This is a genomic window from Microbulbifer aggregans (genome assembly GCF_001750105.1).
Classification (GTDB): domain Bacteria; phylum Pseudomonadota; class Gammaproteobacteria; order Pseudomonadales; family Cellvibrionaceae; genus Microbulbifer; species Microbulbifer aggregans.
Genome location: NZ_CP014143.1, coordinates 1952723 through 2010393 on the forward strand (window position 1 = coordinate 1952723; position 57671 = coordinate 2010393).

Annotated in this window: 42 protein-coding genes (2 of these 42 running past the window's edge); 28 read left to right on the plus strand and 14 right to left on the minus strand. The window is 58.8% G+C overall.

Annotation, left to right across the window (positions count from 1 at the left end):
• The 6 genes from AUP74_RS08475 to AUP74_RS08500 all read left to right on the plus strand — a co-directional run.
• Nucleotides 1-471 carry the final stretch of a TonB-dependent receptor gene (locus tag AUP74_RS08475; protein WP_069947198.1) on the plus strand. It extends 2505 nt beyond the left edge of the window, so 471 of the gene's 2976 nt are visible here — the last part of the coding sequence; its start codon lies beyond the left edge, outside the window; it ends in the stop codon at nucleotides 469-471.
• 115 nt (nucleotides 472-586) lie between these two features.
• Nucleotides 587-2149 carry a tryptophan halogenase family protein gene (locus tag AUP74_RS08480; RefSeq protein ID WP_069948775.1) on the plus strand — a complete coding sequence of 521 codons (1563 nt, stop codon included), beginning with the start codon at nucleotides 587-589 and terminating at the stop codon, nucleotides 2147-2149.
• Nucleotides 2150-2191: 42 nt separating this feature from the next.
• Entirely contained in the window at nucleotides 2192-2923 is a 732-nt protein-coding gene (locus AUP74_RS08485) for a SapC family protein (protein WP_069947199.1), read from the plus strand.
• Nucleotides 2920-3957: a cupin-like domain-containing protein gene (locus AUP74_RS08490; RefSeq protein ID WP_226999733.1), complete on the plus strand. Its 1038-nt coding sequence runs from the start codon at nucleotides 2920-2922 to the stop codon at nucleotides 3955-3957. The genes AUP74_RS08485 and AUP74_RS08490 overlap by 4 nt, the downstream gene beginning before the upstream one ends.
• 59 nt (nucleotides 3958-4016) lie before the next feature.
• Complete coding sequence (locus tag AUP74_RS08495) at nucleotides 4017-5507, plus strand: tryptophan halogenase family protein (RefSeq protein WP_083260878.1); 1491 nt, start codon at nucleotides 4017-4019, stop codon at nucleotides 5505-5507.
• A 243-nt stretch (nucleotides 5508-5750) separates the two neighbouring features.
• Entirely contained in the window at nucleotides 5751-7025 is a 1275-nt protein-coding gene (locus tag AUP74_RS08500) for a sugar MFS transporter (RefSeq protein ID WP_083260879.1), read from the plus strand.
• A gap of 109 nt (nucleotides 7026-7134) precedes the next feature.
• Here AUP74_RS08500 and AUP74_RS08505 read toward each other — a convergent pair whose 3' ends face one another.
• Together AUP74_RS08505 and AUP74_RS08510 are read right to left on the minus strand one after the other, a co-directional pair.
• Nucleotides 7135-7953 carry a LytR/AlgR family response regulator transcription factor gene (locus tag AUP74_RS08505; RefSeq protein ID WP_069947201.1) on the minus strand — a complete coding sequence of 273 codons (819 nt, stop codon included), beginning with the start codon at nucleotides 7951-7953 and terminating at the stop codon, nucleotides 7135-7137.
• Entirely contained in the window at nucleotides 7950-9131 is a 1182-nt protein-coding gene (locus AUP74_RS08510; RefSeq protein ID WP_069947202.1) for a sensor histidine kinase, read from the minus strand. The genes AUP74_RS08505 and AUP74_RS08510 overlap by 4 nt, the downstream gene beginning before the upstream one ends.
• Nucleotides 9132-9635: 504 nt before the next feature.
• On the opposite strand from AUP74_RS08510, the gene AUP74_RS08515 reads away from it, so the two are divergent.
• From AUP74_RS08515 to AUP74_RS08540, 6 genes are all read left to right on the plus strand, one after another.
• Nucleotides 9636-10961 carry a sugar MFS transporter gene (locus AUP74_RS08515; RefSeq protein WP_226999734.1) on the plus strand — a complete coding sequence of 442 codons (1326 nt, stop codon included), beginning with the start codon at nucleotides 9636-9638 and terminating at the stop codon, nucleotides 10959-10961.
• Between the two features lie 251 nt (nucleotides 10962-11212).
• Nucleotides 11213-12229, plus strand: a complete 1017-nt coding sequence (glk, locus tag AUP74_RS08520; RefSeq protein WP_069947204.1) for a glucokinase — start codon at nucleotides 11213-11215, stop codon at nucleotides 12227-12229.
• Nucleotides 12230-12246: 17 nt separating this feature from the next.
• The gene (locus AUP74_RS08525; protein WP_226999735.1) at nucleotides 12247-14847 is read left to right on the plus strand and encodes a glycoside hydrolase family 3 protein; all 2601 of its coding nucleotides are present in this window, start codon (nucleotides 12247-12249) and stop codon (nucleotides 14845-14847) included.
• A gap of 128 nt (nucleotides 14848-14975) precedes the next feature.
• Nucleotides 14976-16928 carry a glycoside hydrolase family 3 protein gene (locus tag AUP74_RS08530; protein WP_226999736.1) on the plus strand — a complete coding sequence of 651 codons (1953 nt, stop codon included), beginning with the start codon at nucleotides 14976-14978 and terminating at the stop codon, nucleotides 16926-16928.
• A complete protein-coding gene (locus tag AUP74_RS08535; RefSeq protein ID WP_069947206.1) occupies nucleotides 16925-17953 on the plus strand; it encodes a glycoside hydrolase family 16 protein in 1029 nt (342 codons plus the stop codon). Before AUP74_RS08530 ends, AUP74_RS08535 begins: the two co-directional genes overlap by 4 nt.
• A 112-nt stretch (nucleotides 17954-18065) precedes the next feature.
• Complete coding sequence (locus AUP74_RS08540; protein WP_069947207.1) at nucleotides 18066-19358, plus strand: metal-dependent hydrolase family protein; 1293 nt, start codon at nucleotides 18066-18068, stop codon at nucleotides 19356-19358.
• Between the two features lie 276 nt (nucleotides 19359-19634).
• On the opposite strand, the gene AUP74_RS08545 is transcribed toward AUP74_RS08540, so the two are convergent.
• Nucleotides 19635-21797, minus strand: coding sequence for a PKD domain-containing protein (locus tag AUP74_RS08545; protein WP_083260880.1), 2163 nt, complete (start codon nucleotides 21795-21797; stop codon nucleotides 19635-19637).
• A gap of 446 nt (nucleotides 21798-22243) precedes the next feature.
• Between AUP74_RS08545 and AUP74_RS08550 the strand changes: the two genes are divergently transcribed.
• Together AUP74_RS08550 and AUP74_RS08555 are read left to right on the plus strand one after the other, a co-directional pair.
• On the plus strand, nucleotides 22244-24397 hold the full coding sequence (locus AUP74_RS08550) for a prolyl oligopeptidase family serine peptidase (protein ID WP_069947209.1): 2154 nt from the start codon (nucleotides 22244-22246) through the stop codon (nucleotides 24395-24397).
• Nucleotides 24398-24653: 256 nt separating this feature from the next.
• Nucleotides 24654-26396, plus strand: coding sequence for an AMP-binding protein (locus AUP74_RS08555; RefSeq protein WP_069947210.1), 1743 nt, complete (start codon nucleotides 24654-24656; stop codon nucleotides 26394-26396).
• A gap of 122 nt (nucleotides 26397-26518) precedes the next feature.
• Here the strand turns inward: AUP74_RS08555 and AUP74_RS08560 are convergent, their stop codons facing one another.
• Both AUP74_RS08560 and AUP74_RS08565 read right to left on the minus strand, forming a co-directional pair.
• Nucleotides 26519-26824, minus strand: coding sequence for a DUF1540 domain-containing protein (locus tag AUP74_RS08560; RefSeq protein ID WP_226999737.1), 306 nt, complete (start codon nucleotides 26822-26824; stop codon nucleotides 26519-26521).
• A 328-nt stretch (nucleotides 26825-27152) separates the two neighbouring features.
• Nucleotides 27153-27467: a DUF1540 domain-containing protein gene (locus AUP74_RS08565; protein WP_226999738.1), complete on the minus strand. Its 315-nt coding sequence runs from the start codon at nucleotides 27465-27467 to the stop codon at nucleotides 27153-27155.
• A 178-nt stretch (nucleotides 27468-27645) separates the two neighbouring features.
• Between AUP74_RS08565 and AUP74_RS08570 the strand changes: the two genes are divergently transcribed.
• Entirely contained in the window at nucleotides 27646-31116 is a 3471-nt protein-coding gene (locus AUP74_RS08570) for a PAS-domain containing protein (protein ID WP_069947212.1), read from the plus strand.
• On the opposite strand, the gene AUP74_RS08575 is transcribed toward AUP74_RS08570, so the two are convergent.
• Together AUP74_RS08575 and acs are read right to left on the minus strand one after the other, a co-directional pair.
• The gene (locus tag AUP74_RS08575) at nucleotides 31082-31789 is read right to left on the minus strand and encodes a LuxR C-terminal-related transcriptional regulator (protein WP_069947213.1); all 708 of its coding nucleotides are present in this window, start codon (nucleotides 31787-31789) and stop codon (nucleotides 31082-31084) included. The two genes, AUP74_RS08570 and AUP74_RS08575, sit on opposite strands and share 35 nt — an antisense overlap.
• A 147-nt stretch (nucleotides 31790-31936) precedes the next feature.
• Nucleotides 31937-33922, minus strand: a complete 1986-nt coding sequence (gene acs, locus AUP74_RS08580) for an acetate--CoA ligase (protein WP_069948780.1) — start codon at nucleotides 33920-33922, stop codon at nucleotides 31937-31939.
• Between the two features lie 234 nt (nucleotides 33923-34156).
• Here acs and AUP74_RS08585 point away from each other — a divergent pair, with 234 nt between their 5' ends.
• Genes AUP74_RS08585 through AUP74_RS08595 form a run of 3 tightly spaced genes read left to right on the plus strand, consistent with a single transcriptional unit; the run spans nucleotide 34157 to nucleotide 37565 of the window.
• Nucleotides 34157-35494 carry a DcaP family trimeric outer membrane transporter gene (locus tag AUP74_RS08585; RefSeq protein WP_226999739.1) on the plus strand — a complete coding sequence of 446 codons (1338 nt, stop codon included), beginning with the start codon at nucleotides 34157-34159 and terminating at the stop codon, nucleotides 35492-35494.
• 37 nt (nucleotides 35495-35531) lie between these two features.
• Nucleotides 35532-35849 (plus strand): DUF4212 domain-containing protein, encoded by a 318-nt coding sequence (locus AUP74_RS08590; RefSeq protein WP_069947214.1) that lies wholly within the window; start codon nucleotides 35532-35534, stop codon nucleotides 35847-35849.
• Between the two features lie 9 nt (nucleotides 35850-35858).
• The gene (locus tag AUP74_RS08595) at nucleotides 35859-37565 is read left to right on the plus strand and encodes a sodium:solute symporter family protein (protein WP_069947215.1); all 1707 of its coding nucleotides are present in this window, start codon (nucleotides 35859-35861) and stop codon (nucleotides 37563-37565) included.
• A gap of 132 nt (nucleotides 37566-37697) precedes the next feature.
• Here AUP74_RS08595 and AUP74_RS08600 read toward each other — a convergent pair whose 3' ends face one another.
• From AUP74_RS08600 to AUP74_RS08610, 3 genes are all read right to left on the minus strand, one after another.
• A complete protein-coding gene (locus AUP74_RS08600; RefSeq protein ID WP_069947216.1) occupies nucleotides 37698-38213 on the minus strand; it encodes a GNAT family N-acetyltransferase in 516 nt (171 codons plus the stop codon).
• A gap of 165 nt (nucleotides 38214-38378) precedes the next feature.
• On the minus strand, nucleotides 38379-40745 hold the full coding sequence (locus AUP74_RS08605; RefSeq protein WP_069947217.1) for an autotransporter outer membrane beta-barrel domain-containing protein: 2367 nt from the start codon (nucleotides 40743-40745) through the stop codon (nucleotides 38379-38381).
• Between the two features lie 247 nt (nucleotides 40746-40992).
• Nucleotides 40993-42978 (minus strand): BCCT family transporter, encoded by a 1986-nt coding sequence (locus AUP74_RS08610; protein WP_069947218.1) that lies wholly within the window; start codon nucleotides 42976-42978, stop codon nucleotides 40993-40995.
• 115 nt (nucleotides 42979-43093) lie between these two features.
• Between AUP74_RS08610 and arfB the strand changes: the two genes are divergently transcribed.
• The 4 genes from arfB (at nucleotide 43094) to AUP74_RS08630 (ending at nucleotide 45688) form a co-directional block, all read left to right on the plus strand.
• Nucleotides 43094-43510: an alternative ribosome rescue aminoacyl-tRNA hydrolase ArfB gene (gene arfB, locus AUP74_RS08615; RefSeq protein ID WP_069947219.1), complete on the plus strand. Its 417-nt coding sequence runs from the start codon at nucleotides 43094-43096 to the stop codon at nucleotides 43508-43510.
• 100 nt (nucleotides 43511-43610) lie between these two features.
• Nucleotides 43611-44672 carry an Ldh family oxidoreductase gene (locus tag AUP74_RS08620; protein WP_069947220.1) on the plus strand — a complete coding sequence of 354 codons (1062 nt, stop codon included), beginning with the start codon at nucleotides 43611-43613 and terminating at the stop codon, nucleotides 44670-44672.
• A gap of 48 nt (nucleotides 44673-44720) precedes the next feature.
• Entirely contained in the window at nucleotides 44721-45095 is a 375-nt protein-coding gene (locus tag AUP74_RS08625) for a GFA family protein (protein WP_226999740.1), read from the plus strand.
• Nucleotides 45092-45688, plus strand: a complete 597-nt coding sequence (locus AUP74_RS08630) for an HD domain-containing protein (protein WP_226999741.1) — start codon at nucleotides 45092-45094, stop codon at nucleotides 45686-45688. The genes AUP74_RS08625 and AUP74_RS08630 overlap by 4 nt, the downstream gene beginning before the upstream one ends.
• 83 nt (nucleotides 45689-45771) lie before the next feature.
• Here the strand turns inward: AUP74_RS08630 and AUP74_RS08635 are convergent, their stop codons facing one another.
• Entirely contained in the window at nucleotides 45772-46398 is a 627-nt protein-coding gene (locus AUP74_RS08635; protein ID WP_069947222.1) for a DUF2799 domain-containing protein, read from the minus strand.
• A 338-nt stretch (nucleotides 46399-46736) separates the two neighbouring features.
• Here AUP74_RS08635 and AUP74_RS08640 point away from each other — a divergent pair, with 338 nt between their 5' ends.
• On the plus strand, nucleotides 46737-48179 hold the full coding sequence (locus AUP74_RS08640) for an amidase (protein WP_069947223.1): 1443 nt from the start codon (nucleotides 46737-46739) through the stop codon (nucleotides 48177-48179).
• Nucleotides 48176-49375, plus strand: a complete 1200-nt coding sequence (locus tag AUP74_RS08645) for a pyridoxal phosphate-dependent aminotransferase (protein ID WP_069947224.1) — start codon at nucleotides 48176-48178, stop codon at nucleotides 49373-49375. The genes AUP74_RS08640 and AUP74_RS08645 overlap by 4 nt, the downstream gene beginning before the upstream one ends.
• A gap of 68 nt (nucleotides 49376-49443) precedes the next feature.
• Here AUP74_RS08645 and AUP74_RS08650 read toward each other — a convergent pair whose 3' ends face one another.
• Together AUP74_RS08650 and AUP74_RS17530 are read right to left on the minus strand one after the other, a co-directional pair.
• Complete coding sequence (locus tag AUP74_RS08650) at nucleotides 49444-49827, minus strand: SpoIIAA family protein (RefSeq protein ID WP_069947225.1); 384 nt, start codon at nucleotides 49825-49827, stop codon at nucleotides 49444-49446.
• Nucleotides 49828-50061: 234 nt separating this feature from the next.
• Entirely contained in the window at nucleotides 50062-52035 is a 1974-nt protein-coding gene (locus tag AUP74_RS17530; RefSeq protein WP_069947226.1) for a S8 family serine peptidase, read from the minus strand.
• Between the two features lie 412 nt (nucleotides 52036-52447).
• On the opposite strand from AUP74_RS17530, the gene rfbC reads away from it, so the two are divergent.
• The 4 genes from rfbC (at nucleotide 52448) to AUP74_RS08675 (ending at nucleotide 56891) form a co-directional block, all read left to right on the plus strand.
• Nucleotides 52448-52996 carry a dTDP-4-dehydrorhamnose 3,5-epimerase gene (rfbC, locus tag AUP74_RS08660; RefSeq protein WP_069947227.1) on the plus strand — a complete coding sequence of 183 codons (549 nt, stop codon included), beginning with the start codon at nucleotides 52448-52450 and terminating at the stop codon, nucleotides 52994-52996.
• A gap of 114 nt (nucleotides 52997-53110) precedes the next feature.
• Nucleotides 53111-53998 carry a dTDP-4-dehydrorhamnose reductase gene (rfbD, locus tag AUP74_RS08665; RefSeq protein WP_069947228.1) on the plus strand — a complete coding sequence of 296 codons (888 nt, stop codon included), beginning with the start codon at nucleotides 53111-53113 and terminating at the stop codon, nucleotides 53996-53998.
• A gap of 159 nt (nucleotides 53999-54157) precedes the next feature.
• On the plus strand, nucleotides 54158-55297 hold the full coding sequence (rfbB, locus tag AUP74_RS08670; RefSeq protein WP_083260881.1) for a dTDP-glucose 4,6-dehydratase: 1140 nt from the start codon (nucleotides 54158-54160) through the stop codon (nucleotides 55295-55297).
• 184 nt (nucleotides 55298-55481) lie between these two features.
• Nucleotides 55482-56891 (plus strand): mannose-1-phosphate guanylyltransferase/mannose-6-phosphate isomerase, encoded by a 1410-nt coding sequence (locus AUP74_RS08675; RefSeq protein ID WP_069947229.1) that lies wholly within the window; start codon nucleotides 55482-55484, stop codon nucleotides 56889-56891.
• 125 nt (nucleotides 56892-57016) lie between these two features.
• On the opposite strand, the gene AUP74_RS08680 is transcribed toward AUP74_RS08675, so the two are convergent.
• On the minus strand, nucleotides 57017-57671 hold the 3' portion of the coding sequence (locus AUP74_RS08680; RefSeq protein WP_069947230.1) for a hypothetical protein. It continues 272 nt past the right edge of the window; only the last 655 of its 927 coding nucleotides appear in the window; its start codon lies off the right edge, out of view; its stop codon occupies nucleotides 57017-57019.

The following is a 57671-nucleotide window of genomic DNA, read 5'->3' on the forward strand; positions in this document are numbered from 1 at the left end:
GGTGATCGCAAGGAAACCATCGATGGTTGGGAGTTCGCGGTACAGCACATGTTTGGTGAGACCGGCTTCGGTGTGATTGCAAACTACACCATCGTTGAGGCCGGGGTTGAGTATAACCCCTACCTGTTGCAGGATCAGGAAGCGATGATCGGCCTGAGTGACTCTGCGAACCTGGTTGGCTTCTATGAGAAGAATGGTTTCCAGGCGCGTGTTGCTTACAACTGGCGGGATGACTTCCTGAACTCTCGTGGTCAGGGTACTGGTGCCAACCCGGCTTACACCGAGGCCTACGAGCAGATCGATCTGAACATCGGTTACGAGGTTCCGCAGGTTGAAGGTCTGGAAGTTTTCCTCGAAGGCTTGAACATCACTGATGAGTACAGCCGAGTATACGGTCGCTCCAGTCTCCAGACTCTTGGTCTGTACCAGGGTGGTGCTCGCTGGCAGATGGGTGCACGCTACGCTTTCTAAAAGCGTGAACGCATCTTCAAGCAAAGGGAAGTAGCAGGGAAGCCGCTGGAGACAGCGGCTTTTCTGTTCCTGATACCCTGACTTAGAGGTGTGTTTCATGCACCCGGTATCATTTATGCGTAATACAGCAGTTAAAAAAGTGGTGATCGTTGGGGGTGGGAGTGCCGGCTGGCTCACTGCCGGAGTACTTGCAGCCGAATACGCCGCCGGTGGCGATCACCCGTTGCAAATAACCCTTGTGGAATCTCCCGATGTGCCAACAATCGGGGTTGGCGAGGGCACCTGGCCCTCAATGCGAGGAACGCTGAAGCGCATAGGGATCTCCGAGACGGAATTCCTTCTTCGCTGTGACGCCAGTTTCAAACAGGGCACCCGCTTTATAGGTTGGCGGCAGGGTGGTGAGGCTACCGATGGCGATGAGTATTGCCACCCTTTCACCGCTCCAGCCGGGTTTCACCAGCAGAACCCAGAGCCATTCTGGCAGCCGCACCGAGACGAAATGCCGTTTGGTGATGCAGTCTGTCCTCAGGGGCACATCAGTCGTCTCCATCTTGCACCCAAGCAGCTCACGACACCGGAATACGCATTCAACCTCAATTACGGTTACCACCTGGATGCAGGAAAGTTTGCGGAATTGTTGCAAGATCACTGCACTGGATGCCTTGGTGTCGAGCATCTCCGTGAGCGGGTGACCAGGATCGCTAACGACCAGAATGGTTACATTACGGCGTTGCACCTTGATTCCGGTGGCTCAATCGAGGGCGATCTGTTTGTCGACTGTAGCGGTGCCCGAAGCCTGTTGCTGGGTGATCACTACGGTATTGGCATATTTGACCAACAGGGTGTGTTATTCAATGACTCGGCACTTGCGGTGCAGATGCCCTATGCCGAAGAGGATGCGCCCATTGAATCTTGCACCCTGTCCACCGCGCGTGAGAATGGCTGGATATGGGATATTGCTCTCCCGACCCGTAGAGGCGTTGGATATACCTATTCCGGTTCTCATACTAGCGACAGTGAGGCCGAGCTGGTGCTCAGTCAATATCTTCGAATGACCCCGGCGGCCAATCGCGAAAAGGCTCCGGAGCTGCGCAAGATCAGTTTCAGGCCAGGGTATCGTGAGCAGTTTTGGCATAAGAACTGTGTAGCAATTGGTATGGCGGCGGGCTTTATCGAGCCCCTGGAAGCTTCTGCCCTGGTGCTGGTAGAGCAGTCTGCCAAAATGCTGGCTGAGCAGTTGCCTCCCAATCGAGAAGTCATGCAGGCAGTTGCAGTGAGGTTCAATCGCAAACTCTCTCATCACTGGCAGCGCATTATCGAGTTCCTCAAGCTTCACTACGTACTGTCTGAGCGTCGTGACAGCAGTTACTGGAAGGATCACAGGGATCCCAATGGAATACCCGGGCGGCTGGCTGATTCCCTGTCCCTCTGGCGTTGTCGTTCGCCGTGGGTAGAGGACAGTGAGGTAGCTGATGAGCTTTTCCCGGCGGCAAGCTACCAGTATGTGCTTTACGGTATGGGGTTTGTGACTGACCCATTACCGTGGGCCATGCGCCCTGAAAAAGAACAGATTGCGCGCAAACAGTTTCATGACACCATCCAGAGCCGGGAGCGTCTGCAGCGAAGCCTGCCGAGCAACCGGGAATTACTACAGCGAATGCGCCTCGCCGTCCGGTAGCAGTGAGCAGTAGCAAACACGTGAACATAGAGGAATAGAATAATGACAAGAGCGGTACCGCTTAACAGTGTCGAACATAAAGATTTGCGGGTCATTACCGAGCGCTCTGAGAAATACGGTGACAATGTCTGGTATGCCCTGACTTTTCCGTTGGAGTTTCGCTCATTGCAGGCCTACTACCCCGTATTTTTCCAGAAGCATCCTGAGACTGGTCGCTTCTTTGCGCTGGCCCTGCTCGGATTCCGTGAGGGTGAAAACCTCTTCCTCGAAGACGGTAAATGGCAGGCACCTTACGTTCCATTGTCGATTCGCCGCCAGCCCTTCCTGATTGGCAGGCAGGCAGTGGTTGAAGATGGTGTCGAGAAGCAGCAGCGTACGATTCACATAGACATGGACAACCCACGAGTCAACACTGAGCAGGGTGAGCGACTTTTTATGGAGTTCGGGGGTAATAGCCCATACCTTGAGAACGTTGGTGACATGTTGGAGGCCATCCACCAGGGCTTGACTGCAGCTGACGGATTTATTGACGCGTTGGTTGAATATGACCTTCTCGAGCCCTTTACACTGGAGGTTCAGCTCGATAGTGGTGACAAGCATCAGCTGGTTGGCTTCTACACCATTAATGAGGATAAGCTGCGCGAGCTTGATGCCACTGCTCTGGATACACTGCATCGCGCTGGATACCTTGAGCCCATTTACATGGCAATGGCTTCCCAATCGAATGTGCGTCAACTTTTGACCGCCAAGAATCGTCAGGTGGCACAGGCGTGAGCCGGGAAGCCTGCTTAGCCTCCTTTGGTTTGCCGTCCGCGGCTGAACGCAGTAATTGTCGCCCGGGTGCGTTACCGGTCGAATTACTCCGTTCTGAGGAACCAGTTGTTCTTCGGGGCTTTTGCCGCGACTTTCCCGCTGTGCAGGCTTGCGCATCTTCCCCTCGGGATGCGGCCGCTTATCTGAATGAGTTTTACAATGGTTTGCCGGTTAACGCCGCTTATGGCGATCCTGCAATCGACGGTAGGGTTTTTTACAATGAGAGCCTCGACGGCTTCAATTTTCGTAATGGTCGTGTCGATCTGCGCCGCTTGTTGCAGGAAATCCTGGACAGTACTGGCGCTGAAAACCCTCCCACGTTGTACATGGCTTCTACTGATGTGAGCCGCTGGTTTCCGGGGTTCGCTGAGCAGAATTCTGCGGGGCTCGAGAACCTCTCCCCGATTGGCTTTCTGTGGCTGGGCAATCGTACACGGATAGCGGCCCATTACGACTACCCCCACAACCTGGCCTGCAACATCGCCGGTCGTAGACGTTTCACGCTGTTTCCGCCAGAGCAGGTTGCCAATCTGTATCCCGGCCCGCTCGGTTTTGCTCCGGGAGGGCAGGAGATCAGTCTGGTGGATTTCCGGGACCCGGATTTTGACCGTTTCCCGAAATTTCGCGAGGCTTTGGTTCACGCGCAAGTTGCTGAACTGAACCCCGGTGATGCGCTTTTTATTCCTGGTATGTGGTGGCATCACGTAGAAGGGCTGGATCCACTTAACGTGCTCTACAGCCACTGGTGGAGTGAATCGCCAGACTATACTGGTGCCCCAAGTAGTGCACTGTTACACGCGATGCTGAGTCTTCGTGGGTTATCGCCGGCACTCCGCGAAGCCTGGAAGGCTTTGTTCGATCACTATGTGTTTGAGGCTGGAGACGGGCGGCCAGACCATATTCCGGCCAGTGCGCGCGGCCTGTGTCAGGAACCGCCGGATGCAGAGGCAGCAAAAAGATTGCGCGCAGACCTGCTAGAACGGCTGAAAAATTGACTGCTTGCCCAGCTTCGTTATAGGAGCTGGTGGGCTCAAAATAAAAACAGAGGTGTTACGTGGAAAGTGAAAAAATCCGTCGGGTGGTGATTGCAGGAGGCGGTACTGCGGGTTGGATGACCGCAGCGGCATTGGGAAAGCTGATTGGTAAAAACCTGGAAATCACACTTGTTGAGTCCGATGCGATTGGAACCGTAGGCGTTGGTGAGGCCACCATTCCCACATTGCACGTCTTTCACCAGCTTCTGGGGCTGAAAGAGTCTGAAGTGATGGCCGCCACCAACGCCACTTTCAAGTTGGGCATTAATTTTGAAAACTGGCGAGTTCCCGGCGAGGACTACCTTCACTCCTTTGGTTTCCTGGGAAAAGACTGCTGGGCATGTGGGTTCCAGCACTTCTGGCTCAAAGGGTTACAGCGCGGCATCGACTACCAAATTGGCGACTATTGTCGAGAGCATCTGGCTGCCAGGGAGCAGCGGTTTGCGGTGCTGCCGGACCAGGATCGAAACCATGCTTACCATCTCGATGCCACGCTCTACGCCAAGTTCCTGCGCAAGTTTGCCGAGTCTCATGGTGTCAGGCGCGTCGAAGGCAAAATCGGGAATGTAAAGCTAAGCCCCAGCAACGGTTTTATCGAAGCTTTGCAGCTCGACAGCGGCATGACTATTGAAGGCGATCTGTTTATTGATTGCACAGGCTTCCGCAGTCTGCTGATCGAGGGAGCTCTGCATACAGGATACGACGACTGGACGCACTGGCTGCCCTGCGATCGGGCGATGGCGGTGCAGACTGAGTCTACCGGGTCCCCCGTACCCTTTACCCGAGCTATCGCTCATGAGTCTGGCTGGCAGTGGCGTATTCCGCTGCAAACCCGTGTTGGCAACGGACTTGTGTATTGCAGTCGCTATTTGGATGATGAGGGTGCCAGGGAGCTGCTCCTTGAAAATATTGAAGGTGAGCTGCTCAACGAGCCTCGAATTATTCCGTTCCGGACAGGTACTCGTCGCAAACACTGGAACAAGAACTGTGTGGCTGTGGGCCTGTCCAGTGGCTTTATCGAGCCGATGGAGTCCACCAGTATCCACCTGATACAGCGCAATATCGTGAGGCTGATGCAACTGTTTCCCTCCAGCGGGATTGTTCAGCCCGACATTGATGAGTACAACAGCCAGGCGATGGAGGAAATGGAACACATTCGTGACTTCATCATCCTGCACTATCATGTCACGGAACGAACCGATAGCAAGTTCTGGCGCTACTGTCGCTCGATGCAGATTCCAGACTCACTGGCTCACCGGATTCAGATGTTCAAGGAGAGTGGCGTTATCTTCAAGCTGCCACAGGAGCTTTTCGGTGAGAGCTCCTGGATGCAGGTCATGTTTGGGCAGGGGTTGATGCCGCAACGTTACCATCCGATTGTCGACTTGATGGGAGATGAGGAGTTGGCCACATTCTTGGGGAATATTCGCAGGAATGTTCGTCATCAGGTCGAGAATATGCCCGATCACCGCCAGTTTATCGATCATTACTGCAAGTCCAAATTAGCCTGATAGGCAGTGGAGTGGTGGCCGGTGCCACTCCGCCTGCATCTGACCGAAAACCTGTATGTATAGGGGCGATCGGATCGAAAGTCCCGGTTGCCCCCATTTTGAACCTCCTCACCGAAAATGCCCTGATGTGGTGCTTGGGCTGTGTTAAAACTCCAAGCTGAGACCTTGCGGGTTTGGGGATTGGAGTGAGAGATCCCGCCGGCAAGGGCACCGATAATAAAGACGATGTTTTAGGACAAGAAAATGGCGACGATGGGAACCAATATTCCGGCGGGGGCAATTGACGCCACGCCAGGACACCAGGCTAGCCAGCGGTTTGCGCTGGTGGCGCTGACATCTCTGTTCTTCATGTGGGGCTTTATCACCTGCCTGAATGACATCCTGATTCCACACCTGAAAGCGGTGTTTGAGCTGAACTATGCCCAGGCCATGCTGGTGCAGTTCTGCTTCTTCGGGGCCTACTTCCTGGTCTCGATTCCTGCGGGCAAGCTGGTGGGGAAAATCGGCTACCAGCGCGGTATCGTTGTGGGGTTGGCGATTGCGGTGGTGGGCTGCCTGCTCTTTATTCCTGCAGCGCGAATGCAGGTCTATGGCGTATTCCTGTTTGCCCTGTTCGTGCTGGCCGCGGGTATTACCGTCTTGCAGGTGTCTGCTAACCCCTACGTCACGGCGCTGGGATCCGAGAGTACTGCAGCCAGCCGCCTCACCATGACCCAGGCGTTTAACTCGCTGGGTACGACGGTGGCGCCTTTCTTCGGTGCTTTCCTGATCCTGTCGGTGGCGAACGTCGCCGGCGAACAGATGACTGCGGCAGAGCATGCCTCGGCCGTGGAGTTACCCTACCTGATTCTGGCTTCAGCCCTGGCTGCGCTCGCAGTTATCTTTGCCAAGCTGAAGCTGCCGACGATCGATAGCCACCTCGATTCTGCAGCTGATCTCACTGAAGGCCAGAAGGGCCATGCACTGCAGCATTCGCATCTGCTGCTTGGGGCGATAGCGATCTTTGTATACGTCGGTGCGGAAGTATCCATTGGCAGCTTCCTGGTGAATTTCCTCTCCGAAGACAGTATTGCCGGTATTACCGAAAAGCAGGCCGCTTTCTACGTCTCCCTGTACTGGGGCGGGGCGATGGTGGGTCGCTTTATCGGTGCTGTGGTGATGCAGTATGTGCCCGCAGGGAAGGTACTGGCAGCCTGTTCGCTGGGTGCCTGTGCGCTACTGGCTATCACCATTACCGGCACCGGCAGCGTAGCCATGTGGGCGGTGTTGGCTGTGGGCCTCTGCAACTCGGTCATGTTCCCGACAATTTTCAGTCTGGCGCTGGCCCGTCTTGGTGGGCTGACCAGTCAGGGTTCCGGCATTCTCTGCCTGGCAATCGTGGGCGGCGCCCTGGTGCCGGTGCTTCAGGGGCTGCTGGCAGACCAGATAGGCATTCAGCTGGCATTTGCCCTGCCGATCCTCTGTTACTTGTACATTCTCTTCTATGGTGTCCGCGGGCACCAGGTGCGCGAAAGCTGAGGTGACTCATCTCCCTTGCGTAACCCGGCAGCTTGCTGCCGGGTTTTTTTTGCCTGTAAAAAGGTCGGGAGCCAGAGTTTAGGGAAGTGTTGCTCGGGAGCGCGAGGGGTCAGTAGGCCGCCGCACCGCGGCTGGCATCCAGGTAGTCTTTGATCGGCTGGCGGTAGTTACGGCTCACTTTTACTTCAGCGCCGCTTGCCAGGGTCAGCAGGTATTCCCCTTTGGTGAGTACTTTGATCTGCTCGATGTACTCCAGGTTAACCAGGGTGGAACGGTGCACGCGCTTGAAGGTCTCGCCACACAATTGCTGCTGTAGTTCCTTCATGGTGCTGCGCATGATGTGGGTTTCTCCCCCGGCATGGACGCACATATAGTCGCCTGCAGCGTCGATCCACTCGACATCGGCCTGATTGAGCATAATGATACGGCCGCGGTCCTTGATGGCCAGCTTGCCTGGCCCCTCGTTGCTTGGCCGTTCTGCTCGTCCATCCACGGATTCCAGTGAGGCCATCAGTCTCGCTTTTTCTCCGCCCGTATCGTCACCTGAGCCGGCGCTGCGCTGTAGCAGGCGTTCCCGGGCTCGCTGTATCGCGACTTCCAGACGATCGCCTTCGAGGGGCTTCAGTACATAGTCGACGGCGTGGACCTCGAAGGCTTCGAGTGCGTAGTGGTCATAGGCCGTGGCGAAGATCACCAGTGGGATGGTATCCCCCTGAAGGCGGCGGACCACCTCGAAGCCATTCATGCCCGGCATCTGCACGTCCAGGAAGAGAATGTCTGGAGTATGACGGGCCACGGCGCTCAGGGCTTCGCGCCCGTTCCTGCAGGTGGCCACCACTTCAATGCCGGGGGTTTCCTCGAGCATCGACTGCAGCAGGCGCAGGGCCAGAGGTTCATCATCCACCAGAACAGCTCTCAGATGGCTCATGCGATTACCTCCCGGTTGGTATTGTTATCTTCTTTTTTCACCTCGCGCGATTCAAAGGGGATGCGGATGTTAACCAGCATTCCACCGACTTCTTTGCGCGACTGGGTAAGGCTGAATTCGTCAGCGTAGAGGGTGCTCAGGCGCTCTCGAATATTGGCGAGGCCCACGCCGGTAGAGAGGGGTTCTTCGCCACTTGGGGCTGTTTGACTCTCTGAGCTTCCGGAGTCGCAAACCTGAAGGGAGAGTTGCTCTCCTTCGCGTCTGGCCCGGATCCTGATGGTGCCACCGCTCTCGCTGAGCGCGATTGCGTACTTCACTGCGTTCTCAGCCAGGGGCTGCAGGAGCATGCTCGGGACGAGGGCGCGGCGGGTTTCCTCTTCGATGTCCAGTTTGATCTGCAGGCGGTCCGCAAAACGGGTTTTTTCAATATCCAGATACAGCAACACTGCACCGATTTCCTGCTCGAGGCTCACTTTGTTGACGGGGTCTTCCGTCAGTGAGTGGCGGAGAAACTGGCTGAGCCTCACTACCATATCGCGGGCCTCGCCCGCCTGTTCAAAGCGGATCAGGGCATTGATGGAGTTGAGCGTGTTGAACAGAAAGTGGGGATTGAGCTGGTAGCGAAGCATCTTCAGCTGCGCTTCCTTGGCCACGGCTTCTGCGTGCAGTCGCCGGATCTGCTCCCGTTCGTGGAAAGCGGCAACTTCTAGTACTTTTTCATGCTCGTTCTGCAGCAGAAGGAAATATTTTACCCCACAATACAGGGCGCTCCAGAACAGGAATACAAATAAGGAGGCATAGTACCAGCCGCCAAATTCTGCCCACAGCGAGTGCTCACCGGTCAGGCGGATATAGGTCTCCATACGCACCAGTGTCCAGATACCTGCAATTACGCCAACGGCTACCAGATAAATAAAAGTGCGCAGTGCGACCGGTGTTTCCCACGCAACATCAAAGATGGGCTTTAGCAGCAGGGACAGCAGGAAGCCAATGCCGCACTGAAACAGGGTGTTGCCCGGCTCGAACAAAGGCCACTCGACTGATGAGTGCCAGAAGGTCAGGGAGAGAAAGGTGGTCACGAGGATACCCAGCCAACTGACGAGCTGTAATTTCCAGAACCAGCGCTGCGAGTTCAGTACTGCAACCTGTCCGGATTGCTGCTGGGGAGTTGTCGCCATGAAAGGTCGTTGTAGTGTTGCTGCATCATCACTGTGCCCACTGCTTTCGGGTGCAGCGGTGCTGAGCAGATATTAACCGCTGGGGCTATAGCCTGCCAGCGGGAGGGGCGACTGCCTGTCCGCCCCACCGTGAAAATGGTCCGCACTGTCTGGATGTGCTGAGCGGGTCACGCTTTGGTCATCGGGGGCCGTATCGCCGGGCATGATCTGGTGAGGAGTGCTCCGGCCCGGCGTGCGATCGGTCCGCCTTGTCGAATGCCTCCGGGTGAGGGTTCTCGCGCTTCTGGATGGCTGTGGTAGAGTGCAAATACCCGAATAGGATGTTTGGGTAATCGTTATGGTGAAACAACGCGTCTCACAGGACCCTGCGTGGAGCGCGTTTGTCGTGCAAAGCGCAGGTTGTTTCCCCGGCCAGTCAAGTAGGTGAATAGAAGCTAATGGCTCGGCCAGTGGGCCGCGGGCGGTAATGTTGGCCCGGCAGTCAATCAAGTTAGCGGATTTTTGATGAAAGAGTTTGTATCCGGGGCAGCACGGCCAATGGCCTCCGAGTCAGCGTATGCGAGCGCTGACGGAAATGCTGCGCCCAGCGTAAGTCCGCGCGCGAGCTTGATCGTACTCACTTCGCTGTTTTTTATCTGGGGCTTTATCACGAGCCTCAATGACATCCTCGTCCCGCACCTGAAAAATGTGTTTGAACTCAGCTATACGAAGGCGATCTTCGTGCAGTTCAGTTTCTTTGCTGCCTACCTGATTGTTTCCGTTCCGGCAGGCCTACTGCTGAAGAGGGTCGGGTATCAGTTAGGGCTTGTGCTTGGCCTGCTGATTGCCTGTGCCGGATGTCTCGTCTTTATCCCCGCCGCCCGGATGCAGGTTTATGAGATTTTTCTGCTCGGCCTCTTCGTCCTGGCTGCGGGCATTACCATCCTGCAGGTGTCGGCCAATCCTTTTGTGATCGCGCTCGGTCGGAAGGAGAGTGCACCGAGTCGCCTGAATATGACGCAGGCTTTTAACTCTCTCGGGACCACTCTGGCCCCGGTCTTTGGTGGCCTGATCATTTTCTCCGCGGCTTCGGCAGGCCTGGATCTCTCCACGGAATCCGGGATGCAGGCGTTCCGTGCGCAGGAGGCGGCACTGGTAGAGGTGCCTTATTTCTGGCTCGCGGTTGTGCTGTTATTGATGGTGGCGTTCTTCTCCTGGGTCCGCTTGCCGGCGATTCACGCCCCAGAAGCGGAGCGCAGTGCAGAAAGCGAGCGCAGTGGTGCTTTTTCGGTCTTGCGTTATCCCCGTCTGACCCTGGGGGCCATCGGGATTTTTGTCTACGTTGGTGCTGAGGTGGCAATCGGCAGCTTTCTGGTCAACTTCTTCGGCGAGGAGTCGGTCGCGGGAATGGAAGCGGCCGTGGCTGCGCGTTATGTGTCCTACTACTGGGGTGGCGCCATGGTAGGCCGGTTCGTTGGAGCGCTATTGCTGCGGTATGTGCGCGCAGGAGTGATGCTTGCGGTCTGCGGTTTCTTTGCCACTATCTTGATCGCTGTTGCGATGGCCGCCTCCGGTATGCAGGCGGTCTGGGCAATCCTGGCAGTAGGTCTCTTCAATTCGATCATGTTCCCGACAATATTCAGTCTCGCGTTGAGCGGTCTGGGTCGGGATACCAGTCAGGGCTCAGGTGTGCTCTGTATGGCGATCGTTGGTGGTGCGGTCGTGCCGCTTTTGCAGGGAATTTTGGCGGACTACGCCGGTATCCAGCTCTCCTTCCTGGTGCCGCTACTGTGTTACTGCTACATCGTCTACTACGGTGCCTGCTCGCCGCTGATGCGCAGCAAGGCTTGAGCCTGCCATCGGGCAGTGCCGTTTCAACCAGAATAAAGTCCCTCCCGGCGATATCATCTTGAGGCATGGCGGGGATCAATGCACCTTATATCACCCTCTGATTTGCCTGAGGTGTCATAAGAATAATGGTGTGCCGACAAGTTTCCTTGATGCGATGCTCTGAAGGCCCCCGTGGGCTGCAATTTTCCCTGGCATCTCTGTGCCCAGCATCTGCCGCGCGGCCCATTGCTTTCAAAGAGGCCGATTGATTTATGCTGCAGCAAGTGACTACCGATCTCTCTTCTGGGTTATGGCGTCTGGTGGCCGATATCGGTGGTACCAACGCCCGCTTTGGCCTGGCGTCGGTCGCCAATGGCGGTCAGTCCCAGGTTGAAGAAATTCGCTCGCTTTCCTGTGTCCATTTCCCGAGCATTGAAGATGTCATCGATGCCTACCTGGCTTCGTTGCCAGGCACGAGGAAGGCGGCCATCCAGGAAGCCTGTATTGCAATTGCCGGGCCGACAGAAAATGAGATGGTGAATGTCACCAATCTATCCTGGACCTTCTCCAAGGCAGCGATGGGGAAGCGATTCGGTTTTCGCCGTTTTGCGGTGATTAACGATTTTGCCGCACTTGCGCTGAGCTGCGCACAGCTCGATTCTGAGTATCTCGAGCGCATCGATACCACTGGCGAATTCGGTGACAGTGCTGCCGAAGCGCCGCGCGTTGTCATCGGTCCCGGCACCGGACTTGGCGTCTGTGGGCTGCGAAAATCTACCAGTGGCTGGGAAGCCCTGCCGGGGGAGGGTGGACATGCTGCCCTGGCCCCGGTCACCGAGGAAGAATTCAGTCTGCTGCAGTTCCTGAGGAAAGGGCAGCACCATGTCTCCGCCGAGGATCTGCTGAGCGGCCGGGGTCTGGAAAATATTTACCGGGGCTTGGGCGCTGTGCGGGGTGTTCGGTGTAAGACCGAGGGGGCTGCCGGTATCAGCGCAGCGGCACTCGCCGAAGACTGCATGCTGGCCCGCGATAGCGTTCTTACCTTCTGCAACCTGCTCGGTGGTTTCTGCGGCGATGTAGCCCTGGTTCTCGGCGCCAGAGGTGCCGTTTACCTCGGGGGCGGCATTCTCCCTCGCATCAAGCCGCTGTTGCTGGCGAGCAACTTTGAGCAACGGTTACGGGCGAAAGGGCCAATGTCGGGATACTTAGAAAAACTTCCGGTCTTCCTGGTCAGCCACCCCTTCCCCGCACTCAGTGGGGCCGCGGCCTATCTGAGCCTGGACGGATAACGATGAGGAGAGTCTCCATGCAATTCAAAAAACAAGTGACCGTCGGCCTGCTGATGTGCAGCGCACTGCTAGCCGGCTGTGATGGTGGTTTTCAGACCGAAGAAGCTAAGGCTTCCGGTTCGACAGTCGCCACCGGAACCGATTCCGGTTCTGCAATGGGCGATGTTTCTGTCTGGCCCGAACTGAAACCCGCTTTGCAAAGTGATCCCAAGCTCGAGGCGCGCATCAGTGAGCTGATGGCGAAAATGAGTCTCGAGGAAAAGGTCGGGCAGATGATCCAGGCGGAAATCAAGTACGTCACGCCTGAGGATGTCCGCGAATATCACCTCGGTTCCGTATTGAACGGCGGCGGCTCCTATCCGAATAACGACAAGCTGGCGACTCCCCAGGATTGGCTCAAACTCTCCGAGGCTTTTTTCGAGGCCTCCATGGATACCTCCGACGGCGGTGTCGCTATCCCGATTATCTGGGGCAGTGACGCGGTGCATGGGCACAACAACATCGTTGGTGCCACGCTCTACCCGCACAATATCGGCCTGGGCGCGGCGCGTGATCCGCAACTGATTCGTCGCATTGGTGAGGCCACTGCGCGGGAAGTCGCAGTGACCGGTGTCGATTGGACCTTCGCCCCCACCGTTGCGGTTGTCCGGGATGACCGCTGGGGCCGGACTTACGAGAGCTACTCCGAAGATCCGGCTGTCGTACAGGCGTACGCCGAAGCCATGGTGAAAGGCCTGCAGGGCGAAAAGGGCGACGATGACTTCCTGCGTGGTGAAAACCTTGTGGCCACCGCCAAGCACTTCGTCGGTGACGGCGGCACCATGCGTGGCATCGACCGTGGCGACAACCTGGTACCGGAAAAAGAGCTGGCCGAGGTCCATGCGGCAGGTTATTTCGGTGCACTGCCTGCCGGTGTGCAGACAGTGATGGCTTCTTTCAACAGCTGGAACGGTGATCGCCTGCACGGCCACAAGTACCTGCTTACCGACGTGCTCAAAGAGCGCCTCGGCTTTGATGGATTTGTGGTGGGTGACTGGAACGGTCATCAGTTCGTGCCCGGTTGTACCGTAGACAGCTGTGCTGCGGCAATCAATGCCGGCCTGGACATGTTCATGGTGCCCTCCGACTGGAAAGAGCTGTACAAAAACACCCTTGCCCAGGCACAGAGCGGTGAAATTCCGATGGCGCGTATCGATGACGCGGTGCGCCGTATCCTGCGAGTGAAAGTCCGCGCCGGCCTGTTCGAGCATCAGCGCCCATTGGCTGGCAAGGACGGTATTATCGGCAACGACGAGCACCGTGCCCTTGCCCGCGAGGCGGTTCGCAAATCCCTCGTGCTGCTGAAAAATAATGACAATCTGCTACCGCTGAAGCCACAGCAGAACATATTGGTTGCCGGTGATGGCGCTGATAACCTGTCAAAGCAGACCGGGGGATGGACAATCTCCTGGCAGGGTACCGGCAATACCCGCGCGGATTTCCCCGGTGCCACCTCTATCTTTGAGGGTATCGAAGAGGCGGTGAAATCTGCCGGTGGTGAGGCTGTGCTGAGCGAGCAGGGCGATTTCAGCGCAGACAGCTTTACTGATGGCCAGCAGCCAGACGTGGCCATCGTGGTATTTGGTGAAGAGCCCTATGCCGAGTGGCACGGTGACCTCTCCAGCCTGGAATATCAGCAGGCGACCAAGACCGACCTGGCATTGCTGAAGAAGCTCCGTGCCCAGGGTTTTCCGGTCGTGAGTGTGTTCCTGTCCGGCCGCCCGCTGTGGGTGAACAAGGAGATGAACGCGTCGGATGCCTTTGTCGCCGCCTGGTTGCCGGGCTCCGAGGGTGCCGGTGTCGCCGATGTATTGCTCACCGATGCCGAGGGCGAAGTCCGTTACGACTTTACCGGCACACTGCCGTTCAGCTGGCCGCACTACGTGCACCAGACGGTACTGAACCCCTACCACGAGGACTATGAACCGCTGTTCGCACTCGGCTATGGCCTCCAGTCAGGAGCGGAGTCGCTGGTGAGCAACGAACTGACAGAAGATGGCGAGACCTATGTCGATGGCGCCCTGGAAGATGCCTGGATGTTGGTCTCCCGCCCGCGTGCTCCGTGGCAGCTGCAAATCGCAGAACCGGGACAGGCTCCGGTAGCGGTCACCGGCAATCGCGCCAGCAGTGGCGAGGACGCAAATATCACCGTGGCCTCGATCGATATGGAGTCTCAGGAGGATGCGCGCCTGATCCAGTGGAAGGGCCTGCGTAAGGGCAGCGTGCAGCTGGCAGCAACGGCACCGCAGGACCTGAGCCGTTACCTGCAGGAAGGCGCTGCACTCACATTCGATATTCGCGTGGATAATAAGCCGGAGCAGCCGGTCAGCGCGGCAATCGCCTGCGGTGAGGATTGCGTCGCCGAACTGCCCCTGCAAAATACCCTGCAATCACTGAAGCCGGGTGAGTGGTCAACTCTGTCCATTGATCTGCAGTGCTTCGTCGAGAAGGGGGCGGATTTCAGCCAGGTATCCAATGCGCTGGCACTCAGCGCCGAGGGGCAGCTTTCCGTGGCCGTGGCTAACATCAAGTATGTGCCCAAGGCTGCCGGTGAAGCAGAAATTCGCTGCCAGGGCTGAGTCCGGCCTGCGGAGATCAACAATATTGCAATGCCCGGGCAGATGCTCGGGCATTGTGGTTTAAGAGAATAAAAAATAGTGACGGGCTGCTAGCTGCTGGCCTGCATAGCGGAAGAGAGGAAATGCAAATGCGTGAGTCAATTCGCAACCTTGGCGGGGTCAGCGCCCTGACTCTGGCGCTGATACTGACAGGCTGCTCTGGCGACGGTCAGGGTGAAAAAACTGGGGAGCAAACTGCGCAAGAGGCGTCAGGCAGCACTCTTGATCAGCAGGCGGAGCGCAAGGATATCGACAGTAGGGTCCAAGAGCTGGTGAGCAAGATGACTCTCGCTGAAAAAGTCGGGCAGATGACTCAGGCAGAACGTCGCCACGCGACTCCGGAGGACGTAAAGACATTCCACCTCGGCTCCATTCTCAACGGTGGTGGTTCCTTCCCGGGCAATAACACGCGTGAGGACTGGGTGCAGATGATCCGTGGTTATCAGGATGCCGCCACTTCCACCCGTCTGGGTATTCCAATTATCTACGGCACCGACGCGGTACACGGGCACAGCAATGTGGTCGGTGCGACCATCTTCCCTCACAACATCGGCCTGGGGGCGACGCGAAACCCGCAGCTGGCACAAAAAATTGGCAACGCTACCGCTCGCGAAGTGGCTGCGACTGGCGTTTCCTGGACCTTCGCTCCCACCTTGTGTGTGACCCGCGACGAGCGCTGGGGCCGCTCCTACGAATGCTTTAGTGAAGATCCAGAGTTGGTTGCCGAATTCGCTGCGCCGCTGGTGTACGGCCTGCAGGGCGGCCCCATGGATGGCAATACTCTTGAGGACAGCAAGATCGTTGCCACTGCCAAGCACTGGGTTGGTGACGGCGGCACCGCTTACGGTACTGGCGATGAGAACTACGTGATTGACCGTGGTGATACCCAGCTCTCGATGGCGGAACTACAGGAGCTGCATATCGCTCCCTACAAGCCTGCCCTCGATGCCGGCGTGGGGTCCGTGATGATCTCCTACAGCAGCGTCAACGGCACCAAGATGCATGAGCACAAGGAGCTGATCACAGAGGTCCTCAAGGGTGAGATGGGCTTTGACGGCTTCACCATCTCCGATTGGGAGGCGTTGAAAGAAATTCCCGCAGATACCAATCGCGAGCGGGTCGTGCGCGCTGTCAACGCAGGCGTGGATATGGTGATGGAGCCGGAGAAGTGGCAGCAGTTCATCACCGACCTGACCGCGGCCGTAGAGGCGGGCGAGATCCCGATGGAGCGTATCGACGATGCCGTAAGCCGCATCCTTAAGACCAAGCTGGAGGCAGGCCTGTTTGAAAACCCGCTGCCGCCGCTCGCCAACGGTCCCGAGGCTGACAAGTTACTGGGTCATGAGGACCACCGTGCGCTCGCGCGCCAGGCCGTGCGTGAGTCCCAGGTCGTGCTGAAAAATGAAGATGCACTGCTGCCATTGACGAAGGGACAAAAGGTTTTCGTTGCTGGCACCCATGCGAATGATATCGGTCTGCAATCCGGTGGTTGGACCATCGAGTGGCAGGGCAAGGCCGGCGCTATTACTGAGGGCACCACAATTCTGGAGGGGATCAAAGAAGTCGCTGGTGGCCCGGTCACCTTCAGTGCCGAAGGCGAGGGTGTCGAGGGCCATGATGTGGCCATCGTAGTGGTGGGCGAAGAGCCCTATGCCGAGGGCATGGGCGACTACCGGGAAGCGCCGTGCGAGCTGTGTAAGCCGATGACACTCAGCGATGAACAGCTGGCGTTGCTGGATAAGATGGAAGCGAGCGGCGTGCCCACGGTGGTCGTGCTGGTCTCCGGCCGCCCGCTGCTGATCGCCGACCAGTTGCCGCAGTGGGAAGCGCTGGTGGCCGCGTGGCTGCCCGGCTCGGAAGGCAACGGTGTGGCCGACGTACTGTTCGGTGATTACGCCCCCACCGGCAAGCTGCCGGTTACCTGGCCCAGAGATCTCAAGCAAATCCCGATCAACGTAGGTGATGAAGGCTACGATCCGCTGTTTCCCTACGGGTTTGGCCTGACATACCCAAAAGAGGCTTCCGCAGGGGAACAGCAGTGAAACTACCGACGCATGGAGGCCCGGTTGCCGTCGTTCTGGCGGCTTCCCTTGCTGCCTGCAGCGGCGGCGGTGAAGGCGGTGAAAGTTCGGCGAGCGTCGACGGGTATTGTCTCGCTTCCCCGCTCGAGTCCGGTTACTGCCTGGTGTGGAGCGATGAGTTCGATGGAGAGCAACTCGATACCGGCAAATGGGGCTATGAGCGTAATTGCTGGGGCGGCGGTAATGACGAGGCGCAGTGCTACGTGGATGACCCGGACAATGTCTGGGTCGCCGATGGGCACCTGCACCTGAAAGCCATCCAAAAGGATGCCGTGGGGCCATCCGTCATGGATGATCATCCTGATTACGATGCCAGCGATACCAGTGGTAGCGGCAGCTATACCTCCGGACGCCTGCGCAGCGCAGGCAAGGGCGACTGGCAATATGGTCGCTTTGAGATCCGCGCCAAATTGCCCCGCGGTCAGGGCACCTGGCCAGCCATCTGGATGCTGCCCACCGACTGGGAGTACGGCAAGTGGGCCAGCTCCGGCGAGATTGACATCATGGAGGCGGTGAACCTGCATGTGGGCGGTGAGGATCGTGTCCACGGTACCCTCCACTACGGCGGCCCCGCACCGGAAAACGTCTACAGCGGTGAACCTTACCGCCTGCCGGATGGAGCCAATCCCGCTGATGACTTCCACCAGTACGCGCTGGAGTGGGAGCAGGGTGAGATCCGCTGGTATGTGGACGGCGAGCACTACGCCACCCAGACCAGTGAAGGCTGGTACTCCACCGCCGAACCGGATGATCCACATGCGCCCTTTGACCGGCGCTTCCACCTGCTGCTAAACCTGGCAGTGGGTGGCAACTGGGCCGGCAAGGTGAACGATACCGGCATCGACGAAACTGCTTTCCCGCAGCAGATGGAAGTGGACTACGTGCGGGTCTACCAGTGCACGCGTGACCCGGAAACCGGCAAGGGCTGCGCGTCCCGCGGAGACGGTTTTGTCCGCAATCCGGGTTGGCAACCGCCGGAAGCCTGAGGTGTCCAGCACCAATCGCGGTGTGGGGCGGGAAGGGCGTCGCTGACGTCTCAATTGCCCCTCCTGCGCTTTTACAGTAGCTTGGTTCCCACAATAACAACGGGACCTCAGCATGAAGAAGTCGATACTCGCGGCCACCGCAGTGGCGGCCACCATCACCGCATTCCTTTCCTCCGGCGCCTTTGCCAAGACCACCATCATCCACGCCGGCCAGCTATTGGCAGTCCCGGGTGAGAAACCATTGCCCGAGCGCAGCATCTTTATCGAGGACGGCGTCATTACCGATGTACGGGAAGGCTATGTAGAGGAAGGCACGGCCAGCGTTATCGACCTGAAGGACAGTTTCGTGATGCCGGGCCTGATGGATATGCACGTGCACCTGCAGGGTGAACTGGGGCCGGGCAACGACTCCGATGCCCTGAAAATGTCCAAGCCGCTGATGCAGATGCGGTCACTGATGTATGCCATGCGTACCCTGAGAGCAGGATTCACCACCGTGCGCGATGTGGGTTCCAGCCCGCAGGAAATGTATGCCATGCGTGACGCCATCAATAACGGCTGGATCGATGGCCCGCGTATCGTCGCCGCAGGTGGCGTTGGCATCACCGGAGGCCACGCCGACATCAGTGGTGTAAGTCCAGAACTGATGGCCTTCCACGACCAGGAAAACAAGACTGTCTGTGATGGTCCCTACGACTGCCGTCGGGCCACCCGCCACGCCATCAAGTACGGCGCCGACCTGATCAAGATTACCTCCACCGGCGGTGTCCTCACCGACCGCGCTACTGGTACCGGCCAGCAAATGGAAATGGACGAGCTGAAAGAGGTGGTGCAGTCGGCAAAGCGGATGGGCCGCAAGGTCGCGAGCCACGCGCATCAGGAGGCGGGCATTATTGCCGCACTGGAAGCAGGGGTCGACAGCATCGAGCACGGTTCCTACGCCGGTCCATCCTCGCACAAACTGTTCAAGCGCTCCGGCGCCTACCTTGTACCGACTCTACTCGCCGGCGATACCGTGGTGCAGATGGCGAAGAACACCGAGATTCTCAGTGAAGCCCAGAAAGAAAAGGCTATTCGTGTCGGCAGCGATATGAAAGGCAATTTTGCCAAGGCTGTGGATGCCGGCGTGAACATTGCTTTTGGCACCGACAGCGGTGTATCCAAACACGGTGAAAATGCCCGCGAGGCGGTGCTGATGCACGAGGCGGGCATGGACTCCATGGCTATCCTCAAGTCTGCCACAGTCAACGCCGCGGACCTGCTTGGCATGAGCGATACCATCGGTACCCTGGAGGTTGGCAAGCAGGCTGACATCATCGCGACCGATGGCTCACCGCTGGCGGATGTAGAGGAGTTGCTCGACGTGGACTTCGTGATGAAAGGCGGCAAGGTGTTTGTTCAATAATTTTTCCTGTGAGGGAGCGGCCATGAGCGAATGGCTGCTCCTCCTTACCGATATTTCAAAATTTTTCCTTTTCCTTTTCCTTTTCCTTAAGCAACGAGACCGAAGGCTCCACTAGTGCCACGGTAAGAACGCCGGGCTGGCTACTGATTCCCACGGTGCCGACTGTATTGCGCAGAGCCCTCGGGTGGGATCAGTAGGCGGCAATAAAAAACGTGTAGAACGAAAAAGGCGGGCCTTCAGGCCCGCCTTCTATGTCAGAGTTCCCTGCTCTGAATGTTATTGGCACAGTCCGGTGCTGGTCGCCGTATCATGGCTCAGGTTGCCACCACTCAGGTCGGAAACGCAGAACCCGACTGAGACATTGCCTCCGGCAGAAGCGGAACTGACCACCGTCGCAATGCCATTGGCATCCGTCATGGCCGAAGCGCCGCTCTCCGTGATGCTGCCGCTGAAGTTGCCGGTAACCGTGACTCCACTCACGCCGCGCCCCAGGTCATCGAGGATAGTGACAGTGGCGGTTGCGTACTTCTGCCCTTTGCCGGCGGACTGGGTACCGGTCACTACGCTGGAAACATACATCGTGGTGGCCGCAGCGCCGTCATTGACGCTCACCTCGAAGGTGGCCTGGTCGGTTGCTCCTTCGTTGTCGGTCACCGTCAGGGAGACGCTGTAAGTGCCGGAAGCTGCGTAGGTGTGGCTCGCATTTGCGCCGGTACCGTTACTGCCGTCACCAAAGTCCCAGGCATAGCTGCTGATGGAGCCATCACTGTCAGCGCTGGCGCTGCCATCAAAGTCACAGCTGAGGCCGGTGCAGCTGTGGCTGGCGCTGGCCGTCGGTGCCTGATTGCCAGTGCTGCCTTCGAGGCCGTAGATACTGAAGTTGTCCCAATAGTAGGTATCGCCATTGAGGGTGTTGGGATCGAACAGGATCACCAGGCTGTCCACCGCATTATCGGGCGTGCCGCCGTCGATGCGGTCATCGAGTTCAAACTTCAGTCGTTGCCAGCCGCTTTCCTCACCGACGTAAGCCGCATACTTGGAGTGCCGGCCAGTGGGGTAGTTACTGGCGGTTGCACTGGAGCTGTCCTCCAGCTGTACCAGAATTTGCGTTCCGGGTGCCGCAGTGGTGAACACATCCATATAGAACGCTTTGTCCCCGCTGAGAAGCGGCGCAGCATCCGGAACAGCAGCGGTATCGGCGATGATCACGTCATACTGTGCTGAGGCGTTGCGGGTGTACATGGCCGCAGTGCTGGAACCATTGGTGGTATCCGGGGCAGGATTGGCGGCATCCTGTATGAAAGTGCCATCAAACACGGTGTAGGCCAGTTCGCGGTTTCCATCGAAGTCGTCAAGCACCGTTTCCTGTACCAGCTTGGGCCCGACATGGACCGGCAAGGCCAGATCGCGACTGCCGCAGCTGTCAGTGACGCTGACGGTCAGGTCGCCGCCGGTGCTGCCCCACTGTACGGTCACGGTATCGCTGCCTGCTCCCGAGACCAGCGTCGCGTCAGCCGGAACACTCCAGCTGTAGTTGGCGTTACTGCCAATTGCGCCGGCGACAGAATAGGTGGTGGCTTCGCCGTTCTCCACGATCCGGTCACCGACAAGGCTTGGCTGGCCGTGGTCGTAGACGCGCACATAATCCACCTGCATGGTTTGTGGCAGCATCGAGTCGTCCACAACGCCACCGAGGGTGCCGCCGACGGCCACGTTCAGCAGGAAGTGGTACTGGTAGTTTTCAAAGGTCCAGTAGGAGGCATCGGTAATGTCGTCGGGCGTCAGTGTGGCGTACAGCTGGTCGTCCACATACCAGCGCATCTCATTGGGCTCCCATTCCACCGCATAGACATGGAAGTCCGCAGACCAGGGCTCTGGCTGGCTCAGCAAACGGTTGCCGGTGAAGGAGTTGTTCGGGTAGGGCTCGCCATAGTGGATGGTGCCGGAAACATACTCGTCGGCCTGCCCGGTGGATTCCATGATGTCGATCTCACCACTGATGGGCCAGCCCTCGGCAGGGTCAGTGGGCAGCATCCAGAACGCCGGCCACATGCCATTGCCGTCGGGCAGTTTGATCCGCGCCTCGAATCGGCCATTGGTCCACTCACCACCGTTGGGCATATTGGCAGTGCGAAGGCGTGCAGAAGTGTAGGCGCTGCCACGCACACGCTCTTTCCTGGCCGTAATGGTCAGCAAGCCATTGGCGACCGTGGCGTTCTCGGCCTGGTAATACTGGAGCTCACTGTTACCCCAGCCGCAAATGCCATAGCTGCATCCGTCGCCGATCATCGGCTCCCATTTGCTGGTGTCCAGCGCGGTTCCATCAAAATTGTCTTCCCAGACCGGGCTCGGGCTCTGGCACTGCTGGCCGAAGGCGGTCGAGGCCATCAACATCGCTGCGGGGAGGGTGAGTCCCCGATAACTCTTATTCTTATACATGTTGTTTTCCCTCAGATTGAGTTCGCATGCCCGAAGGGCAAGCTGACTCAAATTAACAAGTCCGGCTCTGCCCGGTTTGTGTTCGCTGCATGAATACGGTGGGATGGTTCGGAATCGGGGTGATAGGGATGGGGGAGTGATCGCCGCTCCCTGATGGTGTTGATTTGCGCGCCAGCGGTGATTCCCGGTGCGGGAATGACAATGAAGCCATACGACCAGTGGTTATTTTTTGATAGTCGATTTACCCGTCAGGCGGATGTTTTCTGGTTGATTGTCCTGCGGTGCTCGCTTTTGCATGGAAATGTTCTGGGGCTTGTGGGCCTGGGAGCTGTGCTTGATCTTTGTGTGTAGACAGGGTTTGCTTCTAGCGGTCCGAGCCCCCGTGGCTGCGGCGCTGCAGAGAAATTCTGCCGAGAGATTTGATAAGAACACGAAGAGATTGAGTCATGAGAAAGCTTACCTCCCTCGCTGTAGTGGGCATACTGGCTGCCTGCTCAGGAGAGTCCCCGAGTACCGATGCTGAGGAAACGGCAGCCACGCCTGCTGCCAGCATCAGCTACCCGGATACCCGCAAGGATGCGGTTGTGGATAACTACTTCGGCACGGAAGTGGCCGATCCGTACCGCTGGCTGGAAGACGATCGCAGTGAGGAGACCGGATCCTGGGTGAAGGCCCAGAATGAAGTCACTTTTGGCTATCTGGAGTCCATTCCCTATCGTGACAAGCTCAAGCAGCGTCTGGAATCGCTGTGGAATTATGAAAAGGTGAGCAGCCCGTTCACCGAGGGCGAGTACACTTACTTCTACCGCAATGACGGCCTGCAGGATCAGTCTGTGGTCTGGCGCAAGAAGGGCGACGGTGACGCCGAAGTATTCCTCGATCCGAACAAATTCAGTGAGGATGGTACTACCTCCCTCGCTTCCCTGCGTTTTTCCAAGGACGGTTCCATCGCGGCCTACTCCATCTCAGAAGGTGGTAGCGACTGGCGCAAGATCATTGTCATCGACGCAGAGACAAAGCAGGTTCTGGAAGAACCGCTGGTCGATGTGAAGTTCTCGGGTATTTCCTGGAAGGGCAATGAGGGCTTCTACTACTCCAGTTACGATAAGCCCGAGGGCAGCGAGCTCTCCGCTAAGACTGACCAGCACAAGCTGTACTACCACGAGCTGGGCCAGCCGCAGTCCGAAGACAAGCTGGTATTCGGCGGCTCTGCGGACGAGAAGCGTCGCTATGTGCAGGGTTATGTCACTGAAGACGATCGTTACCTGGTGATTTCCGGAGCCAATTCCACTTCCGGTAACGACCTGTTTATCCGCGATCTTTCCCAGGAAAACGCACCGTTGGTCCCGGTACTCGAGGACTTCGAGTCCGATACCTATGTGATCGACAATGTGGATACCAAGCTTTACCTGGTAACCAACCGCGATGCTCCGAACAAGAAAGTGGTTACAGTTGACGCCGCCAACCCCGCCCCGGAGAACTGGGTGGACTTTATTCCGGAAACGGAAAACGTGCTGACGGCTTCCACCGGTGGAGGTTACTTCTTTGCCGAGTATATGGTGGACGCTCTTTCGAAGATCTATCAGTACGACTATGAAGGTAATCGCGTTCGGGAAATTGCCCTGCCGGGACCGGGCAGTGCCTCTTCCCTCAGCGGCAAGAAGGAAGACGAGGTTCTGTACTACTCGTTCACCAATTACAAGACGCCTTCCACCATCTTCGCCTTCGACGTGAAGGATGCTGAATCCTCTATCTACCGCGAGTCCGGTGCGGATTTCGATACGGATCGTTATGAGTCCAAGCAGGTGTTTTACACCTCCCGCGACGGCACCCGCGTCCCGATGATGATCACCTACAAGAAAGGCCTGGAATTGAATGGTAAGAATCCGACCATTCTCTACGGCTATGGTGGCTTTAATGTCAGCCTGACCCCTTCATTCAGCATCGCCAATGCGGCCTGGCTGGAGCTCGGTGGCGTCTACGCGGTGCCGAACCTGCGTGGGGGTGGTGAATATGGCAAGGAGTGGCACAAAGCCGGCACCAAACTGCAAAAGCAGAATGTGTTCGATGACTTTATCACCGCTGCCGAGTACCTGATTGAGAACAAGTACACCTCCAGTGATTTCCTGGCAATCCGCGGTGGTTCCAATGGCGGCCTGCTGGTAGGCGCGGTGATGACACAGCGGCCTGACCTGTTCAAGGTGGCCCTGCCGGCGGTAGGTGTGATGGATATGCTGCGCTACCACACCTTTACCGCCGGTGCCGGCTGGGCGTACGACTACGGTACCGCCGAAGACAACAAGGAGATGTTTGAATACCTCAAGGGGTACTCGCCGGTGCATAACGTGAAAGCGGATGTGCAGTACCCGGCGACCCTGGTGACGACGGCTGATCACGACGACCGGGTTGTACCGGCCCACTCGTTTAAATTCGCTGCACATCTGCAGGACAAGCAGGCGGGTCCGGCGCCGACCTTGATCCGTATCGAGACCAAGGCCGGTCACGGTGCGGGCACGCCGGTTTCCAAGAGCATCGAGCAGTATGCGGACATCTTCAGCTTCACGCTGTTCAACATGGGCTTTGATTCCCTGCCTGAATAAGCGTTACTGCGACAAGGTGTGATAAAGAGCCCGGCTTTGCCGGGCTTTTTTGTGGCTGCGCTGAATGCACTTCAGTCTGGTGACGCTGTACGCAAAGTTGGTCACAACGGCCAGGCGAGAGTGGGTGGATATCGCGCCAAAAGAGGCTTTGTAACTGGTCTGCATATTCACTCGCAGAGTAATCTGTTCAGAGGCCTGCAGCAGTTCCGCGGCGAATCGATACCCACAACATCAGTCGAGCGCGAGGCAACACGTCATGACTCCAGAGCAGAAATACCAGCTTTTGGCTGGCAAACAGCCGCTGGAAATCCTTTACCGGCGGGAGCGGGAGCAGGGCGGTGAAGTGTACTTGCGCCAGATGTGGAACCGCGAATGGCGGGAGTACACCTGGAGCGAGGTGATGGATCGCGCACGCCGTATCGCCAGTTTCCTGCGCGAGCGGTTCGAGCCTGGCGACCGTATCGCGATTCATGCCAAGAACTGTGCCGACTGGATCATCGTGGATATCGGTATCATGCTCGCGGGCATGGTGAGCGTTCCGCTCTACCCCGGGCAGTCGGCCAGCTCCATGCGTTATGTGATCGAGCACTCAGACAGCAAGATCCTGTTCTGTGGTGCCAGTGATGACAACAGTGCCCTGAGCGAGGTCGCCCGCCAGCTGCCGACAGTAGCCATCCAGCGCTGCGAGATCGAGTGCGACAGCACCATGGATGAACTGCTGGAAAGTCACCGCCCTTATGCTGACAGCCCGCTCTACGGTGAGGACGAGGTCTTCACCATCATGTATACCTCCGGTACCACCGGCCATCCAAAAGGTGTTATGCACACCTGGTCCGCGATCGGTTTTGCTGTGCCCAATATGGTGCGCGGCTTTGGTTACGATGAACGCGATCGCTTCTTCTCCTATCTGCCACTGGCACATGCAGCTGAGCGGATCGTGATTGAGTTCCACAGTCTCTATTCGGGCACACCGGTTCACTTCCCCGAATCACTGGATACCTTTCTCGAAGACCTCAAACGGGCTCGACCGACCATGTTCTTTTCGGTTCCACGCCTGTGGGGCAAGTTCAAGGAGGGTATCGATGCAAAGCTGCCGCCTGCACTGCAGCAGTTCCTGCTGAAAGTCCCCGGTTTACGGACATGGCTACAGCGGAAGGTTCAGCGCGGCCTGGGGTTGGATCAGGCGCGGATGCTGGTTACTGGTGCGTCCCCCATTTCTACGGACCTGCTCCGCTGGTATCACCAGCTGGGGATGATGGTGACCGATGGCTACGGCATGACTGAAAACTTCATTTACGGTTGCATCACCCATATGGGGGACACGCCGGTGCCGGGGACAGTGGGCAAGCCCTTCTGGGATTGCGAGGTAAAGATCTCCGATGAGGGGGAAATCCTTTTCAAGAGTCGCGCCCTGATGAAGGGATATTACCGGGAGCCGGAAAAGACTGCGGAAGTGTTGCAGGATGGTTTTTACCGCACCGGTGACTCCGGCTTTATCGATGACGAGGGTCTGCTGCACGTTACCGGTCGCATTGCGGATACCTTCAAGACCAGCAAGGGCAGGTTTGTACAGCCGCCGAAACTGGAGGGCCTGTTTGGTAGCGAGGCATTGCTGGGGCAGGTTTGTGTACTGGGCCACGGCATGAGTCAGCCCGTGATGCTGGCCACACTGTCTGAATTGGCCCAGGGCATGGATAAGACAGCCGTAAGCGAACAACTGCAGAAATCTCTCGAGCGTGCCAACAGTACGCTCCAGGCACATGAACGTATCAGAGCAATCTACATCACCACCGATGAGTGGACGCCGCAGAATGAACTGCTGACGCCGACCATGAAAATCAAGCGCAAGCTGCTGGAGCTGCGCTACCGGCCGTGGATAGAAAGCAACCCGGACGGGAGTCCCATCGTGTGGGAGTCGCTGGTATCCGATAAGACAACAGCAACTGAGGCGGGGGGAGCATTCAAGCCGACTCAGCCGGATATAGGTGGGAGTGCCTGATGTCAGTGGAAATATTGCGGTGGATATTATTGCAGACGGTCTGAAAACAGATCAGTAATGCGAAGGGCCGGTGAAAATCTCCCCGGCCCTTTGTATTTCCAGCGGGACAGTCAGAAGGAGAGCTAGTGGCAGCTGCAGGTCATGCACTTCACTTCGCCACCTTGCTCACCGACATCAATGCTGTCGGCACAGCACTCGAAGTCTTCATTGTGATTACAGGCAGAGACCTTGCAGGCGCCGACACCCGCGGAGCGGTTGCTACGGGTGTGTTTCTTGTTGCGGAAATAGGTGTCACAGCCGGGGTTATCCCCATCGCCAATGGTAATAGCGCGGGCGTGACAGCTACTGTCGGTGTTGTAAGCACACTGGGAAATGGCGCACTTGGCGACTTCCGGCATATCGGTGGCGATGATCATCTCGGGCCTCACGGATTTTTCTACTTCTTCAAGCCTAGTCCAGTGAGACCGGTTCAGCGTGGCGACACGGCGTCAGATGCCACATTACTGCAAGCTATACATCGCTACCGTTTATGTCGATATCGAACTAAAGCCGCTCTTTAAAACCGGTTTTCCAACCGCATCTCTTAGGTAAGCGAAGGAAGGAAGCGCTCGGGCAGGGAAATCAGGAGGCCCGGACCAGGAAACCTTCAGGGATGAGTTCTCAGGGATGAGGCTCATGGAGGAGGAGAAAATAATAAGGACCAAAAGTCAGCGCCCGTAACGGGCGCTTTTTTTTGCCTGGAGCCTGGGGAATGAATCAATGGGCAGCAGAATAGGTCAGGCAGTTGACCGCGTTGCCGTTTTGCCCGACCTGGATGGCGTCCGCCGTGCACTCGAAATCGTCATTGTGTGCGCAGTCCCCCATCTTGCAGGCGCCAACGCCCGCCGTGCGATCGCTCTCGGTGTGCTTTGAGCTGTCGAAGTAGGTGTCACAATCGGGGTCGGGGCCATCACCGATGGTAATGGCACGTGCGTGACAGGATTCGTCGGCGTTGTAGGCACATTGGCTGATGACACACTTGGCAACTTCCGGCATATCGGTGGCGATGATCATGGGGCTGGTCTCGTTCAACAGGTGGCACTGGGTTCTGGGGGTTAAGGAGAAAGTAGTTCAGCGGGTTGGCTTGTCAACGGCGTCCCAGTGACCGGCAAGGCAACAGGTGTCGACGTTTGCGACCATCCGCTAATAGCCAGGCGCGGGGCGCTTCAGGTATCTTCGGTGGAATAATAAGCAGTGCCGGAGTGAAACAATGATAGGCAAGCCCTTTTTGCTGTTCTTTGCCCTCGTTTACGTGGCGCTGCTGTTTACTGTGGCCTGGTGGGCGGAGCGCCGTGGGGCCTGGAGCCAGCGTTACCGGCCATTGGTTTACGCGCTGGCGCTGGCGGTTTACTGCAGTTCCTGGACCTTCTTTGGCGGCGTGGGACAGGCGGTGGCCAGCACCTGGAGTTACCTGCCCATCTACCTCGGCCCCATTCTGCTGTTCCTTATCGGTGGCAGCCTGCTGCGCAAACTCGTCTCTGTGGGTGAGCGGCAGAAAGTCACCTCCATTGCCGATTTCATCGGCTCCCGCTACGGCAAGAGCCGGGGGTTGTCCGCCCTGGTCACGGTGCTCGCCATTGTCGGCACGCTGCCCTATATCGCCCTGCAATTGCGCGCGGTGACCATGGCCTGGGTTGCGGTGGGGCCGAGCGATAGTGGCACAGCGTTCTGGAACCTGGATACGGCACTGGCAACGGCGCTCTTGATGGGGCTGTTCGCGATCCTGTTCGGCACCCGGCACCTCGAGGGGCGCGAGCGCAACCGCGGTGTTGTCAGTGCCATTGCGCTGGAGTCCCTGGTCAAGCTGTTTGCCTTTGCCGCGGTGGCAGTTCTCGCCTGCTGGCTGCTGTTCAGCGAGGCGCTGGGCAGCGGCGAACCCCTGGCCAGGCGCTGGGATCCGCTCACCCTGGATGCAAACTTCCTCACCCAGACCTTCCTGGCCGCCGTGGCCATCCTCTGCCTGCCGCGCCAGTTCCATATGGCGGTGGTGGAATACCAGGGGCCAAGGGATCTGCAGACCGCCCGCTGGATGTTGCCCCTCTACCTGCTGCTGTTTTCAGTGCTGATCCTGCCGATTGCCATGGCCGGCCAGCCGCTGGCTGCCAGCGGCCAGTTCGCACCAGACAGCCTGGTACTGTCACTGCCGATGGCGGCCGACAGCAGCGCGCTTACCGCGCTGGCCTACCTGGGCGGCTTTTCCGCCGCGACCGGCATGGTGATCGTGGCCGCGGTAACCCTGGCGGTGATGATTTCCAATGAGCTGGTGGCGCCGGTGTGGCTGTACCTGAGCCGCTTCACACGACTTTCGGCGGTCTCTTTCGGTAGCTACCTGCGCCAGATTCGTGGGATTAGCATCCTCCTGCTTATGCTGCTGGGGTGGGGGATGCATCGTGCGCTCACGGGGCTGGAAACCCTGGCGCCGATCGGCCTGTTATCCTTTGCCGCTGCCGCGCAGCTGGCGCCGGCCATGATCGGCGGGCTCTACTGGCGCGAAGCCCACCGCCACGGCGTCTGGGCAGGACTCGCCGCCGGTTATACATTTTGGTTTTTCTGCCTGGTGTTACCGGCGGTCTTTCCGGGGCACGCCCTGATCGAGCAGGGGCCGGGGGGGATCTCCTGGCTGCGTCCACAGGCATTGTTTGGCCTGTCTGGTCTCGATTCGCTGAGTCACGGCGTATTCTGGAGCCTGCTCGCCAACGTATTCCTTTTCGTCGCGGTTTCCCGGTTGAGCCGGCAGGATGGCCGCGACCGCCGCCAGGCCAATGCATTTGTCGATGAGGGGCAGCGCCAGCGGGATGCCGGTGCCGAGCTGACCCCCACCAGCGTACAGGTGGGGCAGCTGCATAGCCTGATGCAACCATTCATCGGCTCGGATCGCCTCGATGAAATCTGGCAGGGGTTTGAATTGCGTTCCGGCCAGCGGCTGCTACCCGACGATCGCGCCCCCCGGTTTGTTGTCTGGGAGGCGGAGGCCATCCTGGCCGGGATCGTCGGTTCCGGTACCGCCCAGCAGGTGGTGGAGTTGCTGCGCCGCAACAAGCCGTTCAAGCTGGAGGATATCGCCCGGCTGGTGGACGGCACTTCGCAGAAGCTGCGCTTCAGTCAGGAGCTGCTGCAAACCACCGTGGAGACCATCAGCCAAGGCATCTCGGTGGTGGATGCGGACCTGCGGCTGGTGGCCTGGAACCAGCAGTACCGGGAACTGTTCGATTACCCGGCACGGCTTTTATACATCGGCTGCCCCATTGAGCGCCTCTACCGCCACAACGCCGAGCGCGGCCTTTACGGCGACCAGAACGGAGACCTCGATGCCCAGGTGCAGCGGCGGCTGGAACTGCTGCGCCATGGCAGCGCCCACCGTTTCGAGCGCCGCTTGCCGAACGGCATCATCGTCGAGGTGCGGGGCACGCCCATGCCCGGTGGTGGATTTGTTACCACCTTCACCGACATCAGCGACTATCGCGCGGCGGTGGATGCCCTCGAAGAAAACCAGCGAACTCTGGAGCAGCGGGTCGAGCAGCGCACAGCGGAGCTACAGTCCCTGCACGCGGCCAAGTCCCGCTTTCTCGCCCACACCAGTCACGATCTGTTACAGCCGATCAATGCGGCGCGACTGTTTATTGCCTCGGCACAGCAGAAGGCCGCGCGGGAACAGTGGCCCGAGACCCTGTCGGATATCGGCCATATCGACAGTGCGCTGGAGTCCGCCGAGCACCTGATCGGCGCGTTGCGGGAGATCAGCCGGCTGGACTCCGGCAAGCTGACTCCCAAGCGCGAGCATTTCCCGCTGAGCGACCTGCTGGATGGCCTGGCTACGGAAATGCAGGCCATCGCTGCTGCGCGTGGCTTGCAGCTCCATCACCCCCGCAGCAGTGCCTGGGTCTACAGTGACCGCCACCTGTTGCGGCGGATTTTGCAGAATTTCCTCAGCAATGCGCTGCAGTACACCCAGCGCGGCCGGGTGTTGATCGGCGTGCGCCGCCGGCCCGAGGGGCTCGAAGTGCAGGTTCTGGATACCGGTCCGGGAATCGCGCCAGAAGCCCAGGCACAGATCTTCGATGAATTCGTGCGCCTGGCATCGGCGGAAAACGCCAGTGAAAAGGGCCTCGGCCTGGGGCTCGCCATCGCGCGGCGCAGCGCCGATCTGCTCGGCCATCCTGTACACCTTCAGTCTGTGCCGGGGCGGGGCACCTGTTTTTCGATTCTGCTGCCGGCAGGGGTGCCAGAGAGTCGGGCCCCGGGGCAGCTGCGTAATGACTTACCTGCAATGAGCGATGAGCTGGATGGCATTGAGGTGCTGTGTATCGACAACGAGCCGGCCATCGTACGCGGCATGCAGAGTCTCCTCGAGGGTTGGGGATGCCGGGTGACGATTGCCCGCTCCCTGCCTGAAGCGCGAGTCACATGGCAGGGTGGCCCGCCACAGTTAGTGATTGCCGACTATCACCTGGATGGTGGGGCAACCGGTGTTGAGGCTGTGGAGGCACTCTGTGCCGACTGGCAGGCAGAAGTGCCGGGGATTCTGATCAGTGCAGATACCTCGGAGGCGGTGCGCGACGGTGCACGCGATACCGGACTTTTCTACCTGCCAAAGCCGGTAAAACCCGCGGCGCTGCGCAACCTGGTCAGAAGGTTGGCGAAAACGGTCAGGCGGGGGCGGGCTGCTTCGGTGGAGGTGTGAACTGCCCCGGCGGTTCCACGTCCAGGCTGCTGATGGCCAGCACCGCCTGGGTGCGTGAGTTGACCCCCAGTTTGCGGAACAGAGCCGTGAGGTGGGCCTTCACCGTCGCCTCGGTGACATTCATCTCGTAGGCAATCTGCTTGTTCAGCAGGCCCTCGGCCAGCATGGTGGCCACGCGAAATTGCTGCGGGGTCAGCGACGCTACCACATCGGCAATGTCGTCCTGTGCAGCGCTTTCCCCAGCACATTGCCGGGCTACTTCTGCCGGTAACCAGAGATCTCCTGCCAGTGCGGCATGCAGGGCCTCGGCAATAGTCTCGACTGGCGCTGACTTGGGCAGGAATCCACAGGCTCCGTAGTCCACTGCCCGGCACATGACCTCGGGTTTCTCGTTGGCCGAGACCACCATCACCGGCAGCTGCGGATACTGGCCACTGAGGAAAATCAGTCCGCTGAAGCCGTGAGCGCCGGGCATGTGCAGGTCGAGCAGTAGCAGATCGCTATCACCGTGTTCGGCCGCGCAGCGTTGAAGGCTGTCCATATCCTTTGCCTCGACGATCCGGGCGTCGGGGAAGGTGGTACGAATGGACTGGCAAAGGGCTCCGCGAAATAGCGGATGGTCGTCGGCCACGATGAACTTGCGGCCGGCGCCGGGACCGGTTGGATTGGCCATGGCTCCCTCATCATCAAGATGCCCCTGTGGGGCTCTATTTTTTTATTGTTGTTAGTGTACGCCGATTGACCGCTATTGGGTAAAAAACCGGCCACCGCCAGGGGCGGGGCCGGTGCAAGGTGCGACTCGGTAGAGTCAGTCGTCGAATCAGGCGCTCTCCGCCAGGGCCTCGTGCCGGGCGATCAGTTCGGCCACCACGCCAGGGTCTGCCAGGGTGGAGATGTCGCCCAGCTGATCCACTTCGTCGGCGGCGATTTTGCGCAGGATACGGCGCATGATCTTGCCGGAGCGGGTCTTCGGCAGTCCCGGCGCCCATTGAATGACATCGGGCGTGGCGATGGGGCCGATTTCGCTGCGCAGCCAGTCCCGCAGGATGCGCTGCATTGCCTCGCTGGGTTGCTGGTCGCTGTTCAGGGTGACGTAGATGTAGATTCCCTGGCCCTTGATGTCGTGGGGGTAGCCCACCACCGCCGCCTCGGCCACGGCCGGATGCGCCACCAGTGCACTCTCCAGCTCGGCGGTCCCCATGCGGTGACCGGAAACATTCAGTACATCGTCCACGCGCCCGGTAATCCAGTAGTAACCGTCCTCATCGCGGCGGGCACCGTCGCCGGTGAAGTACATCCCCTGGAAAGTGCTGAAATAGGTATCGATAAAGCGCTGATGGTCGCCGAATACGGTGCGCATCTGTCCCGGCCAGCTGTCCAGCAGTACCAGGTTGCCTTCGCTGGCGCCCTCCAGAAGATGGCCCTCGTTATCCACCAGTGCCGGGCGAATGCCGAAGAATGGGCGGGTTGCGGAGCCGGGTTTCAGGGCAGTGGCGCCGGGCAGTGGTGTCAGCAGCGCGGCCCCGGTTTCCGTCTGCCACCAGGTATCCACAATGGGGCACTGGCCGCGGCCGAAGTGATCGTGGTACCAGCGCCAGGCCTCGGGGTTGATCGGCTCTCCCACGGTGCCCAGCAAGCGCAGGGAGGAGAGATCCGCACCCGCAGTGGGTTTGTCCCCTTCGGCCATCAGGGCGCGGATGGCGGTGGGTGCGATGTAGAGCACATCGATCTGGTGTTCGTCGATAATACTGGCGACACGCGTCACATCGGGATAGTTGGGCACGCCCTCGTACATCACCGTGGTGGCGCCGTTGGCCAGCGGGCCGTAGATGATGTAGCTGTGACCTGTGACCCAGCCGATGTCCGCGGCACACCAGAAACGCTCCCCGCGGCGGTAATCAAAAACATACTCGTGAGTGAGGCTGGCGTAAGTCAGGTAGCCGCCGCTGGTGTGCAGTACACCCTTGGGTTTGCCGGTGGAGCCGGACGTGTAGAGGATAAACAGCGGGTCCTCCGCCCCCATCTCTTCAGGAGGGCAATCTTCACTCTGCTCAGACACCAGAGTTGCGTAATCCACATCGCGACCCGCGACCATGTTTACCCGGTCATCGGTGTAGTTCACCACCACCGCCTTCTCGACGGTTGTCTCCCGGCAGAGTTCGATGGCCCGGTCCACATTTTCCTTCAGAACCACGGAGCGGCCACCGCGCTTGCCGGCGTTGGCGGTAATCACGATGCGGGAGTGGCCGTCATCCATGCGCCCGGCCAGTGCCTCGGGGGAGAAGCCGGCGAAGACTACCGAGTGCATTGCCCCGATGCGCGCACAGGCCAGCATGGCGACTGCGGCCTGGGGAATCATCGGCAGGTAGATGGTGACTACATCCCCCTTCTTTACCCCCAGGGACTTCAAGCCGTTAGCGAACTGGCACACTTCCCGGTGCAGCTCGCGGTAGCTGATCTCGCGGCTCTGGCCCGGCTCATCACCGACCCACAGGATGGCAGTGGTGTCGGCATGCTCGGCCAGGTGGCGGTCCAGGCAGTTGGCGGATACGTTGAGGGTGCCGTCTTCGTACCAGCGGATATGCAGGTCGTCCTTCTCGAACGACGTATCCTTCACTTTCGTGAACGGCTTGATCCAGTCGAGGCGTTGCCCCTGTTCCCGCCAGAAATCCTCATTGTCCTCGATGGAGCGCCGGTACATCTCCAGATACTGCTCTTCGTTGAGCAGCGACTGCTCGGCATAGTGCTTCGGCACAGGATAAACGGATGCGTCTTTCACGTTGGCGGACCTCGCTGATTCTTCCATGGCCGGTGTCCCGGCATCGATTTTTTTGTGTGGTTCCATCATGCAGCGCGCCCGCGAAAGCGCGTATTAGACATAAGTCGAAACTTGCTGCTATTGGCTGAAATTTCTCTCCTGGATTTAGACATTAGTCGAAATACCCCCTGGGTTTAGACCAATGGTTAATACCCGCTTTTTTGGAAACGCGCTTATATCGCTACTGCACCAATCAACCAGCCAGCGATGAGGGAGAGCGGTATGAGTAAACCAATCGGAAAATTCGTGGCTCGCCTCTCGGCGGGTCTGATCATTTCATCGGCCTGCCTGGGCTTTGCCAGTGCGCAGGACGCCGCAGCCGATGAGCCCACACCGGAAGAGCTGCAGCTGCGCATCGAGGAACTGCAGGCCCAGATCAGCAAACTGGCCGTACAGGCCGAGCGGGCAGAGCAGCGTATGGCCTCGCTGCCAGACCCGGAGCCCGAGCAGGCGCCAGCCGAGGGCACCAAGCTGCAGATCGGCGGCTACGTCAAACTGGACAGTAACCTCAGTGATTACTCTGATGGCGCCTCGGCCACTGCCGGCATCGGCGAAGATTTCCTGGTGCCCTCCACCATTCCGGTCGGCGGTGAGAGCGGCGAGGCCAAGTACCACGCCCACGCCAAGTCGACCCGGCTGTTCGTCAAGACCAGTACCGCGGTTGGTTCTGGTCAGGTGAACACGCATCTCGAGATCGATGCCATGGCCAGTGGCCAGGGCGATGAGCGTATCAGCAACTCCTATGCGCAGCGCCTGCGCCACGCCTACGTCGACTGGCAGATAGATGCCAATCGCAGCCTGCTGGCCGGCCAGAGCTGGTCCACCTTTTTCAATGTGGGCGCGTTGCCAGAGGGGCTGGATTTCGTCGGTCCGGTGGGCACTATCTTCGAGCGCCAGCCACAACTACGCTTCACCCAGAAAGTCGGGTCCGGCAGCCTGCAGCTGGCAGCGGAGAACCCCGCCAGCACACTGTATAACGGCAGCGAGAATCCCTACGACGACAACAGCAGCCCTGACCTGATCCTGCGCTACAACAACAGCATCGGCGGACTGAGCTATTCCGTTGCCTCCATGAGCCGGGAGCTGGCCTACGAGGAAGGGGATCTGCGCGAATCCACGCGCGGTTACGCCATCAGCCTGTCGGGCAAGTTGCAGCTGGGCACAGACGATATCCGCTTTATGTACAGCTACGGCAATGCGCTGGGTCGTTACATGGGGCTCAACGGCTACCGCGCCGGCATTATCGATGTGGATGGCGATATCGACCTGATCGACCAGTCCGGCGGCTTTATCGCCTGGCGCCATCCGTGGAGTCAGGCCTGGCGGACCAACGTGGTGCTGTCCATGACCTCTGCCGATAACCCGGATACGGTCGCCGATACCACCGCCGCGGAATACCGTAGCGCACACCTGAACCTGCTCTATTCGCCGGTACCGAAACTCACCCTGGGCGGTGAGTACATCCTGGCCACCAAGCAGGTGGAAAACGTCAGCGGATTGCTGGCGGATGACGAGGGCGACTTGCAGCGCCTGCAGTTTTCCGTCAAATATGCCTTCTGAGGGAAAAACAATAATCAAGTCATATGGGAGATAAGCGATGAGCTTTGAAAGTGAAAAGCACGCGGACGATTACTGGAAAGAAAATCTCCGCATGATGCTGACCCTGCTCAGTATCTGGTTTGCGGTGTCCTTCGGTGCGGGCATCCTGTTTGTGGAAGAGCTGAATGCCATTCGCATCGGTGGATTCAAACTCGGCTTCTGGTTTGCCCAGCAGGGCTCAATCTATGTGTTCCTGGCGTTGATCGTGGTGTATGTGGTCAAGATGAACAAGCTCGACCGTAAGTACAACGTGCACGAGGATCACGAAGAACCAGATGAATTCGAAGAAGCCCTCGAAGAAGAGTTCACACACTAGGAGCGGGTCATGGATATTCAAACTCTCACATTTATCATCGTGGGGATCACCTTCGCGGTATATATCGGTATTGCCATCTGGTCCCGTGCCGGTTCGACCCACGACTTCTACGTCGCCAGCGGCGGCGTTAACCCGGTGGCCAATGGTATGGCCACGGCGGCGGACTGGATGTCCGCGGCCTCGTTTATCTCTATGGCGGGCCTGATCAGCTTTATGGGCTACGACGGCGCCGTCTACCTGATGGGTTGGACCGGTGGTTATGTGCTGCTGGCCCTGTGTCTGGCACCCTACCTGCGCAAGTTCGGTAAGTTCACGGTGCCGGCCTTTATCGGTGACCGCTATTACTCGAATACCGCACGTACGGTTGCCGTGATCTGTGCCGTGTTTGTGTGCTTCACCTATGTGGCGGGCCAGATGCGCGGTGTGGGTGTAGTGTTCTCCCGCTTCCTTGAGGTGGATATTACCGCGGGAGTGATCATCGGCATGGCGATCGTGTTCTTCTACGCGGTGCTCGGTGGTATGAAGGGCATTACCTACACTCAGGTGGCCCAGTACTGCGTACTGATCTGTGCCTACCTGGTGCCGGCCATTTTCATCTCCATCATGATGACCGGCCATGTGATCCCGCAGATCGGCTTCGGCAGTGAGTTGTCTGATGGTTCCGGTACTTTCCTGCTGGATAAACTGGATGGCCTGTCGACGGAACTGGGCTTCGCGGAATATACCTCGGGGACCAAGAGTACCATCGACGTGTTCTTTATTACCGCAGCACTGATGGTCGGTACTGCTGGCCTGCCGCACGTCATCGTGCGCTTCTTCACTGTACCCAAGGTGCGCGATGCACGGAAGTCCGCTGGCTGGGCGCTGCTGTTTATTGCACTGCTCTACACCACCGCTCCGGCGATCGCCACTTTTGCGCGGGTGAACATGATCGATACGATCAACGGTCCGGATGCCCAGGGCACTGCTTATGAAGAGGCGCCGAGCTGGATCAGCAACTGGGAAAACACCGGCCTGATCTCCTGGGAGGACAAGAACGGCGACGGCAAGATGTTCTACTCCGGCGATGAGCGCAACGAGATGAATATCGACCGCGACATCATGGTGCTGGCCAACCCGGAAATCGCCGACCTGCCGGCCTGGGTAATCGCACTGGTGGCCGCCGGTGGTATCGCTGCAGCACTGTCCACTTCGGCGGGCCTGTTGCTGGTGATCTCGACGTCGATTTCCCACGACCTGCTGAAGCGTAACCTGATGCCGCATATCAGTGACAAGCAGGAGCTGCGCTATGCGCGTATCGCCTCGGCGGTGGCCATCTGTATTGCCGGTTACCTGGGGATCAATCCACCGGGCTTCGTGGCGCAGGTGGTGGCATTCGCCTTCGGGCTTGCGGCATCGTCGTTCTTCCCGGCGATCATTCTGGGTATCTTCAGCAAGCGCATGAACAAGGAAGGGGCGATTGCGGGCATGATTTCCGGTATCACCTTTACCGCGGCCTACATCATCTACTTCAAGTTCATCAATCCTGCGGCCAATACGCCGGAAAACTGGTGGTTCGGTATCTCTCCCGAGGGGATCGGCACGCTGGGTATGCTGCTCAACTTCGGTGTCGCCATGGCGGTGGCACGCATGACCGAAGACGCACCCAAGCATGTGCAGGAAATGGTGGCCAGTATCCGCTTCCCGAAAGGCGCGGGCGAAGCCAGCGCACATTAAATTGCAACATCTCCGGCCCCGTATCCGCGGGGCCTTTTTTCCATTCAGTCAGTAGTGAATGGTTGTCTTCTACTACCATCTTTGCGGGTTGTTCAGGCTCCTTGAAAGAACACCCGCTTTTTTATCGTCGCCTCAGGCCTGATCGGATTCCCACGCCATCAGCAGTAGCTCTTCATCATCGTTGGGTAACTGGATCTTGCGCTCCTGCTGCATGCCCAGCTTTTCCAGAAGTTGTACTGATGGCAGGTTGGCTGGCTGGGCTATGGCCACGACGCGTTTGAGACCGACAACGTCCCGGGCAAACTGCATCACTGCTTCCGCTGCCTCCAGCGCATAACCCTGGCTGCGGAAATCCGGCAGTAAGGCAAAACCGATGTCCACATCGTCCAGACCATCACGCTTGACCAGGCCGCAGAGGCCGATAGGCTTGCCATCCTTCAATTCCACCTTGTACATCCCGAAGTTCTGCCGCTTGTAGGCCGCAATGGGGCCGTCGATGATATAGCGGCGCGCGTCCTCTTCATTGCGGACGCCACGATCGCCCACATTGCGCAGGAAATCCGGGTCGTTGAGAACGGCGAGCATCAGCGGAGCGTCGTCTTCCGTCATTTCACGAAGGACCAGTCGCGGGGTTTCGAGCTTGAACATGTCGGTGTGCCGGATGGAAAAAACAGGGCTCTATCTTAGCAGCGGCGTCCGCGACGGATAAGCGGTTCGAATCGAAATGAAAGCGATCGAAAGAGGTGTATCTGGTGTCGTGCTGACAAATAAAAACGCCCCCTGAAAAGGGGGCGTCTTCGAGTCGGCTGGCAATCAGAACAGGTAATTCACGCTGATGGAGCCAGTCTCGGAAGTGGGACGCGCGGTGAGGTTGGCATTGACCGCGAGGCGGCTCGCCGCCTGCCAGCGCAGGCCCACCATGGCACCGGCACCGTCTTCGAACAGGCCGGCTCCCTCACTGGAATAGCTGGGCATGGCGTTCATGTTACCGCCCATGGACTTCACGCCCACCTCCAGGGAATCGTCGTCGGTACCTGTGGTGTCCTCATACCAGAGTTGTCCGTAGGCACTGACAGTGTCCCAGCTGTGGCTGGCGAAGGCGCCCATGCGCATGGTGGTATAGCGGCGCTCCTGGCTGCCGAAATGCATACCGAACGGATCCTGCTCTGCACCGCTGGCATCGGTATAGGTAAAGCCATCGATGGCGTCCTCGGTGTAACCGTCCACCTCAACGGTCGCGCGAGTGACATTGGCGAAGGGACCCAGGCGGGTGGGGCCGGTGAGAATGTTGGCACCGGCGGTCATGCTCAGGGACAGGTTCTCACCGGACGTCGTGGCATCCAGGCTGCTGTTGAAGCTGCTGCCCAGGCGGAACGCACGGCTGACATTGTCATAGTCCACATCCGTCATGGTCACGCTGGCATCCACAAACAGCACGTCGTAGTGGAAGCGGCCGAACATGCTGTAGTTGGTGGAGGTGGAATCCACTACGGATTGGGCGTTGTCCAGGCTGATATCGGAGCGGCTCAGTGCAAAGCCGACTTCCGCATTGCTGCGCAGGGCGTAGGTGGCTCCAAGAATACCGCCACTGCCATCGCCGCTGAGGTTGGGGGCAAAGCCGCTGCTGTAATCCGTATTGCCGAACACGCCGCCCACGAACACGCCGGTCTGCGCATCGCTGTAGCGGGCGCCGAGCAGGTTTTCGTCGAGGGTATTGGTATGGGTACGTGCTGCCTGCACACCGATATCGGGCAGCTGGCCCGCGACCTGGGAGGCATTGACGATCGCCGTGTAGTAATCGGCGAGCATATTCTGTGCGGCCTGGGTCGGATGCACGGCGTCGTTAAAGATCAGCTGGCTGTCATCGGGGTTTGTGCCATTGATGCCATAAACCGGGTGCTCGATACAGCCGCCACTGCCGTCGTAGCAGAGTTGCGACTGGTTGAATTCACCGGAGAAGCCCAGTGCGGCCGCATTGGCGAGGGAAACCTTGAGTACCCCATTCTGGTCGACCAGCAATACCCCATCGATATCGCCAGCGGCATTCATTAGTGTGCTGTTGAATCCGTCCACCGCAGTACCCGCCTGGGCCAGGGTGGACTCGATGGCGGCATTCAACTGTGCATCCGCTTCCTCTTGTGTGAGCAGGCCTGCCGCCACCGCGTTGGCGAGCTGTGCCGCTTCCGGGCTGTTGAGCACCGCCTGGCTGACGGCCGCAAACATACCCGGGGTGCTGCTGATATCCGGTACGTTGGAGACGAGAATGTAGTTGGCTCCCGCATTCGACAGCGCCTGGGCACCGTCGGCCAGCATATTGGCCGCGGTCTGTACCTCGGCACCGAACTGGGCGCCGTCGATCGTGCCGGACAGTAGCGAAGTGAAACCACCGAGCAAGTCGTTGCCGCCGCCATTGATCCAGTAAAGCGCTTTGCCGTCTGCTCGCCCTGCGGTGGTTTCCAGGTAGCCAAGACCCAGTGGGTGCGGGTTACCGGTAATACCGGAATCGGCGACGATGGCCGAGGGTGCGGCGTCGATCTGTGCCTGCAGGGCATCGGCCTGAGCCGTGTAACCGGCAGCGGTTACGGTATCGCCTGCGGCTTCAAACTGGGCTGCAGCTTCGCGCAGCTGGGCGACAATTTCCGGGCCCTGTAGCAGCAGCCCGAGCAGGTCCAGGTCTGCATAGAGGCCAGTGCTGGTCTCGCGGGTCGGGTCCGGAAGCAGGGCGCTGACAAAGTTGTGGTCGTTGACGTCCAGCGTCATGCCGTTCTGGGCCAGGTAATTGAAATAGCCCTCGGTGCCGAGAATGTTCAGCAGCACGTCCGCAGCGCGGTGGCCGCCCACCGCCCAGCCACCGCCCACGTTGGGCAGTGCCGCCTGCACCTGTGCCTGGGCAGAGGCCAGCAGTTCCGCCTCGCTCAACGCCGGATTCACTTCCGGCAGGCACAGGGCCAGACCGCCACAGGACGGGGTGACCGGACCCAGCCCCAGCTGTTGTGACATGATGCTGATGGCCGCTTGCTTGTCATCGCCGCTGGTGAATATGCCGGCATTGCCCACGTCGGTGAGGCTGTCACCAAAGGCAATGACCTGGGAAAAAGCGGGCTCGCCTGCTGAGGCAAAAGGGCTGGAAATTGAGGCAAGGGCGATAGCCGCAGCCAGGCTGCGTTTGACGTTGGGCATGGTTTTCTCCTGATCGCAGATGACCTGCGCCCAACGCTCGATTACTCGCCTGAATCAGTGAGTCCATTCGCTAAACCTGGGCGCAACTAAATTATTGTTTTTTCTATTCCTGCACCTCTAGGAACCTGGACAATACTAGCGGATTGGATTATCGCAGGAAAAGTAATTCCTCCCGACGTTTGTGTCCGTTGGGTCACACTTTCTGGTGCGCGCGTACAATGCAGCGGCTCACTTGATTGTTGCAGCCCTAGCGCAGCGTATGCAGGTACTGCAGGTGGCGTTCATATTGGGAGACCATGTCGGTAAGTATCTGGTCCTTGGTCCAGCCCATCACGTCGTAGTCCTGCCCGCCCTCGAACAGATGTACATCTGCCCGGAAATACACATCGCTCGAACCGTCGTCACGGCTATCGTCCAGCACTTTGTCGGGGTTATCGGTCTCCGGCTTGAGGGTGGCTTTCGGTTGCAGGCCGTAGATAAAACTGAGCTCTTCGCCGTGGAGTACTTCCAATTCCACGTAATGGTTCTCGCCCTCGGTGACCGTTGCGGTATAGCCGCTCTTTCGCATCTCTTCGGCAAATTCTTCCAGCGAGGGTTTGCCGACGTCATGGATAAACTCGTGCACTTCAGCCAGGGTCGGGAGCTGTAGCGCATTCTTCAGGCGTCGCTGCCAGACGACTGGATTGCGGGCGCTGATTGGCGCTACCGGTGCGTGGCGGGAAACCTGTTTCATCGTGTCCAGCCGCAGTGCTTTGATCAGCCCGTAAATCGCCACCAGCAGAATCGCAGAAAAGGGCAGGGCACTGACGATCACCGCCGTTTGCAAAGAGGCAAGGCCACCGGCCAGCAGCAGCGCAATGGCCACCGCGCCGATCAGGAAACACCAGAAAATCCGCTGCCAGAGCGGCGTATCATCGCGCCCGTGGGAGGAGAGCATATTGACCACCAGCGCACCGGAATCCGCCGAGGTAACGAAAAATACGATCACCATCAGCACGGCCACAAAAGAAAATACGCTGGAGAAGGGGAACTGTTCCAGAAACTGGAACAGTGCTACGGACTGATCCTTGGCCACCACCTCTCCCAACTGGGTAAGGCCCTGGTCGAGAATCATGTGGATGGCAGAGTTGCCGAAGAACGTCATCCACAGCAGCGTGACCGCAGCGGGCACCAGCATGGCACCCATGACAAATTCACGAATCGTGCGTCCGCGGGAAATTCGCGCGATAAACAGCCCTACAAAGGGTGACCAGGACATCCACCAGCCCCAGTAAAGAATCGTCCAGCCGCCGAGCCAGTCGGTAGGCTGGTAGGCGTAAAGGTTGAAGGTCTTGTTGACGATGACTGACAGGTAGTTACCGAAGTTCTGCACAAAGGCCTGCAGCAGGTAAACCGTGCTGCCCAGCAGCAGCACCATGAACAGCAGGATGCCGGCAAGGGTCATGTTGAGCTGTGACAACCGCTTGATGCCCGCATCCAGCCCCAGCACCACGGAAATAGTCGCGAGGATGGTGGTGACGATAATCAAGACCACCTGAACACCGCTACCCACGGGCAATCCGAACAGGTGGTTGAGGCCGGAGTTGATCTGCAACACACCGTAGCCAAGCGTCGTCGCTACACCGCACACCGTACCCACGATGGCAAATATATCCACCGCGTGGCCGATGGGGCCGTGAACGCGCTCGCCGATCATGGGGTAAAGCGCCGAGCGCAGGGTCAGAGGCAGGTTATGGCGGTAACTGAAATAGGCGAGGATCATCGCCACGATGGCGTAAATTGCCCAGGCATGGAATCCCCAGTGAAAGAAGGTGAGCACCATAGCCTGGCGTGCGGCCTCCACCGTGCCCGTGTCGCCGACCGGTGGATTCAGGTAATGCATCACCGGTTCCGCCACACCGAAGAACAGCAGGCCAATACCCATCCCGGCGGAAAACAGCATGGCAAACCAGGAGCCGAAACCATAGTCCGGCTCGACATGCTCGGGCCCGAGTTTGACACTGCCAAGGCTGGAGAGACCGATCACAAGCACGCAGATCAGGATAATGGCCACCACCAGCACGTAGTACCAGCTCCAGTAATCCACCACCCAGGCTTGCATCTGTTCAAAGAAAGTCGTGGCAGTCTGCGGGAACATGACTGCAAAGGCGACCAGCAACAGGAGCACGCCCGTCGCGGTGTAGAACACGGGCGGATCGAAGTGGGCGAGCTGCTGGGGCTTTTTCTCGGTCATAGCGCGATTACCACTTAAAATGCGGAAACTGAGAGAGGAGATTTTTTGCGCCTATCGGACTCAGCATAGACAATAGATGCTGTTATTAGGCTGCTTCATAAGAAATGAGTCTGACATGTTAAAAGTTTCTAGCAAGCTGGCGATTCCGCTGGAAGAGATCGAAATGAACGCCGTGCGCGCGCAGGGTGCCGGCGGCCAGAACGTCAACAAGGTCGCCAGTGCCATCCACTTGCGCTTTGATATTGCCGCTTCCTCCCTACCGGAAGAGGTAAAGACGCGCCTGTTGGCGCTGGGGGATCAGCGGATCTCCAGCGACGGTGTTATCGTGATCAAGGCCCAGCGCTTTCGCACCCAGGAAAAGAACCGGACCGACGCACTGGAACGGCTGCGGGAACTGGTTGCCAGCGCGACGCGCACACGCAAGAAGCGTGTGGCCACCAAACCCACGCGCGCTTCCAAGGAGCGCCGCCTGAAGCAGAAAACCCGCCGCGGGCAGATCAAATCCATGCGTGGGAAAGTGAGCGATCACTGATCCGTGTGACCAAACGGGACCGGTCGAACTGTTAATAAAAGAATCCGCAACATCAGCAACACTAGAAAGAGCGCTGAAGAATTCCATAAAGGAGGATGTCATGAGCAATCGCTACGCTGCCGAGGACCTGCACGCTTTTGTTACACAGCTGTTTCACCGTGCAGGGTTGGCCCAGGATCGCGCCGCCGTGATGGCCAATATCTTCCTGCAGGCGGACCTGCTGGGGTTCACCACCCATGGCCTCAATCGGGTTTCCAGTAACCTGAGCTGGCTGGTCAATGGCGAGACCCGCAAGGATGGTGAGCCGGAAGTGCTCTCGGATCGTGGCAGTTGCTTTAACTGGGATGCCAATTTCCTGCCCGGCCCCTGGGTACTGTCCCAGGCGGTCGGCCAGGCTTTGCAGCGGGTGGAAGAACACGGGGTGGTGACGGCTACCCTGCGTCGCAGCCAGCATATCGCCTGCCTGGCCGCCTACCTGCCGCCCATTATCGAGAAGGGTTGCATCGGTATCCTCACCTGTTCGACTCCGGCAGAGCGTACCGTCTCGCCTCAGGGCAGCCGCGATGCCCTGTTCTCTGCCAACCCCATCGCCTTTGCCGCGCCGGCGGGTGAGTACCCGCTGTTGTTCGATATCAGTATGTCGGTCACCGCTGGTGGCTACGTGTCCCGCGCCAAGCGGGAAAAGCGCATGCTGCCCACCGAGTGCCTCAAGGACAATCAGGGACAGCTCTCCAAAGACCCCGCCGCCTTTGAAGAAGGTGGCAGCATCTTGCCGGTGGGCGGTGCCGACCACGGTTACAAGGGCGCGGCGCTCAGCGCCATGCTGGAAGTGTTATCCATGGGGCTCAGCGGCTACGGCCGCGGCGACGAGCAGTCGAGTCACGATGACGAAGCCAACTCCGTGTTCCTGCAGGTGATCGACCCGCAGGCCTTCGGCAAGTCCGCCGACTTCCTGCGCCAGACCACCGCACTCTGCAACCTGTGGGAATCCTGCCGTCCCGACGAGGGCAGTGACAGCGAAGTGCGTGTCCCGGGTCAGCGCGCCTGGAGCGCCCGCAGCCGACAGCTGGAAGAGGGCGTGGAGCTGTATCCGTCCATCATGGATGACCTCGATCCCTGGGCGGACAAGCTCGACGTTATCGCCCCGCGGCCCATCGACTGAAAAGGAAAACGCTTGATCAGGAAAATCGGACCCACTGAGATAGGGTCAGTGCATCGGGCAACCTGTCACTGCGGTGCCGTAGAACTGGAGCTCAGCCTGCCGGATGGTATTGTCGATCCGCGCCGCTGTGATTGCTCCCTCTGCCGTCGCCGCGGTGCCATTGTCGCTTCGGTACCACTATCCGGAATTCGTATCGTCAAAGGACAGGAGCACCTGCGGTTGTATCAGTTCAATACCAACACGGCCAAACACTATTTTTGCGGCACCTGTGGCGTATACACCCATCACCAGCGTCGCTCCAACCCAAAGCAGTACGGATTCAACCTGGCATGTCTGGACGGGGTTAACCCGTTTGATCTTGGTGAAGTGCCGGTGATGGCCGGGGTAAACCATCCATCGGACCGGGAGGCTGCGGCGCAGTGACCGATACCCAGACCCTGCAAGCGATCGAACAGACCCTCGCCTTTGTTGTTGAAGTCGAAAAACTCAAAACGGTAGTGCGCAATACCCGCCCGGTAGGGCTCGATCGCTACGAGAATTCTGCCGAGCACAGCTGGCATGTGTGCCTCACGGCGCTGATGCTCAAAGACTTTGCCGATGAGGCAATTGATATCGACCGGGTAATCCGCATGTTGCTGATCCACGACCTGGGCGAGATCGATGCGGGCGATACCATCATCTATGCCAGTGAAACGCCCGAACAGAAGGGCGCCGAAGCGGAGGGTGTCAAGCGCATCCTGGCCATGCTGCCCGGCGACCACTTGCAGGAATATTTTGCCCTGTGGGAGGAGTTCGAAGCGGGCGAAACCGCCGATTCCCGTTACGCCCGTGCGGTGGACCGTGTACCGCCGTTACTGCACAACCTGCACGGCGGCGGCCACAGCTGGCGCAAGCACGACGTGCCGAAGGAAAAAGTACTGCAGCTGAACAGCCGCATCGCCAAGGGCAGTCGTGCCCTGTGGGAAGTGCTGGAGGCTCGCCTTCAGGGCGCGGTGGAAGAGGGTATCCTCAAATAGCCTGCAATCGGACAAATAAACCGGCAAACAAAAAGGCGCGCAGTTTTCGCTGCGCGCCTTTTATTTTTCACACAATTCTGCGTTTACTTGTACGGCGTACGCATCTCCACTTCGTGGAAGGCCGCTTCCCTGAGCACCAGCTCGTGCTCCATATCCTCGATTTCATGGCCCAGCTCTGTGTGCCGGGTTTTGAGACGGGCGATATCCGCCAGTAGTTCGATACGTTCTTCCTTGGTCGCTTCATCGCTCACCAGATGCGCGCTCATCTCGGTGATGTCATCGAGGATATGCTCGCGCTCGTTGTGAGCACTCTGGATCGCGTTGGTGACTTCATTCACCGCCCGCTGTGCCTGGTAGAGCTCGCGTCCCGACTCATAGCCCATCAGGAACAACCCTTCCAGGTCCTGCGGGCAGACGCCGCCGTAGTTGCCGCCGGCACGGCCAATGCGGAAGCCGCGTCTTTCTGTACAGTAAAGTTCCAGCCCCTCATTGCGACCGGCCCGGTAGGCATTGGCATTCGGCTGTACACCGTGATCAGCACAGGCCTGGCGGCGTTTGCCCAGCATGGCCACGGGCTGGCCGGCGGCGCCGTCTTCGTAGCCGATGGTGTGCCAGTCGGCGGTGATGCATTCCTCTTCACTCATGGTGGCGCAGCCGCCCAGCAGCAGGGCGGCGAGCACCAGTAAGGTGATTCCCTTGGCAGTATTCACGATATTTCCCTTTCCCCAGTAACCGTGATGATTAGGGCGCCTAAGGTATCGCACTGCAGCTGACTGCAGCCTGAAGCAAACCCCGTAAACGTGATGTGCGTCACAAAAATTCCGGAACCTTGAACGGTCGTACTGCAGGTTGTGACCGGAGTTGCTGAACCGTTTTCAGGCTGGCGCAGAAACTAACGCCGATTGTGGGCCATGGCGCGGCCAACCTCCCGGAAAAGAAATCGGGGCGTCTCATTCCACGACAATAAGCCCGAAATCGCGCCAAGCAGTACTAGGATAGGGGGGCAAAGCAAAAGAACAGACAACCAATAAAGAAAGAGGATACGCGGATGAATGATTTCGTCGCCATGACCGCTCTCGACCTGCTGCAAGGCTACCGGGACAAATCATTTTCCCCCGTAGAAGTCACCGAGGCGCTGCTTAAACAGATCGAGCGATGTAACTCCACCGTCAACGCCTACAACCTGATCGACCGGGAAACCACCCTGGAATTTGCCCGCGCCTCCGAGCAGCGCTATCAGTCGGGTGATACCTACGGCCAGCTCGACGGTGTGCCGGTGGCCATCAAAGACGTGTTCCTCACACCCATGTGGCCCACCCTCAAGGGCTCGAAGACCATCGATCCTAAGTCGACCATCAACAAGTCCGCCCCGGCGGTAGCGGCGCTGGAGCGCAATGGTTACGTGCCACTGGGCAAGACCACCACGCCGGAATTCGGCTGGAAGGGCGTCACCGATAATCCCATCGACGGTGTTACCCGCAACCCCTGGAACCCGGACAAGACCGCTGGCGGTTCCAGTGGTGGCAGTGCCGCGGCAGTACCACTGGGTATGGGTCCGCTGGCGCTGGGCACCGATGCCGGTGGCTCCATCCGTATTCCGGCCGGTTTCTGCGGTCATGTGGGCCTGAAACCCAGCTTCGGCGAAGTGCCGCACTGGCCCGCCAGCCCGTTCGGTACCCTGGCCCATGCCGGCCCCATGACCTGGACCGTGGCCGACTGCGCGTTGATGATGAATGTGCTCTCCGAGGCAGACGATCGCGATACGAATGCCATCCCGCGCCGCAATATCGATTACCTGGCGGCCATTCGCGGTGAGCCCGGTGATTTACTAAAGGGCCTGAAAATCGCCTTCAGTGCCACCCTCGGTTACGTGCAGGTGGACCGGGAAGTGGAAGAGACGGTGCGCAAGGCCGCGCACGTGTTGCAGTCCCTCGGCGCAGAGATTGTGGAAGTGGCGCCGGGCTTCGACGATCCCCTGGCGCCGTTCGGCCACCTGTTTTATGGCGGCGCCGCCAATGCGCTGCGGGACCTCAACAAGCGCCAGCGCGCACAGATGGATCCGCAACTGGTGGCGGTGTCGGAAAAGGCCGCCCAGCTTTCCATGCTCGATTACCTCGGTGCGGTGAATGAGCGCGCCGCGCTGTGCGAGCGCATGGTCGCGTTCCATCGCAAGTACGACCTGCTGCTCACGCCCACATTGCCGATTACCGCGTTCAAGGCCGGGCGCGAAGTGCCGGAAGACTGGCCCAGCACCCGCTGGCCCTCCTGGACGCCATTTACCTATCCGTTCAATCTCACCGGCCAGCCGGCACTGTCTGTACCCTGCGGCTTCTCCAGCGATGGCCTGCCTATCGGCCTGCAGATTGTCGGGCGCAAGTTCGACGATGCCACCGTGCTGCGCGCCGGCCAGGCCTATCAGCTGGCGGCACCGCTGACCGATAAACGTCCGGAACTCTTCTATGAAAATGCGGCTGAGGGGGCGCAGGCGTGAGTCGGCTGGATTTCGATTTCTACGAGTCGGAGGATCCGGTCTGGAATCCGGCGCTACTGACCATCCCTGTGCCCGGCATTCGAAAGATGGTGAATCTGGCCGCCACCATGGACGATGTGATTCACCTGTCCATCGGCCAGCCGGATGCACCGACGCCGCCGCACGTGATTCACGCCACCATCGATGCGCTGGAAGCGGGCCAGACCGGCTACACCATGGATGCAGGGTTGCCGGAACTGCTGGAGGCATTGGCGGAATACAACAGCGAGCGCTATGGCCGGCCGATTTCGCCGGAAAATATCCTTGTCACCACCGGTGCGACCGAGGCTATTTATCTGGCGCTCACCGCCGTGTCCGCCCCCGGGCGCGAATTTATCGTGCCGGATCCCTCGTTCATGCTGTATGCCCCGCTGATCCGTATGAATGGCGGCGAGGTGAAATACATCCCCACGCGGGCGGAGAACAATCACCAGCTGGATCCGCAGGAAGTTATCGATGCGATCGATAACAACACCCATGCCATCATCCTGAACTCCCCCAGCAATCCCACCGGCACCGTCTACCCGCGGGAGACGGTGGAGGCCATCGTGCAGGAGGCCGCCTACCGCGGCATCTATGTATTGAGTGACGAGGTCTACGATCACCTGATTTATGACAACCGGGACTATGCCAGTGTGTTGTCCTGCTGTTCCGATCTCGATCATGTAATGATCATGAGCAGCTTCTCCAAAACATTCAGCATGGCTGGCATGCGCATCGGTTGGTTGATCGCCAGCCAAGGTGCAATCCGCAAGCTTCGGCGCTACCACATGTTTACCACCACGGTTGCCAATACGCCCTGCCAGTGGGCCGGCGTCGCGGCGCTGCGCGGTGATCGCAGCTTCATTGACAAGACCGTCGATATCTATCGCCAGCGCCGCGACCGGCTCGTGGAGCTGGTGAACCAGACCCCCTACCTGGAAGGGTATACCCCCGAGGGCGCTTTCTATCTTTTCCCTGCCTTGCCCGAGGGTGTCAACGGCAATAACGTCGCCCTGCGTATGCTGCGGGAAACCGGCGTCTGTACCATTGCCGGCGATACGTTTGGTGAGTCCTGTAGGAATGCCATCCGCATTAGTTACGCGACGTCGATCGAAAATATCGAGCGGGCATTTGAGCGGATTATTCCGTGGATGGAGAAACAGGATTTTGGCTGAGTGAAAGGAGCAGAGGAGGGAGGTTAGACCACTACCAAGCAACGGTAGTGGTCAGGCTCGTGCAATATTCAGGCGGGTTGTGCGACCCCCTGAACCAGCCACGCCTCCGCCTCGTCCTCCTCATCCAGATCAAAAGCTTTGATATCCAGCCCCGGGAAAAGCTTGCCTTCCAGCTCGGCAGCGGTCTGTAGCCAGTCCGTATCGGTGAGCAGTGCCACACGATCGTAATGGCCCATGGTGCGTAGCAATTCAGGGATGCGCGAAAGCTTGATCATCATGGCGCCAAAGCTTGGCAGGTGAAAATCCCGAATCCGGTACAACATCCTGCCTTCTTCGATATCCTGCGACCGGGCAACAAAGTCGTCGAGGGCCTTTTCCATCTCGGTACCATTCAGGTCACCGGAAAAATCGATATCGAGGCGGTTCTTGCCATTCTTTTTGATACTCAACATGTCACTCTCCGCTTTGTCAGATTACGAAGCACAATTTCGCTTGGCCGTTATACGTCCGTGTTGAATCGCTAGTAAGTAGATTAACGAAAAGCCCTGCCATGGGATTGATCTCGATCAAGCCCGTCAGCGGTAAAAATTACCAACAGGTTTCGCTCTCCCATCGGTCCAGCTAGATACAAAATAAAAAGGGGCGCGATGCGCCCCTTGTGATTGCCTGCCAGTCAGTCGACTGGATTAGTTGCTGCTCCAGTAAGCATCCAGCTGCACACCACTGGCGCCGCGCTTGCGGGCTTCGACACCAATATGCCAGGTGCCTGCGGCCGGGTTGCTGATAGTGCAGGATTCGTTGTTACCGCCACCGCCATCCTTGCAGTCATAGGTGGCACTGTCGGGGGCTGCACCAAAGCGCACATACAGCTCGACGTTGCCACTGCCACCTGAAGTACTCACATCGAGGCTGTTGGCGCCGGCCGGTACTTCGATGGTGAAGTACTGCCATTCGTCACGGCCGAAACTCAGGTTGGTTTCGGTAAATCCATCGCTGGTCGGACCGCCGCTACCGTCGGTGACGGTCACAGACTGGGTATCGCTGTCGGTCGCGCCGTCATCGTCAGTGACGGTCAGTGTCACCGAGTAGGTTCCGGCCGAGGCGTAGGAGTAAGTGGGGTTCTGGTCGCTAGAGCTGCCGCCGTCGCCGAAGTCCCAGTCGTAGCTCACGATACTGCCGTCGCTGTCAGAGCTGGCATCGGTAAAGGTCACGAACAGGTCGCTGGCGCTGAAGCTGAAGCCGGCGGTCGGAGCCTGGTTCGTCGGTGTACCGCCTCCGCCAACTGCGTCAATAGCCGCACTGGCATCGATGATACCGGCTCCACAACCGCCACTACAGGCGCCCGGAAGCGGTCGAGCCGTGGACTTGAGGACGCTCTCGACTTGGGCCGGGGTGAGTCCGCTGTCCGTCGCGTACATCAGTGCTGCGGCCCCGGAAACGTGCGGTGCGGACATGGAGGTGCCCTGGTAGTAGACGTACGCCTCATTGCCGGGGCTGGTGGTGCCGTCATTCAACGTGGAGGCCACGCCATGGGTACCGTCGAACTGCACGTCGCCACCGGGTGCGCTCACATCCACGATGGAACCGTAGTTGGAGTAATAAGCGCGGGCTCCAAAGCGTTCGGTCGCCGCAACCGAGATGACATTGTTACAGCTGGCGGGTCGGAAGCCCGAAGCATCCGCATCGCTGTTACCGGCACTCACCACCACGGTCGCACCATTCGCAACGGCGGTATCGATCGCGGCCTGGTAAGTGGAGTCACAGGCACCACTACCGCCCAGGCTCATGTTGATCACCTGCGCGGGATTGGAATTGACCGGTACCCCGGCCACACTGCCGCCGGAGGCCCAGACAATACCGTCGGCAATATCCGACAGGTAACCGCCGCACTTACCCAGCACGCGCACTGGAACCACCTTGGCATCGAAAGCCACACCCGACACGCCCTTGTTATTGTCGGTCACCGCCGCGATGGTGCCGGCCACGTGGGTGCCGTGCCAGCTGCTGTCCCGGGCAGGGCTTAAGAAACTGCACTCATTGAAGCTCACCGCATCGCCCGGGTCGCTGGCGTCCGCGTCGCGACCGTCGCCGTCATTAGACACAAAGGTATCGTCGATGAAGTCATACCCCGGCAGCATGTTGGCATCCAGGTCGGAGTGGTAAACGTAGCCGGTGTCCAGCACTGCCACGGTCGCACCGGTGCCGGTCTGCTTGTCCCAGGCGGCTTCCAGGTTGATGCCGCCGGTGGCCTCGAAGTAGTGCCACTGCACGTTGTAGTAGGTGTCGTTGGGTACGAATTGCGGCTGCATCAGTGCGTCTTCTTGCACCGATACCACATTCGGGTCGGCTTCCAGGGCAGCCATGAATTTATTCAGTTGTGCCGCCGGCATGCGCTGGTTCAGACGGTATACCTGCCGGTCGCGCAGCGCCATACCGCGCACGTGTGCCAGGCTCACGCCACCACGTGCACCATAAGCCTTGGCCTTGGCGGGCCAGTCGCGCTGTTGTGTATCACTGTACTGAACGATGATGCGTTGCGGCACATTGGAAAGGTCGGTAACTCCGGTGGAGCTTACGGCCTGGCTGCTGACAGCGGCAGCGCCGAAGGCGACGGCGAGCACTGATGCAGCAATACGGGACCCCTTCAGAATGGATTTCATTCTTATTCTTCTCCTTGGGTTTGCTTTGGAGTGGGTAAATAGCAGGGGCACCAATCCCGCTGTTGGCGAGAGGCATCCATGCCTCCGGTATTGTCCGGGCACCCGTCGGCCGAAGAAGCTGGCTGAGTTCTGCCCGATGAAAAACACCGGTACTGAAACCATTTTCGATTGTGGGCGCTGGATCAAGCATTTAAGGCCAGAAACGAGACATCACTAGCAATACTTGGTAGATTCAACCGACACTGATTTTCTGGCGTGGCGCTTTCTTCATTTCAAGTGACTGGAGAGATTCGGGAGATGATTTTCGCGCCATCGACTCTATGCCTGAGACCTAAAAGTATCGGGAAGCTGCCCCTTTAGCGGGCCTTGCAGTGAACCGTTGGTTGGCTGTGGATGGAGGGGTAAATAAGAAATGAAAATTACTGCTACCGATATCCCTGACGTAAAAATCATTGAGCCCAGGGTGTTTGGTGACGAGCGGGGCTTCTTCTTTGAATCCTTCCGGCAGGACCAGTTCAACCGCGAATGTGCGGAGCGCACATTCGTGCAGGACAACCACAGCAAGTCCGGCAAGGGGATTCTGCGGGGGCTGCACTACCAGACCGAACAGACCCAGGGCAAGCTGGTGCGTGTCACCCAGGGAGAGGTCTTTGATGTAGCCGTTGACCTGCGTAAGAGCTCGCCGACATTTGGCCTGTGGGTCGGTGTCCTGCTCTCGGCCGAGAACAAGCGGCAGTTATGGGTCCCGGAAGGGTTTGCCCATGGCTTTTATGTCACCAGTGATACGGCGGAATTCGTCTATAAATGTACGGACTACTATGCCCCCCAGTATGAGCAGTCCATACGTTGGGATGACCCGGAACTTGCTATCGACTGGCCTCTGGCAGAAGGGGAGGCCCCGAAGCTCTCCGCCAAGGATGCTCAGGGGAAATTGTTCAAGGATGCCGAGTTTTTCGCCTGAGAGCTGCAAAAGCCAATAGCCGAAAGGCAGCCAGGAACTCTGGGAAATCCAACACGGCTTGCCTTAGATGGTCGAACAGGATTTAGCCCGTCCAAATTGCGCTGACAGGAAAATATGAAACTATTAATTGTCGGGAAAAATGGCCAGCTCGCTCAGGAGCTGGTCAAAAGAAAGCCAGAAGGGATTGAGCTCATCGCCCTGGGCCGCAAAGAAATGGATATTACCGATGCCAGCACCACGATGGAGGTGGTGGGGCAGTACAGCCCTGACCTGGTCATCAACGCTGCCGCGTACACCGCAGTGGACCGTGCAGAGGAAGAGCGCGCTCTGGCTTTCGATGTGAATGCACGCGGTGCGGAACAACTGGCCTGGGCCTGCCGGGAGTTTCGGGCACGACTGATCCATGTATCTACCGACTTTGTCTTTGATGGCCGGCAGTCACGCCCCTACGGTGAAGAAGACGGTGTGCGCCCCCTCAACGTGTACGGGCTGAGCAAGGCGGCCGGTGAAGCAGTTGTGCGGTCAATTCTGCCGGAGGCCATCATCATCCGCACGGCCTGGGTATACAGCGCACATGGCAGCAACTTCCTGAACACCATGCTCCGCCTGATGAACGAGCGTGACCAGTTGGGCGTAGTCAGCGACCAGGTCGGCACCCCGACCAGTACCCGCACCCTCGCCGACACCATCTACCATCTGGCCGGGCAACCCAATTGCCAGGGTATCTACCACTGTACCGATGAGGGCGTGGCCAGTTGGTATGATTTTGCCGTCGCAATCCTGGAGGAGGGGCGCAGTGCAGGCTTGCTGCCACAAGAGCGTGCCGTTGCCATCAAACCCATCAGCACGGCCGAGTACCCGACCCCGGCCAAGCGGCCTGCCTACAGCGTGCTGGACAAACGGCGCCTGACGGAAGAACTTGGTGTAGAACTGGCACACTGGCGACAGGCCCTACGGGAGGTATTGCAGGAGAAAGTTTCAGGGGAGAATGCCTCACAGTAAATGCGCTTACCCAGGCTAGTGGGAAGGCGGTCATCGGCCAGCTAAAGGGCTTTAACCGAGTGCCGGGAAAGGGCGGGTATCTGGCCGGATCAGCAAACGCAGAGTTGTAAAAATCAAAGGAAGAGCGGTACCCAGAAAATAACAAAGGGTAATCAAAGGATGAGTAACCTACTTGTGACCGGCGGAGCCGGCTTCATTGGTGCCAACTTCGTGCACTACTGGCTGCAAACCTATCCCGATGACAAAGTCATCGTGCTCGACGCCCTAACCTACGCCGGCAACCGGGCCAACCTGGAGCCGGTGGCGGGCAACCCTAACTTCCTTTTCTGCCATGGCGATATCTGCGATACAAGCCTGGTCGAAACTCTGCTCAGGCTGCATCAGGTGGACACGCTGGTGCACTTCGCTGCAGAGAGTCATGTGGACCGCTCGATCAGTGGCCCAGACGCCTTCATCGAAACCAACATCATCGGCACTCACAGCCTGCTCAAGGCGGCAAAGAAAGTCTGGCTCGATGAAGGTCTGCAGCCGTCGCACCGCTTCCACCATGTTTCCACCGATGAGGTCTACGGCACCCTCGGCCCCGATGACCCCGCGTTCAGCGAGACCACCCCTTACGCGCCCAATAGCCCCTATTCCGCCAGCAAGGCAGCATCGGACCACCTGGTGAGAGCCTACCACCACACCTATGGCCTGAATGTCACCACCAGCAACTGTTCCAACAACTATGGGCCATATCATTTCCCGGAGAAGCTGATCCCCCTGGTGATCACCAACATCCTGCTGGACAAGCCATTGCCCGTCTACGGTGATGGCCAGCAGATTCGCGACTGGCTTTACGTGGAGGACCATGCACGCGGTATCGAGTTGGTGATCAAGAAGGGTAGGTTGGGGGAGTCGTACAATATTGGTGGCAACAATGAGTGGGCCAATATCAATATCGTCCGCCTGATCTGCAACCTGATGAACCAGGCCTTTGCCGATGACCCTGCCCTCAGCAAGCGCTATCCGGAGGCCTATAACGCCATTGCTGGTCAGGCGGAAGCACTGATTCAGTATGTGGAAGACCGCAAGGGCCACGACCGGCGTTATGCCATTGCACCGGAGAAGTCCAACGAAGAACTCGGTTACCGGCCGCTGGAGAGCTTCAATTCGGGCATCATGAAGACCATCGACTGGTACCTGTCCAACGACGCCTGGTGGCGGGCGATCCTGGACGGCAGCTATCGGCGGCAGTCCGATCTGGATGGGATTCCTGCCTGGCAGGCCGATATGACAGCGGTCATCGAAAGTACCTGACGCCCAGGTCAGGGCATGTGCGTCGCTAAACGGCAACTATCCAGCACGCCTGTGGGCGTGCATTTATCTTTTCAATCATTAAACTGTGTGCCCAGCTAGGTCGACCACGCTTGTGCGAATTTTGAGCAATTTGCCGCGTGCCGGCCCAATCCGAAGAAGTAGCAAGTAAAAAGAAGGTAAAGGCATGCTCCTGCCCGTTATTATGGCCGGTGGTTCCGGCTCACGTCTGTGGCCATTGTCCCGCCAGCTCTTCCCGAAACAGTTCCTGCCCCTCACTGGCGAGCAGACCATGTTGCAGGAAACCTGCGCGCGCCTGGACGGTCTGGACCATCAGCCGCCGCTGATCATCTGCGGCGACGATCACCGCTTTACCGTGGCAGAGCAGCTGCGCGAAGCGAAGGAAGGACACAGCGGCATCGTGCTGGAACCGGCCGGCCGTAACACCGCGCCGGCAGTCGCTCTTGCCGCACTGCGCGCAACCACCGGTGGCGAGAGTGATCCGCTGTTACTGGTGCTGGCCGCCGACCACGTGATCCGCGATGTGGCTGCTTTCCAGGATGCCGTGAACAAGGCCATTCCCCATGCCGAGCAGGGCAAGCTGGTGACTTTCGGCATCGTGCCCACCGGGCCCGAGACTGGCTACGGCTATATCCGACGCAACGCCGACAGCGGTGATACCGCCTTCGCCGTGGAAGAGTTTGTCGAGAAGCCGGACCTGGCCACTGCGGAACAGTACGTGGCTAGCGGTGACTTCTACTGGAACAGCGGCATGTTCCTGTTCCGCGCCAGCCGTTACCTGGAGGAACTGAAAGCCCACCGCCCGGATATGCTCGCCGCCTGCGAGCAGTCGATGACCGGCGCGGCCATCGATATCGACTTCGTGCGCCCGTCACAGGAGAGCTTCCTCGCCTGCCCGGACGACTCCATCGACTACGCCGTGATGGAAAAAACCCGCGATGCGGTCGTGGTCCCCATGGACTGCGGCTGGAGCGATGTGGGTTCCTGGTCGGCGCTGTGGGAAGTGTCCGACAAGGACGACAACGGCAACACCGCCCGTGGCGACGTGATCCTGCAGGACTCCAAGGGTTGCTACGTGCAGAGCGACAGCAAGCTGATCGCTACCGTCGGCCTGGAAGATGTGGTCGTGGTGGAGAGCGATGATGCCATCCTCGTCGCCGCCAAGGACCGCGTGCAGGACATCAAGAAGGTGGTGAACCAGCTGAAGGCCGAGAATCGCTCAGAAGCACAGGTCCACCGCAAGGTTTACCGTCCCTGGGGCTTCTACGATTCCGTCGATGCCGGCGACCGTTTCCAGGTGAAGCGCATCGTGGTCAAGCCGGGTGCCAAGCTCAGCCTGCAGATGCACCACCACCGCGCCGAGCACTGGATTGTGGTGTCTGGCACCGCCATGGTGACCAATGGTGATAAAGAGATTCTGGTGACCGAAAACCAGTCCACTTACATCCCGCTGGGGGTGACCCACCGGCTGGAAAACCCGGGTTCCATCCCGCTGGAACTGATCGAAGTGCAGTCCGGTTCCTACCTGGGTGAGGACGATATCGTCCGTTTCGAGGATCAGTACGCGCGGGTGTAATCACTCTGTTTCCCTGCCGCGAGATGCCGGCGCAGGTCGGCATCTCGCCAAGTGGAAAGTGCTAACTAATCTCGAAAATAAAAAAGGGCCCCTGCGGGCCCTTTTTTGTTGATACTGCCTGAACGTCAGTTCTTGGACGGGCAGCGCTCGTCACAACCACCGGCACCGGCGATGGGCGGCGGGGCGGACGGGATTGGCGGAACAGCGCCGCGGCCAGGGGCAAGTGCGGAACGGCCAGCGGCAGTTGCCGGGGAAACGGTGGCCGGGTCGGCACCACCGGCAATGGCGGCACCCACTGCATCAGTTTCCTCAACGCCAGCTGCTACAGCAGCATCGACAATTTCCTGTGCCTGATCCGGATTCGCGGCCACGGCGTCGGCAATGATTTTTTCAGCATCCTGCGGGTTGGCTGCAATCGCCTGCTTGACCTGCTCCGCGATCGGCAGCTGCTCGGTGGTAGCTTCCTCTACTGCGGGCTCTACGGTTGCTGCAGCGCTTTCCTCGGTACTTTCGGTTGCTTCCACCGCGTCTTGCACCGTGCCTTCTTCCGGGGCCACAGCCTCGTTCATGGCGAGTACCTGCGCTGGCTCTATCGCCTCATCGGCCACGCGGCCCTGCTCTGCTTCCTTATTGAAGGCTGCGGCGACCTGCTGCTCAATGGAAGTTGCCTCTGTACTCTCCTGCTCGGCCGGCTTGGGCTCTTCCGGCATTACCAGCAGAGAACCTTCTGTCGCTTCTTCGCCAGTGCTTTCGGTAGAGGCGACTGATTCTTGCTGCTCT

Coding starts and splice junctions, on each gene's coding strand:
- AUP74_RS08575 (WP_069947213.1), bottom strand. CDS start 31,789: ATGGCCAATCCAACCGGTCCCGGCGCCGGCCGCAAGTTCATCGTGGCC.
- AUP74_RS08605 (WP_069947217.1), bottom strand. CDS start 40,745: ATGCCCAACGTCAAACGCAGCCTGGCTGCGGCTATCGCCCTTGCCTCA.
- AUP74_RS08525 (WP_226999735.1), top strand. CDS start 12,247: ATGCAATTCAAAAAACAAGTGACCGTCGGCCTGCTGATGTGCAGCGCA.
- AUP74_RS08595 (WP_069947215.1), top strand. CDS start 35,859: ATGGATATTCAAACTCTCACATTTATCATCGTGGGGATCACCTTCGCG.
- AUP74_RS08585 (WP_226999739.1), top strand. CDS start 34,157: ATGAGTAAACCAATCGGAAAATTCGTGGCTCGCCTCTCGGCGGGTCTG.
- AUP74_RS08570 (WP_069947212.1), top strand. CDS start 27,646: ATGATAGGCAAGCCCTTTTTGCTGTTCTTTGCCCTCGTTTACGTGGCG.
- rfbB (WP_083260881.1), top strand. CDS start 54,158: ATGAGTAACCTACTTGTGACCGGCGGAGCCGGCTTCATTGGTGCCAAC.
- AUP74_RS08620 (WP_069947220.1), top strand. CDS start 43,611: ATGAGCAATCGCTACGCTGCCGAGGACCTGCACGCTTTTGTTACACAG.
- AUP74_RS08540 (WP_069947207.1), top strand. CDS start 18,066: ATGAAGAAGTCGATACTCGCGGCCACCGCAGTGGCGGCCACCATCACC.
- AUP74_RS08545 (WP_083260880.1), bottom strand. CDS start 21,797: ATGTATAAGAATAAGAGTTATCGGGGACTCACCCTCCCCGCAGCGATG.
- AUP74_RS17530 (WP_069947226.1), bottom strand. CDS start 52,035: ATGAAATCCATTCTGAAGGGGTCCCGTATTGCTGCATCAGTGCTCGCC.
- AUP74_RS08610 (WP_069947218.1), bottom strand. CDS start 42,978: ATGACCGAGAAAAAGCCCCAGCAGCTCGCCCACTTCGATCCGCCCGTG.
- acs (WP_069948780.1), bottom strand. CDS start 33,922: ATGGAAGAATCAGCGAGGTCCGCCAACGTGAAAGACGCATCCGTTTAT.
- AUP74_RS08650 (WP_069947225.1), bottom strand. CDS start 49,827: ATGTTGAGTATCAAAAAGAATGGCAAGAACCGCCTCGATATCGATTTT.
- arfB (WP_069947219.1), top strand. CDS start 43,094: ATGTTAAAAGTTTCTAGCAAGCTGGCGATTCCGCTGGAAGAGATCGAA.
- AUP74_RS08480 (WP_069948775.1), top strand. CDS start 587: ATGCGTAATACAGCAGTTAAAAAAGTGGTGATCGTTGGGGGTGGGAGT.
- AUP74_RS08590 (WP_069947214.1), top strand. CDS start 35,532: ATGAGCTTTGAAAGTGAAAAGCACGCGGACGATTACTGGAAAGAAAAT.
- rfbC (WP_069947227.1), top strand. CDS start 52,448: ATGAAAATTACTGCTACCGATATCCCTGACGTAAAAATCATTGAGCCC.
- AUP74_RS08485 (WP_069947199.1), top strand. CDS start 2,192: ATGACAAGAGCGGTACCGCTTAACAGTGTCGAACATAAAGATTTGCGG.
- AUP74_RS08505 (WP_069947201.1), bottom strand. CDS start 7,953: ATGAGCCATCTGAGAGCTGTTCTGGTGGATGATGAACCTCTGGCCCTG.
- AUP74_RS08500 (WP_083260879.1), top strand. CDS start 5,751: ATGGCGACGATGGGAACCAATATTCCGGCGGGGGCAATTGACGCCACG.
- AUP74_RS08555 (WP_069947210.1), top strand. CDS start 24,654: ATGACTCCAGAGCAGAAATACCAGCTTTTGGCTGGCAAACAGCCGCTG.
- AUP74_RS08600 (WP_069947216.1), bottom strand. CDS start 38,213: ATGTTCAAGCTCGAAACCCCGCGACTGGTCCTTCGTGAAATGACGGAA.
- rfbD (WP_069947228.1), top strand. CDS start 53,111: ATGAAACTATTAATTGTCGGGAAAAATGGCCAGCTCGCTCAGGAGCTG.
- AUP74_RS08640 (WP_069947223.1), top strand. CDS start 46,737: ATGAATGATTTCGTCGCCATGACCGCTCTCGACCTGCTGCAAGGCTAC.
- AUP74_RS08675 (WP_069947229.1), top strand. CDS start 55,482: ATGCTCCTGCCCGTTATTATGGCCGGTGGTTCCGGCTCACGTCTGTGG.
- AUP74_RS08550 (WP_069947209.1), top strand. CDS start 22,244: ATGAGAAAGCTTACCTCCCTCGCTGTAGTGGGCATACTGGCTGCCTGC.
- glk (WP_069947204.1), top strand. CDS start 11,213: ATGCTGCAGCAAGTGACTACCGATCTCTCTTCTGGGTTATGGCGTCTG.
- AUP74_RS08530 (WP_226999736.1), top strand. CDS start 14,976: ATGCGTGAGTCAATTCGCAACCTTGGCGGGGTCAGCGCCCTGACTCTG.
- AUP74_RS08510 (WP_069947202.1), bottom strand. CDS start 9,131: ATGGCGACAACTCCCCAGCAGCAATCCGGACAGGTTGCAGTACTGAAC.
- AUP74_RS08515 (WP_226999734.1), top strand. CDS start 9,636: ATGAAAGAGTTTGTATCCGGGGCAGCACGGCCAATGGCCTCCGAGTCA.